54 protein-coding genes and 1 pseudogene (2 of these 55 only partly in view) are annotated in these 55,661 nt (G+C 61.6%); 26 read left to right on the forward strand and 29 right to left on the reverse strand.

Features of this window, described 5'->3' with window-relative positions:
* From AACW87_RS20575 to AACW87_RS20595, 5 genes are all read left to right on the forward strand, one after another.
* On the forward strand, positions 1 to 716 hold the 3' portion of the coding sequence (locus tag AACW87_RS20575) for a HesA/MoeB/ThiF family protein (protein ID WP_241326004.1). Its footprint begins 58 nt before the window's first position; the window shows 716 of its 774 coding nt (coding positions 59–774); the start codon falls outside the window, past its left edge; its stop codon occupies positions 714 to 716.
* On the forward strand, positions 713 to 925 hold the full coding sequence (gene thiS / locus AACW87_RS20580; protein WP_241326005.1) for a sulfur carrier protein ThiS: 213 nt from the start codon (positions 713 to 715) through the stop codon (positions 923 to 925). Before AACW87_RS20575 ends, thiS begins: the two co-directional genes overlap by 4 nt.
* A 1-nt stretch (position 926) precedes the next feature.
* The gene (locus AACW87_RS20585) at positions 927 to 1,694 is read left to right on the forward strand and encodes a thiazole synthase (protein ID WP_241326006.1); all 768 of its coding nucleotides are present in this window, start codon (positions 927 to 929) and stop codon (positions 1,692 to 1,694) included.
* Between the two features lie 29 nt (positions 1,695 to 1,723).
* Entirely contained in the window at positions 1,724 to 2,935 is a 1,212-nt protein-coding gene (gene thiH, locus AACW87_RS20590) for a 2-iminoacetate synthase ThiH (protein ID WP_241326053.1), read from the forward strand.
* A 625-nt stretch (positions 2,936 to 3,560) separates the two neighbouring features.
* Positions 3,561 to 7,574, forward strand: a complete 4,014-nt coding sequence (locus AACW87_RS20595; protein ID WP_241326007.1) for an NACHT domain-containing protein — start codon at positions 3,561 to 3,563, stop codon at positions 7,572 to 7,574.
* Positions 7,575 to 7,748: 174 nt separating this feature from the next.
* Here the strand turns inward: AACW87_RS20595 and AACW87_RS20600 are convergent.
* From AACW87_RS20600 to AACW87_RS20610, 3 genes and pseudogenes are all read right to left on the reverse strand, one after another.
* Positions 7,749 to 8,143: pseudogene (locus tag AACW87_RS20600) on the reverse strand (GNAT family N-acetyltransferase).
* Positions 8,144 to 8,175: 32 nt separating this feature from the next.
* On the reverse strand, positions 8,176 to 8,613 hold the full coding sequence (locus AACW87_RS20605) for a GNAT family N-acetyltransferase (protein ID WP_241326008.1): 438 nt from the start codon (positions 8,611 to 8,613) through the stop codon (positions 8,176 to 8,178).
* Between the two features lie 143 nt (positions 8,614 to 8,756).
* Positions 8,757 to 9,395, reverse strand: coding sequence for a Vat family streptogramin A O-acetyltransferase (locus tag AACW87_RS20610; protein WP_445206866.1), 639 nt, complete (start codon positions 9,393 to 9,395; stop codon positions 8,757 to 8,759).
* A 233-nt stretch (positions 9,396 to 9,628) separates the two neighbouring features.
* Here AACW87_RS20610 and AACW87_RS20615 point away from each other — a divergent pair, with 233 nt between their 5' ends.
* Positions 9,629 to 10,210: a penicillin-binding protein activator LpoB gene (locus AACW87_RS20615; RefSeq protein ID WP_241280178.1), complete on the forward strand. Its 582-nt coding sequence runs from the start codon at positions 9,629 to 9,631 to the stop codon at positions 10,208 to 10,210.
* A gap of 67 nt (positions 10,211 to 10,277) precedes the next feature.
* Here the strand turns inward: AACW87_RS20615 and AACW87_RS20620 are convergent, their stop codons facing one another.
* Together AACW87_RS20620 and AACW87_RS20625 are read right to left on the reverse strand one after the other, a co-directional pair.
* Complete coding sequence (locus AACW87_RS20620; RefSeq protein WP_241326010.1) at positions 10,278 to 10,694, reverse strand: GNAT family N-acetyltransferase; 417 nt, start codon at positions 10,692 to 10,694, stop codon at positions 10,278 to 10,280.
* A gap of 146 nt (positions 10,695 to 10,840) precedes the next feature.
* A complete protein-coding gene (locus tag AACW87_RS20625; RefSeq protein WP_241326011.1) occupies positions 10,841 to 11,158 on the reverse strand; it encodes a DUF6968 family protein in 318 nt (105 codons plus the stop codon).
* A gap of 371 nt (positions 11,159 to 11,529) precedes the next feature.
* Between AACW87_RS20625 and AACW87_RS20630 the strand changes: the two genes are divergently transcribed.
* On the forward strand, positions 11,530 to 12,420 hold the full coding sequence (locus AACW87_RS20630; RefSeq protein ID WP_241326012.1) for a sensor domain-containing diguanylate cyclase: 891 nt from the start codon (positions 11,530 to 11,532) through the stop codon (positions 12,418 to 12,420).
* 695 nt (positions 12,421 to 13,115) lie between these two features.
* Entirely contained in the window at positions 13,116 to 14,168 is a 1,053-nt protein-coding gene (locus AACW87_RS20635) for an amino acid permease (RefSeq protein WP_240485580.1), read from the forward strand.
* Between the two features lie 66 nt (positions 14,169 to 14,234).
* Here the strand turns inward: AACW87_RS20635 and AACW87_RS20640 are convergent, their stop codons facing one another.
* Entirely contained in the window at positions 14,235 to 14,873 is a 639-nt protein-coding gene (locus AACW87_RS20640; protein ID WP_042868709.1) for an exopolysaccharide biosynthesis protein, read from the reverse strand.
* 249 nt (positions 14,874 to 15,122) lie between these two features.
* Between AACW87_RS20640 and AACW87_RS20645 the strand changes: the two genes are divergently transcribed.
* Both AACW87_RS20645 and AACW87_RS20650 read left to right on the forward strand, forming a co-directional pair.
* Positions 15,123 to 15,743, forward strand: coding sequence for a porin family protein (locus tag AACW87_RS20645; protein WP_241326013.1), 621 nt, complete (start codon positions 15,123 to 15,125; stop codon positions 15,741 to 15,743).
* Between the two features lie 40 nt (positions 15,744 to 15,783).
* Positions 15,784 to 16,317: a GNAT family N-acetyltransferase gene (locus AACW87_RS20650; RefSeq protein WP_241326014.1), complete on the forward strand. Its 534-nt coding sequence runs from the start codon at positions 15,784 to 15,786 to the stop codon at positions 16,315 to 16,317.
* Here AACW87_RS20650 and AACW87_RS20655 read toward each other — a convergent pair.
* Positions 16,298 to 16,603, reverse strand: coding sequence for a monooxygenase (locus AACW87_RS20655; RefSeq protein ID WP_241326015.1), 306 nt, complete (start codon positions 16,601 to 16,603; stop codon positions 16,298 to 16,300). The two genes, AACW87_RS20650 and AACW87_RS20655, sit on opposite strands and share 20 nt — an antisense overlap.
* A gap of 121 nt (positions 16,604 to 16,724) precedes the next feature.
* Here AACW87_RS20655 and AACW87_RS20660 point away from each other — a divergent pair, with 121 nt between their 5' ends.
* On the forward strand, positions 16,725 to 17,093 hold the full coding sequence (locus tag AACW87_RS20660) for a winged helix-turn-helix transcriptional regulator (RefSeq protein ID WP_241326016.1): 369 nt from the start codon (positions 16,725 to 16,727) through the stop codon (positions 17,091 to 17,093).
* Here the strand turns inward: AACW87_RS20660 and AACW87_RS20665 are convergent.
* The 7 genes from AACW87_RS20665 to AACW87_RS20695 form a co-directional block, all read right to left on the reverse strand.
* Positions 17,090 to 17,524, reverse strand: a complete 435-nt coding sequence (locus AACW87_RS20665; RefSeq protein ID WP_241326017.1) for an N-acetyltransferase — start codon at positions 17,522 to 17,524, stop codon at positions 17,090 to 17,092. The two genes, AACW87_RS20660 and AACW87_RS20665, sit on opposite strands and share 4 nt — an antisense overlap.
* A gap of 126 nt (positions 17,525 to 17,650) precedes the next feature.
* The gene (locus AACW87_RS20670) at positions 17,651 to 18,223 is read right to left on the reverse strand and encodes a hypothetical protein (protein ID WP_043134959.1); all 573 of its coding nucleotides are present in this window, start codon (positions 18,221 to 18,223) and stop codon (positions 17,651 to 17,653) included.
* Between the two features lie 146 nt (positions 18,224 to 18,369).
* Positions 18,370 to 19,407 (reverse strand): acyltransferase, encoded by a 1,038-nt coding sequence (locus AACW87_RS20675; protein WP_241326018.1) that lies wholly within the window; start codon positions 19,405 to 19,407, stop codon positions 18,370 to 18,372.
* Positions 19,408 to 19,584: 177 nt separating this feature from the next.
* A complete protein-coding gene (locus AACW87_RS20680) occupies positions 19,585 to 20,205 on the reverse strand; it encodes a PepSY-associated TM helix domain-containing protein (RefSeq protein ID WP_241326019.1) in 621 nt (206 codons plus the stop codon).
* Between the two features lie 65 nt (positions 20,206 to 20,270).
* The gene (locus tag AACW87_RS20685) at positions 20,271 to 22,313 is read right to left on the reverse strand and encodes a TonB-dependent receptor (protein ID WP_241326020.1); all 2,043 of its coding nucleotides are present in this window, start codon (positions 22,311 to 22,313) and stop codon (positions 20,271 to 20,273) included.
* A gap of 230 nt (positions 22,314 to 22,543) precedes the next feature.
* The gene (locus tag AACW87_RS20690; RefSeq protein ID WP_241326021.1) at positions 22,544 to 23,458 is read right to left on the reverse strand and encodes an ABC transporter substrate-binding protein; all 915 of its coding nucleotides are present in this window, start codon (positions 23,456 to 23,458) and stop codon (positions 22,544 to 22,546) included.
* Between the two features lie 133 nt (positions 23,459 to 23,591).
* Positions 23,592 to 24,656, reverse strand: coding sequence for a porin (locus tag AACW87_RS20695; protein WP_043134966.1), 1,065 nt, complete (start codon positions 24,654 to 24,656; stop codon positions 23,592 to 23,594).
* Between the two features lie 218 nt (positions 24,657 to 24,874).
* Here AACW87_RS20695 and glpX point away from each other — a divergent pair, with 218 nt between their 5' ends.
* Complete coding sequence (gene glpX, locus AACW87_RS20700) at positions 24,875 to 25,885, forward strand: class II fructose-bisphosphatase (protein ID WP_043134967.1); 1,011 nt, start codon at positions 24,875 to 24,877, stop codon at positions 25,883 to 25,885.
* Positions 25,886 to 26,069: 184 nt separating this feature from the next.
* On the forward strand, positions 26,070 to 26,321 hold the full coding sequence (locus AACW87_RS20705) for a YkgJ family cysteine cluster protein (protein ID WP_043556964.1): 252 nt from the start codon (positions 26,070 to 26,072) through the stop codon (positions 26,319 to 26,321).
* A 92-nt stretch (positions 26,322 to 26,413) separates the two neighbouring features.
* Here the strand turns inward: AACW87_RS20705 and AACW87_RS20710 are convergent, their stop codons facing one another.
* Genes AACW87_RS20710 through hemC form a run of 4 tightly spaced genes read right to left on the reverse strand, consistent with a single transcriptional unit; the run spans position 26,414 to position 30,344 of the window.
* Positions 26,414 to 27,577 carry a heme biosynthesis HemY N-terminal domain-containing protein gene (locus AACW87_RS20710; RefSeq protein ID WP_098980925.1) on the reverse strand — a complete coding sequence of 388 codons (1,164 nt, stop codon included), beginning with the start codon at positions 27,575 to 27,577 and terminating at the stop codon, positions 26,414 to 26,416.
* Positions 27,578 to 27,587: 10 nt separating this feature from the next.
* Positions 27,588 to 28,637 carry a uroporphyrinogen-III C-methyltransferase gene (locus AACW87_RS20715; RefSeq protein WP_043556963.1) on the reverse strand — a complete coding sequence of 350 codons (1,050 nt, stop codon included), beginning with the start codon at positions 28,635 to 28,637 and terminating at the stop codon, positions 27,588 to 27,590.
* Positions 28,634 to 29,368, reverse strand: a complete 735-nt coding sequence (locus tag AACW87_RS20720; protein WP_241326054.1) for a uroporphyrinogen-III synthase — start codon at positions 29,366 to 29,368, stop codon at positions 28,634 to 28,636. Before AACW87_RS20720 ends, AACW87_RS20715 begins: the two co-directional genes overlap by 4 nt.
* 46 nt (positions 29,369 to 29,414) lie before the next feature.
* Positions 29,415 to 30,344: a hydroxymethylbilane synthase gene (gene hemC / locus AACW87_RS20725; RefSeq protein ID WP_241326022.1), complete on the reverse strand. Its 930-nt coding sequence runs from the start codon at positions 30,342 to 30,344 to the stop codon at positions 29,415 to 29,417.
* 323 nt (positions 30,345 to 30,667) lie between these two features.
* Between hemC and AACW87_RS20730 the strand changes: the two genes are divergently transcribed.
* A complete protein-coding gene (locus tag AACW87_RS20730; RefSeq protein ID WP_043134973.1) occupies positions 30,668 to 33,199 on the forward strand; it encodes a class I adenylate cyclase in 2,532 nt (843 codons plus the stop codon).
* Positions 33,200 to 33,313: 114 nt separating this feature from the next.
* On the opposite strand, the gene AACW87_RS20735 is transcribed toward AACW87_RS20730, so the two are convergent.
* Together AACW87_RS20735 and cyaY are read right to left on the reverse strand one after the other, a co-directional pair.
* Complete coding sequence (locus tag AACW87_RS20735) at positions 33,314 to 33,967, reverse strand: alpha/beta hydrolase (protein ID WP_241326023.1); 654 nt, start codon at positions 33,965 to 33,967, stop codon at positions 33,314 to 33,316.
* A complete protein-coding gene (cyaY, locus tag AACW87_RS20740) occupies positions 33,964 to 34,278 on the reverse strand; it encodes an iron donor protein CyaY (RefSeq protein ID WP_241326024.1) in 315 nt (104 codons plus the stop codon). The genes AACW87_RS20735 and cyaY overlap by 4 nt, the downstream gene beginning before the upstream one ends.
* 73 nt (positions 34,279 to 34,351) lie before the next feature.
* Here cyaY and lptM point away from each other — a divergent pair, with 73 nt between their 5' ends.
* The 6 genes from lptM to AACW87_RS20770 all read left to right on the forward strand — a co-directional run bounded on the left by lptM (position 34,352) and on the right by AACW87_RS20770 (position 39,209).
* A complete protein-coding gene (gene lptM / locus AACW87_RS20745) occupies positions 34,352 to 34,528 on the forward strand; it encodes an LPS translocon maturation chaperone LptM (RefSeq protein WP_017408874.1) in 177 nt (58 codons plus the stop codon).
* A 19-nt stretch (positions 34,529 to 34,547) separates the two neighbouring features.
* Complete coding sequence (lysA, locus tag AACW87_RS20750) at positions 34,548 to 35,798, forward strand: diaminopimelate decarboxylase (RefSeq protein ID WP_103471726.1); 1,251 nt, start codon at positions 34,548 to 34,550, stop codon at positions 35,796 to 35,798.
* 124 nt (positions 35,799 to 35,922) lie between these two features.
* The gene (dapF, locus tag AACW87_RS20755) at positions 35,923 to 36,753 is read left to right on the forward strand and encodes a diaminopimelate epimerase (protein ID WP_277606837.1); all 831 of its coding nucleotides are present in this window, start codon (positions 35,923 to 35,925) and stop codon (positions 36,751 to 36,753) included.
* 81 nt (positions 36,754 to 36,834) lie between these two features.
* Entirely contained in the window at positions 36,835 to 37,515 is a 681-nt protein-coding gene (locus AACW87_RS20760) for a DUF484 family protein (protein WP_065401948.1), read from the forward strand.
* On the forward strand, positions 37,508 to 38,464 hold the full coding sequence (gene xerC / locus AACW87_RS20765; protein WP_241326025.1) for a tyrosine recombinase XerC: 957 nt from the start codon (positions 37,508 to 37,510) through the stop codon (positions 38,462 to 38,464). The genes AACW87_RS20760 and xerC overlap by 8 nt, the downstream gene beginning before the upstream one ends.
* A gap of 34 nt (positions 38,465 to 38,498) precedes the next feature.
* The gene (locus AACW87_RS20770) at positions 38,499 to 39,209 is read left to right on the forward strand and encodes an HAD-IA family hydrolase (protein ID WP_241326026.1); all 711 of its coding nucleotides are present in this window, start codon (positions 38,499 to 38,501) and stop codon (positions 39,207 to 39,209) included.
* Between the two features lie 28 nt (positions 39,210 to 39,237).
* Here AACW87_RS20770 and AACW87_RS20775 read toward each other — a convergent pair whose 3' ends face one another.
* Positions 39,238 to 39,636, reverse strand: coding sequence for an STY0301 family protein (locus AACW87_RS20775; protein WP_241326027.1), 399 nt, complete (start codon positions 39,634 to 39,636; stop codon positions 39,238 to 39,240).
* Positions 39,637 to 39,677: 41 nt separating this feature from the next.
* Positions 39,678 to 41,204: a mechanosensitive ion channel family protein gene (locus AACW87_RS20780; RefSeq protein WP_241326028.1), complete on the reverse strand. Its 1,527-nt coding sequence runs from the start codon at positions 41,202 to 41,204 to the stop codon at positions 39,678 to 39,680.
* A 115-nt stretch (positions 41,205 to 41,319) separates the two neighbouring features.
* On the opposite strand from AACW87_RS20780, the gene AACW87_RS20785 reads away from it, so the two are divergent.
* A complete protein-coding gene (locus AACW87_RS20785) occupies positions 41,320 to 41,733 on the forward strand; it encodes a hypothetical protein (protein ID WP_241326029.1) in 414 nt (137 codons plus the stop codon).
* Here AACW87_RS20785 and AACW87_RS20790 read toward each other — a convergent pair whose 3' ends face one another.
* From AACW87_RS20790 to AACW87_RS20800, 3 genes are all read right to left on the reverse strand, one after another.
* Complete coding sequence (locus AACW87_RS20790) at positions 41,734 to 42,507, reverse strand: gamma-glutamyl-gamma-aminobutyrate hydrolase family protein (protein ID WP_241326030.1); 774 nt, start codon at positions 42,505 to 42,507, stop codon at positions 41,734 to 41,736.
* Between the two features lie 361 nt (positions 42,508 to 42,868).
* Positions 42,869 to 43,678, reverse strand: coding sequence for a sugar-phosphatase (gene yidA / locus AACW87_RS20795; protein ID WP_098980914.1), 810 nt, complete (start codon positions 43,676 to 43,678; stop codon positions 42,869 to 42,871).
* Positions 43,679 to 43,834: 156 nt separating this feature from the next.
* A complete protein-coding gene (locus AACW87_RS20800) occupies positions 43,835 to 45,505 on the reverse strand; it encodes a DUF342 domain-containing protein (protein ID WP_339385749.1) in 1,671 nt (556 codons plus the stop codon).
* Positions 45,506 to 45,797: 292 nt separating this feature from the next.
* Between AACW87_RS20800 and AACW87_RS20805 the strand changes: the two genes are divergently transcribed.
* From AACW87_RS20805 to AACW87_RS20815, 3 genes are all read left to right on the forward strand, one after another.
* On the forward strand, positions 45,798 to 46,766 hold the full coding sequence (locus AACW87_RS20805; protein WP_043134992.1) for an HlyD family secretion protein: 969 nt from the start codon (positions 45,798 to 45,800) through the stop codon (positions 46,764 to 46,766).
* A complete protein-coding gene (locus tag AACW87_RS20810) occupies positions 46,759 to 47,688 on the forward strand; it encodes an ABC transporter ATP-binding protein (RefSeq protein ID WP_241326031.1) in 930 nt (309 codons plus the stop codon). The genes AACW87_RS20805 and AACW87_RS20810 overlap by 8 nt, the downstream gene beginning before the upstream one ends.
* 106 nt (positions 47,689 to 47,794) lie before the next feature.
* Entirely contained in the window at positions 47,795 to 48,889 is a 1,095-nt protein-coding gene (locus AACW87_RS20815) for an ABC transporter permease (RefSeq protein WP_042868772.1), read from the forward strand.
* A gap of 44 nt (positions 48,890 to 48,933) precedes the next feature.
* On the opposite strand, the gene AACW87_RS20820 is transcribed toward AACW87_RS20815, so the two are convergent.
* A complete protein-coding gene (locus tag AACW87_RS20820; RefSeq protein WP_241326032.1) occupies positions 48,934 to 50,097 on the reverse strand; it encodes a competence/damage-inducible protein A in 1,164 nt (387 codons plus the stop codon).
* A gap of 58 nt (positions 50,098 to 50,155) precedes the next feature.
* Positions 50,156 to 51,394, reverse strand: coding sequence for an HD-GYP domain-containing protein (locus AACW87_RS20825; RefSeq protein ID WP_043556950.1), 1,239 nt, complete (start codon positions 51,392 to 51,394; stop codon positions 50,156 to 50,158).
* A gap of 143 nt (positions 51,395 to 51,537) precedes the next feature.
* Between AACW87_RS20825 and metA the strand changes: the two genes are divergently transcribed.
* Entirely contained in the window at positions 51,538 to 52,482 is a 945-nt protein-coding gene (gene metA, locus AACW87_RS20830) for a homoserine O-acetyltransferase MetA (protein WP_043134999.1), read from the forward strand.
* A gap of 17 nt (positions 52,483 to 52,499) precedes the next feature.
* Here metA and AACW87_RS20835 read toward each other — a convergent pair whose 3' ends face one another.
* Positions 52,500 to 53,018, reverse strand: coding sequence for a cyclin-dependent kinase inhibitor 3 family protein (locus tag AACW87_RS20835; RefSeq protein WP_241326033.1), 519 nt, complete (start codon positions 53,016 to 53,018; stop codon positions 52,500 to 52,502).
* A 157-nt stretch (positions 53,019 to 53,175) separates the two neighbouring features.
* Between AACW87_RS20835 and AACW87_RS20840 the strand changes: the two genes are divergently transcribed.
* Positions 53,176 to 53,646, forward strand: coding sequence for an Lrp/AsnC family transcriptional regulator (locus AACW87_RS20840; protein ID WP_042868783.1), 471 nt, complete (start codon positions 53,176 to 53,178; stop codon positions 53,644 to 53,646).
* Between the two features lie 64 nt (positions 53,647 to 53,710).
* Here the strand turns inward: AACW87_RS20840 and AACW87_RS20845 are convergent, their stop codons facing one another.
* On the reverse strand, positions 53,711 to 55,661 hold the 3' portion of the coding sequence (locus tag AACW87_RS20845; RefSeq protein WP_241326034.1) for an LTA synthase family protein. The gene runs 14 nt beyond the window's last position; only the last 1,951 of its 1,965 coding nucleotides appear in the window; the start codon falls outside the window, past its right edge; the stop codon is at positions 53,711 to 53,713.

Here is a 55,661-nt window from a genome sequence, read left to right on the forward strand (position 1 = left end):
GCGAAGCGGGGCAGGCGAGGCTGAAAGAGGCATCCGTGCTGATCGTCGGCCTCGGTGGGCTCGGCTCGCCGTTGGCGCTCTATCTGGCCGGAGCCGGGGTGGGCACCTTGTGGCTCGCCGACGGCGACGTGGTGGATTCCAGCAACCTGCCGCGCCAGATCCTGTTCGATTCCGAGGCGGTCAATCACTCCAAGGCCGAGCTGGCCCGCGAGCGGTTGGCGGCCCACAACCCCCATGTGGAGCTGATTGCCATCAATCAGCGGCTCGATGAGCAGAGCCTGCCGGCCTTCGTGGCCGAGGTGGATCTGGTTGTCGACTGCTGCGACAACCTGGCCAGCCGCCACGCCATCAACGCCGCCTGCGTGGCTCATAACAAGCCCTGGATCTCGGCCGCCGCCGTCGGCTGGCAGGGTCAGCTGATGGTGCGAACTGCTCCCGAACAGGCCTGCTACGCCTGTCTCTATCCGCTGGATACCCGCATCACGGAAAGCTGCCAGAGCAGCGGCGTTACAGGCCCGCTGGTGGGCGTGATGGGCGCCTTGCAGGCGCTGGAAGCCCTGCGTCTGCTGCTGGGCAAACCCAGCCCGGTGGCGGGCACATTGCGCCGTTTCGATGCCCTGACCCACGAGTGGCAGACCCTGGGGCTGTCCCCCGATCCCGCCTGCCCCGTGTGCGGCGCCACTACCTTTGCCAATCCCATGGAGGATGTGCAATGAAGATCCGATTGAACGACAGCGAGCTGGTGCTGACGACCAGCCCGGATAACCAGATCAGCGTGGCCGAGCTGCTGGCGGCCCGCGAGGTTGCCCCGCAGGGGGTGGCGGTGGCCCTCAACGGCGCCGTGCTGTCCCGCAGCCGCTGGCCAGACACCCGACTCAATGACGGGGACCAGATCCACCTTTTCACTGCCATCGCCGGAGGCTGAGATGCTGACCATAGCCGACCATGAATTTTCGTCCCGCCTCTTTACCGGCACCGGCAAGTTTGCCCGCCCGGATCTGATGGCGGCCGCCATCGAAGCAAGCGGCTCCCGGCTGGTGACCATGGCCATCAAGCGCCTGGACCCCGGCAAGCGCCACGACGATATCCTTAACCCGCTGCTGGCACTCGGGGTCAAGCTGCTGCCCAACACCTCGGGGGCCAAGACGGCCGCCGAGGCGGTATTTGCCGCCCATCTGGCCCGCGAGGCGCTCGGGACTCACTGGTTGAAGCTGGAGATCCACCCCGATCCCAAATACCTGCTGCCCGATCCCATAGAGACGCTCAAGGCGGCCGAGCAGCTGGTGAAAGAGGGTTTCGTGGTGCTGCCCTACTGCGGGGCCGATCCCGTGCTCTGCAAGCGGCTGGAAGAGGTGGGCTGCGCCGCCGTCATGCCACTCGGCGCCCCCATCGGCTCCAATCAGGGGCTGGTGACCCGGGATTTCCTCGCCATCATCATCGAACAGGCGCGGGTGCCCGTGGTGGTGGATGCGGGGATAGGCGCGCCGAGCCACGCCGCCGCCGCCTTTGAGCTGGGCGCCGACGCCGTGCTGGTCAACACCGCCATCGCCGTGAGCCGGGATCCGGTCGCCATGGGGCGCGCCTTCGCGCTCGCCTGCGAGGCTGGCCGCAGCGCCTATGAGGCGGGCCTCGGCGCGCGCGGTCTGCAAGCCAGCGCCTCCAGCCCGCTCACCGATTTTCTGGAGGCCTTATGAGCCTGAGCACTGGGCAAGACTCGGTGGCGATGGCCTCTCTCGCCCCGATTCCCGAGATGGATGGGATCCGCGCCCCTCTCCCTGTGGGAGAGGGGGGGAGGGCCGCGGCTGAGACAAAGGAAGCAAGCTTTGTCGAGCGCTGGCGCGAGCTGGAGTGGGACGATATCGGCATGCAGATCCGTGCCAAGACGACCCGGGATGTGGAGCGGGCGCTGGCCAATCCGCGCCGCACCCTGCAGGACTTTATGGCGCTGATCTCCCCGGCCGCCGAGCCCTTCCTGCCCCGGATGGCGGAGCTGGCGGAGCGCCTCACCCGCCAGCGTTTCGGCAATACGGTGGGCTTCTACGTGCCCCTCTATCTGTCGAACCTCTGTGCCAACGACTGCTCCTACTGCGGCTTCTCCATGAGCAATCGCTTGAAGCGCAAGACCTTGAATAGCGATGAGATTGAGCGGGAATGTCTGGCCATCAAGGCGCGCGGCTTCGACAGCGTGCTGCTGGTGACAGGCGAGCACGAGAGCAAGGTGGGTATGGCCTATTTTCGTGAGCACCTGCCGCAGATCCGCCGCCATTTCAGCGCGTTGGCGATGGAGGTGCAGCCCCTGTCGCAAGCGGATTACGCCGAGCTCAAGACGCTGGGGCTGGATGCCGTCATGGTCTATCAGGAGACCTATCACGCCCCCAGTTACGCCCGCCATCACCTGCGTGGCAACAAGCAGGACATAGAGTGGCGGCTCGCCACCCCGGAGCGGCTGGGCCGGGCCGGCATCGACAAGATAGGGCTGGGGGCGCTGATCGGCCTGTCAAAGGACTGGCGCGCCGACAGCTATTTCGTGGCCGAGCACCTGAGTTGGCTCGAGCGCCACCACTGGCAGAGCCGTTATTCGCTCTCCTTCCCGCGCCTGCGTCCCTGCACTGGCGGCCTGCAGCCCGAGGTGGTGATGTCGGACAGGCAACTGGTGCAACTTATCTGTGCCTGGCGCCTCTTCTCGCCAACTCTGGAGTTGTCGCTCTCCACCCGGGAATCGCCGGCGTTTCGCAACGGCGCCCTGCGTCTCGGCATCACCCAGATGTCGGCCGAGTCGCGCACCCAGCCGGGTGGCTATGCGGAAGGGGACAAGGAGGAGCTGGAGCAGTTCGCCATCCACGATGCTCGCCCGCTGGGTGAGGTCGCCGCTGCCGTCAGGCAGGCTGGGTTGCAGCCGGTGTTTAAGGACTGGGAGGCGTTTTTGGGCCGATAGGGGCGGTCACGCCCCCCTTTGCTGGTTGCATCCGGGCGTCTAGCCAGACTCCGTGCCTGTGGCGAGCAGGCACGGCTGCGCCGTGCAATCGTAGGGTCGATTAGCCGTCAGGCGTAATCGTCCGTTCCGTGTGATGGGGGGAATGGCACAGCTTCGCCGTACAGGACGCGAGGCCGCTGGCCTCGAAGGGGTTTCGCCCGCCCTTCGGGCTTGGGCGAGTAACTTTTCTTTGCGTGGCCAAAGAAAAGTCACCAAAAGAAAGGCCACCCCCGCTTATTCGCCCGACTTATATCGGGTGCCTTCGGCTCACCCGCTTGTCCGACGGCACGCGCCGACGGGCCATCCATGGCCCGGCGCCGCTCGCTCGACATCCTGTCTCGCGGCCTGGACAAGCGGGCTCGCCTCAGCGAATGAGAGGGAGAACCAATACCGCGCCCGCTCTTGGCCAGTTAGTACGGTGCGCGTTGTAATGCTCGTTCATGTCACACCTCTCAATATCAACGGGGAAATAGCCCCAACTATCTGATATATGGCGTAGTATCGGAAATAACTGACTCTGGATGAGGCTTTCAAACTAGCGAAGAAAGACCCTCCAGCGATTCCAATACACAGGTTTCTTGTTCCTATGACGTCGACGTTTTACCTCCCGCGCAAGCTTTCTGGTGATAGCCAGATATACACAGAAGCAGAGCTATTGGCTGCTTCGAAGTTTGTTGTCGTCTTGGCGGAGCCTGGTGGGGGAAAAACCGAGCTGATGGAAAGTCTTGCGCGGCAGTTGGGGACAAAAGCCGTAACCGCAACCCGATTCCGGCATATGGGGGCAGAGGTAGAAAATAGTCCACTGGTGATCGATGCATTCGATGAACTGGCCAAGATAGATCAGTCAGGAATTCACTTAGTTCTAGCTAATGCCTGTAAGGCAAAAGCAACGCGAGTCATCATTTCAAGCCGCTCCAGTGAGTGGAGTAATGCCGACACCCAGTCATTCAGAGAGTTTCTTGGAGAGCAACCTCTGGTCGTCAGGCTATGTGAATTTGAAGGGGACGACCAGCAAGCTATTTTCCTGCATCACTACCCAGAAGAGAACTTCAGCGCCTTCCGTTCTGAAGTGATTCGATTTGAACTGGACCCATTACTGCCCAATCCACTGTTCCTGCAACTGTTTGCGGGCGCCTATATCGAGAGCGATAGACATTTCCTCGACAAGCGCTCCATTTTCAGCACGGCAGTCGAGCGTCTGGCCAAAGAGGCCAACTCCAGTGTCAGGAGCGCTGCCCATTCTCTGACCACACAGCAAAAAATTGAATTGGTATCGGAAGTATTCGCCAAATTACTGTTGTCAGGCGCAGAGGGTGTCAGTACCCAAGAGGCTATGGCAGATCGGATCTACCCGACGCTGACGTCATTGCTTCACCCTATCGCTTCCAGAAACGACATTCTGGCAACCCAGCTTTTTAAACCGGGTGAGCGAGTGGATCTACATCGTCCAGTGCATAAGATCGTTGCTGAATATTGCGCGGCGCACTATCTGACTCAACGGATTGTGGATCCAACCAAACCACTGATGCTTGCAAGCTGTTTCGCCGTCATCGCGCCCAACAATACGGTGCGAGATGAATTACGGGGGCTATTGGGCTGGATGGCGGCCTTGGGTAACCGCGCTATACAGGAAGAGGCCATCAGGATCGACCCTTATGCTGTGCTGGCCAACGGAGATCCTTCCCAATTGCTTCCTGGCTCAAAACGAATGCTGCTGGCGCAATTGAGGAAATTTGCAGCTCAAGATCCCTACTTCAGGCGTGGTGATTACTGGCGCAGGTTTAGCATCGCTGGTTTCTTCACGCAGGATGTGTCAGACGAACTAAAGCCACTGCTAGCCACTGGTGATGAAGGACATTTGCGCGACTTGATTCTTGAATTGCTGGCGGGATCTTCGGCAATCGACTCATTGCAAGATGAATTGCACCAACTCGCATTAGCTTCGCAAGAAAACGCCCATACACGTATTCTGGCAACGAGATGCTTGCTCAAGATAACAGGCCGCGATCACTACGCAGACTTGGCCAGTCTCATTGTTGAAGCGAGTGAAGTATCGCTTGAGTGCGCGGCAGAAATCATTATTACGCTGGGGTATCAAACATTCGAAAGGCAGTATTTATCTGATTTCCTTTTGGTTTGTGCAACGCTCTATCCAAGCCACCAAGAGCTAGAGCGTACTATCGGTGCTCACTACTTTATCAAAAATTTTATTGCTGAAATTGATCTGCTAACTACCAAGTGGTTGTTGGATGAATTGACCAGATACCTTGCCTGCCATTGTGGCAAAGAATGCTACGAATGTTATTGTCGAAACGGTATAAGTAAAATCGTAGGCTCACTGCTTGATCACTATTTTGATATGGCTCAAGCACCATTTGATCCAGTGAAAGTTTGGCGGTGGACTCAGGGGCTTAATTTTCATGAGAGTAAGATGGCTGATGAAAGCAACTCTGTGCGTATACTGTCTACAGACCACCTTTTACGACAAGGTATTATCGCGCAAGCATTTTCTAATTTAACTGATGTAGACGATATTCATCATACTCAGTTATATAATTTCAGCTGGCATGGTCACTCCGGCCTCAACCTTCAATCGATAGATTTTAAGTTCATAGTAGACCTTGCTTTTGAAATAGATAATATAACTCTATGGGCGTATTTCATTGAACGACACCAATATTACCGTAGAAATGAAGAGCGAGGTAAGAATTCTCTCAGGCAGCACATGCGTGAACAAGCATTGTTAAAACCAGCGCTTATGCGAGTGTGGGCAAAGTCTAACAAGGTAACTAAGGAACAGTTCCAACGGCATCGTCATGAATGGCTACGCAAGAGATCAAAAGTAATAGGCCGCCGAGACAAAAAACAGACGGCGTTACACTCGGCAAATATTAAGTATGTACAAGAAAACAAGGAGTTAGTGGGAAGTGGCCGTCATTGGAGTCTTTTGATTCGTTTTTCAGAGCTTTTTTTGATGGCACCAGACAGGATTGAACTTGAATTTGGAGATAAGGCGATTGTTCACAATGCTCTCCTAAATTGTCTGGATTTTATTTCACCCCATGTTCCAGTTTTAGAGAAACTAGCAGAACTGCAGTGCGCCTCCCAGTCCCTCAATGTTGAAAAAGTGCTTTATGCAGCCTGCATTCAAATACTTCGAGTAAAGGGTAATTTAGAAACTGTTGATTATCGATTATTGGGTGCATTACGAACCAATATAAACATTAGCTATAGCGCAATATCAAAAGAAGAAAGAGATCTCCTTAGAACTGAAGTAGATCGCCTCATATTTTCTGACCCAGCAAAAGCAGAGAGCTTTATTCGACAGTATTTAGAGCCGCAACTTGCTAATAAAACATGCAGCAATGTCGAACTGTGGTTATTAAAAAGAGATGATAATTTCAGTCATTTACGCGCATCTCTTTCAATTGAGTGGCTCCAGAATTATCCAGAACTAAATCTTTCTACATTGGGTGAACTTTTTGACATTGCCGCTCAGTATGGAGAGCGTACTGAATTGAATGAGGTCATTGCTAGTCGCTGTAGTGAGTTAATGTCGGCATGGCCTTCCTTAACAGATAATGATGAGATCGAACAGAAACGTACATTCTGGCTATTAAGATCATTTTATTTTATTGAAGATACACCCGAGCAGTATTGGGACTGGCTTAAGAGAGATAGGGGCACAGTTCTACTTTTCTATAGATTCTCTAGCAGCATAAACAGGAGTGAAAATCCAAGCTGGCCTGCCTTAAGTGCAGATAAAGCATATAAAATTTTAGACGGGTTTATTGAACGATGGCCAAAGGTAGAGTTACCTAGTGGCTGGGGAAGTGATAGCCCCCAAGATGAGAAAGCCTATCGACTTTTAAAAGAGTTACTCTGGTCATTCAATACAGATGATGGAGCATCATACATTAGATTGTTGCTTTCTGACCTTCGCTTTTCTGACTTCCATATGGACTTGCAGAGTATTAATGCCTCCTTAATTAGGAAGAGGGCATTGCGAGACTTCACACCTCCACTGCCACAAGAAATTATCAAGTTGCTGGATGGTAATGAAGTCGTCACAGTGGAGGGCTTACGCAAGCTGGTTCTTGATGAGTTGCACCGATATCAACAAGATATCAATGGGGGAGAGTTCAATTCAGCAGAGCGCTTTTACGAGAAAGGTGAAAGGTTGGATGAAGTGCGTTCAACCGAGATCATTGCTGAACGTATCAAGTTGCGCCTTGAGCCGCAAAACATCACAGTCACGCCAGAACATCAGCTAAAGGATCGAAATCGGAGTGATTTCACTGTCACCAAAATTATTGCTGGTCAGAGGCGCCTATTAGTGACTGAGGTAAAAGGGCAATGGCATCGAGAGCTTTACACGGCCGCATCAGCCCAGCTTTATGACCGTTATTCCATCCACCCGGACGCTGAACAGCAAGGCATATTTTTAGTTATCTGGTTTGGTGCGAATGAAGAGGTTGCAGGACGAAAGAAGCACGGTATTGAATCTACCGAGATGCTGAAATCAAGAATTGAGGATAAACTCCCCACCGATTTATTAGGACTAATAGACGTGTTTGTATTAGATGTGTCTCGTACATAATTAGCCTAACTGTGGAAAATGAGGTTCGACATGGTGATGAGTGGTGGTTTAGGGACTCCTGCCACTTTGGCCGAGGGGGAAAAGATTGCTGGACTTAGTGGTGCTGAGATGGAGTGCTATGTCTAGCATCTGTTCATCTGAGAGATACACGCAGGAGACGTCCTACAACAGGATTCAGTCTATGGGCGTAAGCGAATAGATATATGCATCACGGGGCTGGTCATGAAGGAAGATACGATTTCTGGCTCGGCATTCAAAGGTGGCACCTGAGGCGATGGCAACCGCTTCGCTGGCTGTGTTGCCAGCTGATTGATGCCGGCGCCACCCAGCAGCTGGCCGGTGGCTGCGCAGAAGAGCCCCATATCATAGGCCCGCCCCGCTTCACGATCGTGATCACAGGTGGCAAACCACGCCAGTGCCTTGTCCCGAGTGAATGAGTGGGAGCACCAGCTCATTCAGGTGCCAACCGTGTTGATGGATTCGTGCGCCGCGCGGACAAACTCATCGGCATCACCCGGTTCGAAGGGGCGAATAACGAGATTGGTATTGGCAAGTGGCTGGAATGTCATGGGCTGTCCTGCCTTTTCATTTGGATGAATGGTTAGGCTTTTTCGACGGCAACCCGCTTAAGCCCCATGCCAACACTGGCAGGAGCCGTGAGCGAGAAACCGAATTGCTGATAGAGTCGCTGAGCCTGCCCATCTGCAAGCAAGCTGACATAGCCTGACTCCGGCACCTCGCGGGCGATATAGTCCGCGATCTCCGCCATGATCTTTTTGCCTACACCTTGACCCTGATATTCAGGCAGGACTGCAATATCAACGACTTGATAAAATGTCCCGCCATCTCCGATAACACGACCCATGCCGATTGCGGTCTGACCGCAAAATATCTGGACGGCAAACAGCGTATTGGGCAGGCCACGTTCTGCGGCCGCAATGGTCTTCGAGCTAAGTCCTGCCCCTGTTCGAAGATAGCGATAGGTTTCGACGGGCGGCGTTGAGTGGACGACAGTGAAAACGGGTGTTGGTGCGGTCATTCGGGTAACTCCATGTAGGGCCTGATTGAATTAAATTCGCATATATCACAATGGACTGGGGGATTGATGCGTTCTCTCCAGGGGGCTGGCCGCTGTGCTGCGATCTGATGGGTAGGTTCTCCTCGACGCCTCCAGATGGACTGCTATAAACCCACCTTCTCCAATTCCGTAATATCCCCGCCGCCAATCAGCTTTAAGTTCCGGCTGATCTGCTCCACCGGCCAGTTCCACCAGGCGATGGCATTGAGGCGGGCTATGGTGTCGTCGTCAAAGCGGTAGCGGATCACCTTGGCGGGGTTGCCGCCGACCACTGCGTAGGCGGGTACGTCGCCGGTGACCACGGAGCGGGCGGCGATGATGGCGCCGTTGCCGACCTTGACGCCCGGCATGATCAGCGCGTCATAGCCTATCCAGACATCGTTGCCGATGACGGTATCCCCCTTGTAAGGCAGCGTGCCCGGTGCGGGGGCGGCGCTCTCCCAGCCGTTGCCGAAGATAAAGAAGGGGTAGGTGGAAAAGCCGGAGGTCTGGTGGTTGGCACCGTTCATGATGAACTTGACCCCGCGGGCGATGGCGCAGAACTTGCCGATGACCAGTTTGTCGCCGATGAAGGGGAAGTGATAGAGGACGTTGCGCTCAAAGCCTGCCGAATCCTCCGGGTCGTCGTAATAGCTGTAGTCGCCCACCTCGATATTGGGCCCCTTGATGGTGTTCTTGATAAAGCACACCTGGGGGAAGCCCTTCATGGGGTAGGGATTGGCGGGATCGGGTCCGTGCAAGATGCTCTCCTTTCGAATCTGTCAGCACAGTACCGTAAAGGAATTTGATGACGGTCTGCCACCTTTTTGTGCTGCAGCACCGGCCGGGTGCGGGTTGGCCAGGCTCTGTCGTCCCGTGTCATCTGGCGTATCGACCCGGGACGGGTTTGTCTCTAGCATGGAGCCGATGCGGGGCAAGGGCTCCGCCACGGGCTTTTGGTGAAGTCTGTCCTACGGACTTTTGGCGGAGAGAAAAGATGAAGCTGCGTTCCTTGTTGATGGTAGGGGCCCTGTTGCTGGGCGGCTGTGCGGTCAATCCCTACGGTGGCACTCAGGCCCCGGTCAGTGAACCGGACCAGCCAGTGAGCCAGCCGGACAAACCTGTTACCAAGCCGGATACGGGGGCGCCCCTGCCCAAGCCGGTAGCCCCGACCGGGCTGGCGCTGGCCATGGCGGATGCCTTCGTGCAGGCCCCCGAGGTGCGGGAGCTGGTGAAGAGCGGCAATCCCGTGCTGCTGCTCACCCCGCCCCGAGACGGCACCAATGACGAGCTCGATACCCGCACCATGGCGGCGGCCATGAGCAAGCGGATCCAGTCCAAAAGCGGTTTTCGTTTCGTCGATCCCGGTCAGGTGGCCGCCATCACGGGGCAGCTCGAGTATCAGCAGGGGGGCATGAACCCGGCATCCCTGGTGCGGCTCGGCCGCCAGACAGGGGCCGGTTACATGCTCTATGGGGATCTGGTGTCCGAGGGGAGTCGCTATCGGCTCACCATGAGCCTGATGGAGCTGCGCAGTGGCGAGCTGCTCTGGAACGGCAGCCGCTCCGCCAGCCACTAAACATGACAAAGAGGGTTGATTGCCATCGCATTCAACCCTCTTGTTTCCATGACCCTGAGTGCGCCTGTTACTGCCCCATCTTCTTCAGAAAATAGGTGATATGCCCCGGCGGCATATCCGGCAGTTCGCCAAAGACGGTGTAGCCCTGTTTCTGGTAGAAGGGCAGCGCCTGGAAGCTGGTGGTTTCCAGATGAAAGTGGGTGATGCCCTGGTCGCGGGCATATTGCTCCATGGCGCCGAGCAGGCGGGCGCCCCAGCCATCCTGGCGGATGCGCTCGTCGATCCAGAGCCAGTCCACGTGCAGCCAGCCCCACTTGATATCGGCGAGGATGCCGCCCAGCACCTTGCCTTGTGCATCCTTGATAAAGCTGGCGATCCGCTCGCGCGGATGTGTGCCAGCCTTGTCCGTGTTGTAGCCAGACAGGCCGATCCGCAGGGCATCGAGCTCCTCATCCTGCGGCGGTAGGGGTGGGGTCAGTCGCATATTGGCTCCAGGTCCATGAAAATAGCCTCAATAAATAATGGCTTGGACTCAAGCTAGTCAAGCCCTCTGACCACGGAACCGGACATCAGCCATTGCCCGGTGACCCGTTTCGATGAGCAGATAAAGGTGTTGCTACCAGGGGTTCGTCAAATCTCGGGGAAATAGCAGGCGGCGATATCCACGGACTGATCGGGGCAACCGGGGAGGTAGAATTGCCAGCCGGCGTCGGAGAAGGCACGCAGCTCATTTTCGACGAATTTCAGGGCCAGGCTCAGGGCCTGCAGGGCATCGACGCCATAGATGAAGGTCTTGTCGCTCAACCCCTCCAGCTTCACCTTGCAGCGCCAGTCGCCACTGGCGGATTTGGGGTCCGGCTCCGGCGCCTTGATCGCCATTTTCAGGGTTACTTGCTCGCCTTCGATGCTCACGGCCTCGAACTTGGCGGTCACTATGCTCTTCTTCATCTGGATATCCTTTCTCCGCTTGCCCACAATCCTGTTTCGCCAAGGCGATGAGCATGAAATGGTGAGTCTGGACAGACAGCAAAGACAGACTCAGGAAGGCCAGCCTAATGGAAGCGAGGGCGGGAAACAATCTGCGCACGCACGGCCTGTGAGGTGGCTTGAATATCCGCGTGTCGCAGCCGACGAGTCTGGCTTGTTGCCTGTTTTTCATCCGACCCAAGCTGACTGCGCATCTTATTTTCTTGAATGTATTGATTAATATCTATCAATGACAGGATCCGTTATTGGCCCAGAGCCAGCCTGGGTACGATAATCGGGATCAGGTGGCAAGTCTGGCGCTCGCCTCTCGGCAATCGGATTAAGGAAATGGTATGGCTCTCTCGGTCAAACAACTATACGAAGTGATGGCCCAGCTGCCTGATCCTGTCTTCATCCTGAGCGAGGATGGTTACTACATCGAATACATAGGCGGCATGGAGCAGCAATCCTATCAGGATGGCAATCCGCTGGCGGGCAAGCGGCTGGCCGATGTGCTGCCCGCCGACATGGCGCAGTGGGTGATGGAGCAAGTTGCCCTGGCCCTGAGCTCGGGCCAGGTGCAGGTGGTGGAGTACGGCCTGGCGGCGGTGGAGGTGGTGGGGATCGATTCCTCGGTGGGGCCACAGGGAGAGCAGAGGTTCGAGGGCAAGATAGCCCCGCTGCCATCTCGCTACGATGGCAAGCGGGCGGTGGCCTGGGTGACCCGCAGCATCACCCGCCAGTACGAGCTGCAGCAGCGGCTCAAGCTGCAGAGCGAGACCGACCAGCTCACCGGCCTCTACAACCGCCGCTTCTTCTTTGAACACTGCCAGCAGCAAAGGGTGAACCCCGAGTGCAGTGGCCTCATCATGCTGGATATAGATCACTTCAAGCAGATCAACGATCGCTTCGGCCATCAGCAGGGTGACAGGGCGTTGCAGCGTTTCTGCGAGTGCGTGGCGGCCCAGTTGCGGAGCGAAGACCTGTTTGTGCGCAGTGGTGGCGAAGAATTCCTGATCCTGTTGCCAAGGCTGGGTGAGTCAGAGCTATGCATGATAGCGGAGCGGATCCGTGCCGCCGTGGAGGCGCTGGCGCCTGATCCTGTGGCCTTCACCGTCAGTCTGGGCACGACTCTGGTGACGCCGGGGGAAGAGATCAACCTGGCATTGGCGCGTGCCGATGAGTGGTTGTATCGGGCCAAGCGGGCGGGGCGCAACCGGGTTGCTCATTGCCCGGCAACCTGATGACGGGGACTGTACTCGTTGCATGAAACAAGTTGATTTATATCGGTAAAATCCATCAATGACACCGATGTCAATTGGGTCGAAATATGACTCGCTTATTCCACTGATATTCCCGGTTTGATGGTGCTAATATTATCGGCCTGATTGCTGATTTTATTCATGTTGTTGGACAACGCGCAGAGGTTTTGTCTTATGTTATCAGCCGGGAATGAACTGGTCATATTGAGACCAAAATGATACATCTCATTGTCTTTTGAAACAATTCTATTCAAACAGTCATGAATTATTAACCTTGACCTTTATGGCGATTTCAACGATGGTAGCGTGACATTCCCGTTTCATATTGGCTGTCTTATTGACCGCTGGCGGGTTTGCTTTTTCTACAATCTGGTGATGTGCACAGACATATCACCCGCCTATTACACGGGCTAATAAAATAACAAAGATGACAGACAAATAAGGTGTATATCGCAATGAGTATTGCTATTGCTGAAAAGAAGAACCCAGCTTCAAAGTTGAAATGGGAGAAAAGTGATTCGGTATGGACCATGGGCTTGTATGCCACTGCAGTCGGTGCCGGTACACTCTTTCTCCCTATTACCGTAGGCAGTAATTCGCCGGTTATTTTGCTGTTTATATTATTGATGGCATTCCCGCTCTCTTATTATTCCCACCGAGCGCTGAGTCGCCTGGTATTGTCCAGCTCCCATCGGGAAGGGGATATTACCCATGTGGTGGAGGAGCACTTCGGCGCCAAGGCGGGCAAGCTGCTGATGCTGGTCTATCTGATGGCCTTCTACCCCATCATTCTGGTCTACAGCATCTCCATCACCAATGCCATCGAGAGCTTCATGGTGCATCAGCTGGGGGGCGCAGTGCTGAGCCGTGGCTGGCTGGTGCTGGCTGTGATGCTGGGTCTGCACCTGATCCTGCTGACCGGCAAACAGGTGGTGGTGTCGGCCATCAGCGTGCTGGCGCTGCCCATGGTCGCCTTCCTGCTCGGCATCTCCATTTATCTGCTGCCCCAGTGGAGCCTCTCCTATTTCACCGAGAGTCAGCCGGTGGAGTGGCGCGATCCCGCCTTCTGGAAATCCCTCTGGTTGATAGTGCCCGTGATGGTGTTCTCGTTCAGTCATGCCCCCATCATCTCTTCCTTTACCGCCGCCCAGAAGAAGCGCTGCCATGTGAGCGCCGACGTGCGCAGCAAGCGCATCATCAAGTGCAGCAGCCTGCTGATCTGCGGCAGCGTGCTGTTTTTTGTCATCAGCTGCGTGATGAGCCTGAGTCAGGCGGAAATGGCGCTGGCCCGCACCGACAATATTTCCGTGCTGTCGGCGCTGGCGAACAAGTTTTCCAATCCGCTGATCGCCTATGTGGGTCCGCTCATCGCCATTCTGGCCATGTCCAAATCCTTCCTCGGCACCTCCATGGGGGTGAGCGAGGGGACTGTGAGCATGGTGAGCGGTGCCTGTCAGGGGCTGGGGCTCTCCCTCAGGGAGACCACCATAGCCCGGGTCTCGTCCGTCATCCTGTTTGTCGTGACCGGGATCATCACCTATCTGAACCCCAATGTGCTGGACATCATAGAGAAGGTGAGCGGACCGCTGATCGCTGTGATCCTGTTCCTGCTGCCGGCCTGCTCCATCTATCGCCTGCCGGCGCTCGCGCGCTATCGCGGCCCCAGCACACTGTTCGTGATGGTGGTGGGGCTGCTCGCCATCTCGGCCCTCATCTACGATCTGCTCTGACGAGCGAGAGACGGCGCAAAACAACAGGGGCGACCACTTGGTCGCCCCTTTTTCATGCCCGCGTCGTCAGCTCAGCAGGGTCGAGACGCTCTGCCCCGCCATCAGCAGGCCTATGGCCAGCGCGCTGAACCAGACCAGGGTCGCGCTGACCAGCAGGTAGCCGCTGGCGACGAACAGGCCGTCCCGCTGCAGCATGCCGATGGCCAGCAGCAAGATGGCCCAGGCGGGCATGGCATTGGTGAAGGGGATGGCGCCGAGCGGCAGCATCAGCAGCAGGGCCGCCAGCATGAGCAGCAGGCCGTTGCAGCGGTTGATGGTGCCGCTGCCGGTCAGCAGCAGGAGGCGCGGGCGAATGAAGCGATCGATGCGGGCCAGCAGGTCGGCGCCCTTGTGCAGGGTCGGCTTGAGCTGATCGGCGGCGAAGCGGCGCTCCATCAGGATGGCGGGCAGCCAGGGCACCCGGTTGAGGGTGATGCCGATGCCGATAAACAGGATCAGCAGGCCAAACGGGGTGCTGACGCCCGGGATGGAGACCGGCAGCAGGAAGGGCACTGTGAGCAGCACGCAAAACAGCAGCATGCCCTGCTCACCCACCAGGGCCAGCATCTGGCGCAGGCTGATATGGCTCTCCTCGATGGCGTGGGCGGTCGCCCGCAGGGTGTCGGAGAGCTTGTGTTGTGGGTCTTTGAGTTGCGCGGCAACCATTCCCGTATGTCCTTCTGGTGACTTGAACCGGCTCACCATGAGCCGGTTGCGCGCCAGCATACGTGGCAGAGGTTAATCCCCGATGAATAACGGCAGCGGCGATGAGCGGGGTGGTGGCGGGAGATGGTCGCGGCAACTAAGAGTGTGATCCTCCCTGCGAAAATGGGTTGATACAGGCCGGGTTTAGGATGGGGGTCAGGGGGCTCTGATATGCTTGGTGGGCACTGGTGCACAAGCAGAGGGATTGCGATGAAACGAGCAGGGATCATGATGATGGGGCTCTTGCTGCCGCTGGGGCAGGCCTGGAGCGCCGACGGCGAGGCTGGGCTTGGCTGGCAGGTGACGCCGTTTTTCGGCTACAGCTCGTCCATCGACTTCGAGGCGAACGATGACCCGCAGCCCATGCCAGTCTCCACCCAGCTGCAATCCTTGCAGGGGGAGGGCTCCGGCAGCTGGGGCCTGTTCATCAGCAAGGAAGTGGATGACCCAGGCATGATAGAGCTGCTCTACAGCCACCAATCCACCCGCCTCTCCCCGGATCAGTCGGAGCGGCTGACGGTGGACACGCTGCACTTCGCCGGGGCCCTCACCCTGTCGGACAACCTGATGGCTCCCTACATAGGCGCCGGCATAGGGGCGACGCGCTTCGCCGCCTACGACAGCGAGGTGGTCCCCTCAATGTCGCTGGCGCTCGGGGTACAGCCGCGTCTGACCGAGCGTCTGGCGCTGCGGGCCGAGGTGCGCGGCTACGGCACCCTGGTCAACGACAACAGCCAGTTCCTCTGCAACCCGGATAACTGCGTGTTCAAGGTGCGCGGCGAGCTGGTGACCCAGTGGCAGGCCAATATCGGCCTGACCCTGAGGTTTTGAGTCTTATTATGGGGATTACCGTCCTACAGGAGCAGGCGCCTTGAATGTGTTGCAACCACTGCCCCGCGAACTCCCCATCCTGCGGACTCCGCGGCTATTGCTGCGTCCGCTCGGCGAGCAAGACAGCGCGGATCTGTTCGCCATCTACGGGGATCCTGCTGTGATGCGTTTCGTCGGGGAGCCGCCTTTCCCTGAACTCGCCACAGTGGCGCAGATGTTGGCAAGCGTAGAGCGCTTGCTGGCAACGGGGGTATCTCTGGAGTGGGGGCTGGTGGCACGCGACAGCGGCCGCCTGATCGGTACCTGCGGCTTGCACAGTTTCGAGGCTGCTTTCTGTCGGGCCGAGCTGGGCTGCATGCTGGCCCGCAGCCATTGGGGACGGGGCCTGATGGGCGAGGCACTGAACTGCCTGACGGAGTATGCCGGGCAGCTTGGCATCGCCACTCTGTTGGCGGATATCGAACCGGACAATCAGCCCAGCCAGCGGCTGTTTCGGCGGCTGGGCTTTGTCTGGCAGCGGGATACCCATTACCAGCGGAGACTGGCTGATGTGATCACGGGATGCCGCGGGTGATCCGGCTAAGGGGCTCGTTGACGTCGAACAGCTTGTACTGCACCGCGCTGGCGCCCATGGCGAGCACCCGCTGCTCGTGCATTGTCGCGTAGGCGAGGGCGCTGGCCTCATCCTCGAACAGATAGATGCCGCCCGCCTCGCCGGTGCGCGGGTTCTCGGTCCAGATCTTGGAGATGAAGCCGGGCTCCCGGCTGATGGACTCGGCCAGCGGCATGGCGGCGGCTGTCAGGGCCTGCCCCATCTGCTCGGCGGGGAAATTGAAATGGATTTGCAGCAAACTGGGCATGATGCTCCTCTCGTGTGGATGGAGTGACAGAGTCCGCATCATAGGAAGCCGGCATCTTGTCCGCAAGAAGGCACCTTTTCGTGGCATAGTTACCGCAAAGTAACCACTCGCGAGCCATCACGTGTCCCCACTCCCTTGCCCCGCCTATCGGGTGCTGCGGCTGCTGACCGGTAAATGGAAACCGGCCATCCTGTTTCATCTGCGCAGCCAGACCCTGCGTTTTGGCGACCTGCGCCGCTGTCTGCCCGAGGTGAGCCAGAAGGTGCTCACCGCCCAGCTCAAGGAGCTGGAGAGCGACGGTGTCATCATCCGCACCCTCCATCCCTATGTGCCGCCCCGGGTCGAGTACGCCCTGAGCCCGCTTGGCGTCGCCCTGCTGCCCCTGCTCCAGCAGATGCACGACTTCGCGCTGAGCCACGCCGACCTGCTGGTGCGGGCCGGGGATGGCCCGGCGAGCGAGCCACACTCAGCCGCCATCGAACGGGGTTAGTCTGGCGCCGACCAGACCATCACCCACTCGGCGCAGCCGGTGTGGGGATCCCGTTGTTCACTCTCGATCTGAAAGCCCTGAGATAGATAGAAGTCGCAAGCGGCCAGGTTCTGCCGGTACACCTGCAGTCGCAGGGCCGGCCGCTGCCGTTTGGCGTGGGCCAGCAGGGCCTTGCCATAGCCGCGTCCCTGCTGCGCCGGTGCTACGAAGATGGCGGCCAGGGTCTCTTCATACAGGGAATAAAACCCCAGCGCAGTACCATCTTGCCAGAGCACATGAGAGTCGGCGGCGGGCAGGTAGGTCTCCCGCATCGGCGCCAGGTTGGCGTGCCAGTAAGCCGGGTCGATGAAGTGGTGGGCCTGCAAAGAGGCTTCCAGCCAGATGGCGAGGACGGCCTCGGTGTCGGCCGGAGCGAAGGGGCGGATCTGCATGGCTGTCTCGTCTGGATTCGTCACAAGAGGGGCATGGTAACAGCGCCAGCCTGGCCGTCACCCGGCGGTTGGCCAAAGTGGCGCCCTCATAACAAAAAAGGCGACCCGCGGGTCGCCTGTTGCCGCTTAACCGGCGTAGGGGAGGGAGGAGTGGTGCAGCACTATGCGCACCTTGCCGTCGTCCCCCTTCTTGAAGCCCCAGGTCTTGTCGACTGTGGTCTCCTTGTTGTCCCTGTCTATCAGGTGAACCTTGCCCATGGTGAGGGCCATGTCGCCGTTGATATAGACGGCGGCGTTGTCGTAGTTGTAACTTTTCCAGTTCTTGAGGGCGAAGCCGGTGTCGGCGGGATAGGCCTGATTGTTGCCGACGAAGTAGGCCAGCGCCCCTTCCTGGTTGAGGCGGAAGGTCTGTTCGCCCCCGGCCAGGGTGGGCTTGAACAGGACAGGGCCATTGTTGTAGCCGTAGGCACTGTCGAGCACGGCAGTGGCCGTCGTTTTGGCCTTCGCTATGCCACCGCTGCGGTAGTCATCGCTGATCTGGATCAGGGCCTTGCCCCAGGCATCCTGCGCGGCCTTGATCTCGGCTTCGGTGATGTTGTTGTTGGCGATCTCGGCGGCGCTGAGAGAGCCGCTGGCCGCGAGCAGAACGAGAACAAGGCCGGATTTCTTGGTGAACAGCGTTTTGGTGAACAACGTCATGGGATGATGACTCCTGGGTTCGCGTTTAAGGAGACCCGGAGTTTATCTATCCGAGATGAATAAAAATTGAACCAACCGTTCAGCCGCGAGCAGGGAGGGATCGGCATTGCTCCCGTCTCCTCTCCCTCCATCTCAGATGTCTCTCGTCAGCGGGCGCGCAGCAAGCTACGGCTGGCCGGGGTTGCCGCCAGCAGCCGATAAGCGAGCAGGGAGAGGGCGAGCAAGGCCGGTACCTTCAGCAATTCCCACCAGAGCAACTTACCCTGCGGGCCAAAGATCATCAGCCATACCACCAGCATCATGTGCAGGCAGTAGATACCGAGCACTTTCGGAGCCTGGCGTTCCAGCCAACTGCCTTGGCCCCAGCCCGGATTGGCCAGCAGCAGGCCGAACAGGCCCAGGCCCCAGAGCAGCGAGCCGAGCAGGAAGTCGTGGCGGCTGAGGGGCACCGAGGCCCAGTGCAGCAGGCCCCAGGCCTCCAGGGCGTAGAGTGCCATCCCCACGATCAGCAGCAGGGCGCTGCGCCTGGCATCCGGCTGCCAGGCGCGAAAGCGCAGCTCGGCGCCCAGCGCCACGAACAGCAGCGAGAAGAAGGGGCCGTTGCGGGTCAGCAGGGCCCACTCGCCCCCCAGCAGCGGCTGGCCATAGGAGCCGCCGAGCAGGGCCAGCAGGTAGAGCAGCACGCCGAGCACCAGCGCCAGCCGGGGCAGCCCAATCCGATGACACAGTGCCTGCAGCAAGACGGCCAACATCAGGGCCGGCAGGAACCAGAGATGGATCATGCCGCCCACCCACCAGGCGTTGAGAGGATCCCCCAGCTGCATCTGCCACTGGCTCGCCATGGCCGGCAGATAGCCGTCGCTCAGTGCCGCCGGCGGGTTGAAGGGGATCAGCAGATAGAGCAGGCTCCACGCCAGCCAGAGCCCCAGCAGGGGGCGGCAGTAGCGCAGCGCCACCGCCATGGGGTTGCCTGCGGCGAGGGCGGGTTGCAGAAAGTAGCCGGCGCACAGGAAGAAGAGCGGCACCGCGAAACGGCACAGCTGGTTGATGACGCCCCCCAGCCAGAAGTAGAGGGTGCCGTCCCACAGGGCGGGATCGAACGGATTGCTGAAGGGGGAGAGGTGAATGGTCATCACGGCCATGATGGCCACTACTCGCCCGCACTCTATGCTGGAGATGCGCATGATACCTCTTGGCGCCAGGAATTCTGGCCGCACCCTAACAGCCGCGAGCGGCCCCCATCCAGTCATGGCGCCGACAAGTGTGACCCCCATCGGCACCCGCTTACCTTTTGTTACCTCGGGTGCGGGCAAGGTTACCCCCCGTGGGCGCCAGATCCCGTTTTGGTGTCGGTAAACGCGCTAGAGCAGGGCAATCAGCACAGTGGCGAGGGCCCCGAGCAGCAGCAGGGCTATGCCGCGACCGGCCGGGCCGTGCAGCTTGTTCCACATCAGCAAACTGGTGAGAGCCAGCAACAACATGGCCAGTGCCGCCAGATCGCCGAACAGCTGCCAGGAGAGGCCTGTGCCCATGCCGCGATGCAGCCGGTTGAGGCTGGCGGCGAAGTTGGCCTGCTGCCGCTCGGTGCGCACCAGCAGTGTGCCCTCCACATAGCTGGCGGCCAGGCTCTGGCTGAGGGTGACGCCGCGCATCTCCCAGCGGGCCGGCAGTGTGAGGGGGCCCGCCGGGGTGGGCAGGGTCTGCGCCGGGGTGATCATGGCGCGGCCTTCCTCGAAACTGTCCGGATAGTGTTGCTGCAACAGGGTTTTCAGCTCGTCCGGGCTGGCCAGGGGCGCGTCCAGCCCTATCTCCTCGCTCGACTTGGCGGTGTGGGGGCCAGGGATGGGCAGCACGGCCCTGTGTTGCAGCCAGAGGCCGGTCAGGCCGTAGAGCAGCATCAGGGTAAGGGTGGCAAAGCCGGCCCAGGCGTGGATGCGGCGCACCCACTTGTTGTTGTGAAGGGGGAGTCTTCTGCGTTTCATCGGTTGCGCTTCATAAAAATCTGGCCAGCGAGGGCTGGCCAGAGAGATCGGGGAAGAGGGTGGGATCAGAAGCGGTAGGCGGCGCTCAGATTCAGCTGACGGGGCGTGCCCGGCATGATCTGGGAGGCGCTGGTGGCGCTGACGAAGTAGTCGTGGTCGGTCAGGTTCTCCACGCTCAACTGGGTTTCCCACTGTTGCCAGCGGTAGCCGGCGCGGGCATCGAAACGGGCATAGCCGGGCAAGGTGGTGGTGTTGGCGTTGTCGGCGAAGCGATCGCCCACCGCAGTCACCCCTGTCTCGCCGAACCAGCCCTGGGTGCCGCTCTGGTAGCCGGCGAACAGCTGGCCGTTCTGGCGGGAGACGTTCATCGGCCGCTTGCCCTGCAGATCCGCATCCGCCTTGACCTGCTCGGCGTCCTGGATGGAGATGCCGCCGCGCAGGTAGAGCTCGTCGGTCAGCTGGGCGCGGGCGCTCAGCTCTATGCCCTCGGTGCGTTGCAGGCCGGTGAGGATCACCTTGGTGGGATCCAGCGGATCCTTGCTGCGCTTGTTGTACATCTCCAGCCGGTAGACGGAGAGGGTGGTCGCCAGCCGGCCATCCAGCCAGTCGCTCTTCACGCCGCCCTCGTACAGCCGGGTGTGCTGGGGATCCAGGTGGTTGTTCTTGTCGCCCGGAGTGATGCCGATCAGCTCACCGCCCACCGGGGTGAAGGTCTTGCTGTAGGAGGTGTAGAAGGCGTGTTCCTCGAGCGGATTCCACACCAGCCCCAGCCGCGGGCTCAGGCTGGTGACAGAGACGGTCTCCTCCTTGTTGAGGTCGTTGCGGCGGCTGGTGACGGTGAAGTCGTCGCGGCGCAGGCCGCCCAGCAGATGCCAGTCGCCCAGGCTGAGCTGATCCTGCAGGTAGAGACCGTAGCCGCGCACCTTGTGGTTGGCGTCGCTGGAGAGCTTCATGGCGCCATCATAGGTGGGCAGGGAGCCAGGATCGTAAAGGTTGCCGGCCGGGATCGCGGTGGCGTTCTGGTAGAGCTTGGGGGTGCGCTCCTGCCAGTTCTGCTCGAAGCCGATTAGCAGGCGATGCTCGATGGGGCCGGTCTGCAGCTGGCCTTCGGCCTCGGTGTTGCTGATCAGGCTGTTGGCCTTGAGATCCTGCTGCCAGCGGGAGCGGGTCACCTGGTCGCCCTTGACGCTGGTGACATAGGTGTTGTCGAACTGGCTGTCGAGGCTGGTGTAGCCCAGTTGCTGGCGCAACTGCCACTGATCGTTGATGTCCCAGGAGAGGCGGGAGCGGGTGGACTGGGCCACATCGTCGATGAAGTCGCGGCGGGTGTCGCTGTAGACGTACTCCTTCGGCACGTCGGCCGGGCGGCCATTGACGCCGGGGATGCCGCGATCCGGGGTGCGGTCGTGCTCGTTGCGCTCGTACTGCACCAGCCAGTTCAGCCTGTCGCTGATCTCCCAGTTGACGGAGGGGGCCAGCAGGGTGCGCTTGCTGGTCACGCCGTCGCGGAAACTGTCCTTGTCTTCCTGAGCCAGGTTGAGGCGCAGTTGCACCTGCTCACCCGCCTCGCCGTTGAGGTCGGCGGCCAGCCGCCGGTTGTCGAAGCTGCCGACCAGGGCGCTGACGCTGGACTCCTGCCCCTTCTGCGGCTTCTTGCTGACCCGGTTGACGATGCCACCCGTGCTGCCGCGGCCGTAGAGCACGGCGGCCGGGCCCTTGAGCACCTCGACCCGCTCTATGTTGCCAAGGTCGCGGGTGTACTGCATGTCATCGCGAAAACCGTCGAGATAGAAGTCGTTGCTGGCGCTGAAGCCGCGGATGTTGACGCCATCGAAGCGGGTGTCGCCGCTGGCGTTGACGCCGGGGATGCCGGTCAGGGCCTCGCTCAGGGTGGGCTGGCCGAAGGCGGTCAGCTCGCTGGCCTTGACGCTGTCGATGGCCTGCGGCACCAGCTTGGCCGGGGTGTTGGTACGGGTCGCGGTGGCGACCTCTTCATGCTGGCTGCGTTTGCCGACGACCGTCATGGTCTCGTCTTCGGCACGGGCGCCGGCACTCAGGGCCAGCAGAGCGACGCCCAGCAGGGCGCGTGGGTGATTGGGTGTGTACATGTTGCGTGTTGACTCTTGAGGAAGCGACCTGATGGTCTGAACTTATTGATTTATTTATAATTATTGGTTTCTCTCCTGTGAGAGGATGCTAATGATATTGATTTTCATTAGCTCTGCAACATAAAGATGTGATGAACCTTGGCAAGGGGATCGGATGGAACGCAGCGGCCGGCAGAGCCGTGCCGCTGGGTGTCAGGGGCGGTTTGGGCCCCATGGAGGAGGCCGGGTGGTCAGCGGCCCTGGGTGCCCTGATTGTCGGCGGATGCCAGTTGCTTGCCCAGCACCAGCCGGGGGGTCGGATCCGTCTGCAGCGGAATGTCTTGCAGCGGCGTGCCCTGCAGGTTGCGGTGGATGATGTTGGCCGTCATCCGGCCCAGGGTTTCATAGCTGCTGATGGTGCCGACGGTGCAGCCGTGCTCGACAAACAGCTCGGCGCTGCAGATGGTGGGGATGCCCGCCTCGTTGAGGGCGGCCAGCAGTTCGGGGGCGATGGAGAGCAGATAGCTGTCGGCGGCGAGGAAGACGATGCGCTGGCGGGCATCCTGTTGCAGACGCTTGAGCTCGCCGGCCAGCCGCCGCTTGTCAGGCGCTATGCGCCAGGTGGTGAGATCCCATTGATAGCGCTTGGCTTCGCGCAGCAGCAGTTCACCGGTCAGCAGGGTGTTCTGCTCGCGGGGGTTGAAGGGCAGCAGCAGTCCCTTGTCGGTGGGCAGGTGCTGGCGGGCGTTGGCGAGCTGGAGTGCCATGGGCACCAGGTTGCTGGTGCCGGCCACCATCCGGTTGTCCGCCTTGTCTTCCGACAGGATCCCGGCCCCGACGGGGTCAGACACTATGTTGAAGATCAGTGGCTTGCGATCGCCGATCAGGCTCCTGACCATGGTCGTGGCCGTGGTGCCGAAGCAGTAGATGTAGTCGTAGTCGGCGAGGGAGGGCAGCAGTTGCTGGCGCAGCTGGGTCGCGAAGGCGGCGCGATCCTGATTGGCGTTGAAGGTGACGAAGGTGGGTTGATGGCCGAGCCGGATCAATTCGGCACGAAAGCCCCGTTCGGCATCCGTTTCGCCGCGCCACAGCACCATGGCGATGGTCAGCGCCTGAACGGGAAGGGCGAGCAGCAGGCAGCAGCAGATGAGCAGGCGTAACGGCATGATGATCTCCTCTTCGTGGTTCTGTTGAGCCTAGATCATGAGCCGGACGGCGGCTGGCCTGCATCCCTTTGCGGGCCAACAAAAAACGCGCCGGCATAAGCCGGCGCGTTTTTTTTCTGACTGAGAGCCGAGATTAGAAGTCGTAACGGGCTGCCAGCTGGAAGTCATCCTTGACGTTGAGCTTGCCGCTCTCCTGGCTGTCCAGGTTGTTGATGCGGTACTCGCCGATGACGCGCAGGTTCTTGTTGAACTTGTACTGGGCGCCCAGGGTGTAGTAGTCGATGGAGTCGTAATCACTCTTGCCGTCCTGCTCCACCTTCTGCTTGTTCCACAGCGCCATCAGGCCGAAGCCGTTCTCGAAGTTGTAGCCCAGAGCCCCTTCCCAGCCGGTGTGATCCTTGCCGGTGGCCAGGAAGTCGGTGCCGTCGGCATAGCTCAGGGCGGCATAGACGGCCTTGTTGTCGTACTTGGCGGAGAGCAGCCACAGCTTGGCATCCTCTTCCCCGTTCTTGTCGCGGATACCCACGTTGTAGGCGGTGCCCAGCGCCAGGTTGAACGGGAAGGTGTAGGCCACGGCGGCGCCGTAGGCTGCATCGCTGTCCTTGCTGGTGGTCTCTTCGGTGTCACCGCCATCGAACTTGTAGCTGGTGTCGACCTGGAAGCCGTTGAACAGACCCGAGTACTTCAGCACTGAGCCGGCGCGGTTGGTGGCGAAGGTATCTGTCTTGGCGCCGAGGGCTTCGTTGCCGTAGCCATCGGAGAGGGAGACGTCAGTCCAGTCGGCCAGGAAGCCGGGGGCCCCCTTCTGGCGACCGAAGGTGATGTTGCCCCAGTCGGCGCCGACACCGGCGAACGCCAGACGGGTGCGCAGGTTGTCGGAGTTCTCGCTGATGGTCTTCTCGCTGTCGTTGATGTACATCTGCACTTCGTACTGGGCCAGCGCCTTCAGTTGGCTGTTGATCTGGCTATCCACCTTGGCGCCGAAGCGGACAAACTGGTTGGCGCCCTGCTTGTCGCTGTACTCCTGGGTGCCGTTCGGATGGGTGGTGTCGACCCCTTCCTTCTTGTCACCGAAGAACTGGCCGGCATAGATGCGGCCGTACAGATCCAGGGTGGTGGTGTCATTTTTATAAACTTCAACGGCTTGTGCCTGAAAGGCCGCGGTGAGAGCCAGTGCCACTACAGTCAGCTTTTTCATCTTAATCCCTTGTGTTGCAAGCTTTTGTTTTAAAGACGGGGCCATGCTAGGCGAGGGGGATGACAGCGGGGTGACACTCAAGTGACGTGTCGGTGGCGATTTGATGTCAGTTTGGTGAAGGGCCGTGATTTGTGTGGCGATCCGCCACTTTTGCGCGCAAAGGTTTGCCCTTGTGATAGAATGCCGCCCGTTTTCGAGCTCCAAAGGTTGGATATGCGATGAGACGTGAACTGGCAATCGAGTTTTCCCGAGTGACGGAAGCGGCTGCACTGGCTGGCTACAAGTGGCTCGGACGTGGTGACAAGAATATCGCCGATGGGGCGGCCGTAGCGGCCATGCGCCATATCCTCAATCAGATCCAGATCGATGGTGAGATTGTGATCGGCGAAGGTGAAATTGACGAAGCCCCCATGCTCTACATAGGCGAGAAGGTGGGCACGGGTCTGGGTGACGCCGTGGATATCGCGGTCGACCCGATCGAGGGTACCCGCATGACCGCCATGGGCCAGGCCAACGCCTTGGCCGTGCTGGCAGTCGGCGACAAGGGCTCCTTCCTCAAGGCGCCCGATATGTACATGGAAAAACTGATCGTGGGTCCCAAGGCCAAGGGTGCCATCGACCTGGATCAGGCCCTCGAGCTGAACCTCAAGGCCGTGGCCAAGGCGCTGGGCAAGCCGCTCTCCCGCCTGACCGTGATCACCCTGGCCAAGCCGCGTCACGACAAGGCTATCAAGGAGATGCAGGGACTGGGCGTGCGGGTGTTTGCCATTCCCGATGGCGACGTGGCCGCCTCCATCCTCACCTGTCTGCCGGACAGCGAAGTCGACATGCTGTATGGCATCGGCGGCGCGCCGGAAGGGGTGATCTCGGCGGCGGTGATCCGCGCGCTGGATGGTGACATGCAGGCTCGCCTGATACCCCGTCACAAGGTCAAGGGCGACAGCCCGGAAGTGCGTGCCTTGGGCGAGCAGGAAATTGCCCGCTGCGAGGCGCTCGGCATAGACCTGAGCAAGGTGCTCAAGCTGGAAGACCTGGCCAAGAATGACAACGTCATCTTCTCGGCCACCGGCATCACCAAGGGTGATCTGCTGGATGGCATCACCAGCGATGGCGTCATGGCGACCACGGAAACCCTGCTGATCCGTGGCAAGTCACGCACCATTCGTCGCATCAAGTCGATCCACTTCCTGGATCGCAAGGACAGCGTGGTGCGCGACATCATTCTCTGATGAGAGTGGGTTGAACCTGCTGTTGCAACATAAAAAGCCCGACCGCTGCCGCCGTCGGGCTTTTTATTGTCTGCGGGCTGACACAGCCCCCTGACTGGCCACTATTTTACGGGCGCGGGGGATAAGGCTAAGGGGAATCGCGGCCCTTTGATAGACTGGTTCGCCACGCACAGGAAAGCGTTACATGGAATGTCGTCAAGGTTGTGGAGCCTGTTGCATTGCCCCCAGTATCAGCAGTGCCATTCCGGGCATGCCCGCCGGCAAACCGGCCGGGGTGCCCTGCGTCCAGCTCGATGTGCGGCTGGGCTGCAAGATCTTCGACCAGCCGGATCGTCCTCTGGTGTGCAGCGGTTTTAGACCCATGCCGGATGTGTGCGGCTATCACAGGGAGGAGGCCATCTGGCTCATAGGTGAGCTGGAGCGGCTGACGGCATAAGCGGGTTGCGGCGTAACATCAGAGCAGAACAGATAAAAGAGAGGCCGCAATTGCGGCCTCTCTTGTTGGTGCTTCTGGCGCAGGGCCCAGGATCAGACGTCGGCCAGTTGCAGGGCCTGCCGATAGTATTCGTTGGCCTTGTTGGTGAGGCGGCGCTTGTCCATGACCTGGCCGAGGGCGTGGTAGACGGCGGCACTCGGTGCCTTGGCCACCGCCTGCTCCAGCAGGCGCTGGGCCTCGTCCAGCTGGCCGGCCAGCAGATAGGTCTGGGCCAGTGCGGCGTCGACACCCGGCTGATCCTGGATCTTCTGCAACAGGGTCAGCATGGGCTGGTAGTTGTCGAGCTTGAGTCTGGGCAGGCGGGCCAGCAACTGGGGGGAAACCTGCTTGCGCAGCGCATCCAGCCAAAGTTCGGCGGCTTCGTTGTCGGCACCGAGCTGACGCAGCCGATCCCCATAGCAGGCCAGCAGATCCGGATCCTGGCGCAGCTTGCGGGGCAGATCCTGCCAGACAGGGCGCAGGGTATCGAGGGCGTCGCTGGCGGCTTTGAGCCGGCCACGCCAGGCCTGATGCAGCAGATCCTCTTCCTGTTTGGGGGTCAGCTTGCCCACCTTGTGCAGGGCGGGGATGAGGTCGATGAGGGCCGTCCAGTCCTCGCGCGCCAGGTGTACCTGACGCAGCTGATCCAGCACCATGGGGTGGCGCGGGTTGAGGGCATAGATGGATTCCAGCATGGCCAGCGCCGTATCGTACTGGCCCTGCTCTATCTGCAACTGGGTCTGGGTCAGGGTCAGCGCCAGCTCGGCCTTGGGGTTCTCCTCCTGCGCTTTTTGCAGGTATTGATCCCGGCGCACGTCATCGCCACGGGCCTGGGCGGCCTTGGCGGCGCTCAGGTAGTTGAGCAGCGGTGTGTCGCTGTTGCTGGCGCCCTTGAGCATCAGCTTCTCGGCCTGGCTGTAGTGACCTTCGGCCATGGCCAGGGTGGCGGCCACGGTCTGCTGGTTGGCCTTGCGGCGTCGACGCGAGCCGTACCAGCCCAGCGTTTTGCGACGCAGGCCGAACACCCGGCCCAGCACCCACTCGACGATGAGCAGGGCGCCATAGAAGAGCACGGCCAGGATCACGGCGCTGGTGACCGAGGACTCTACCGTGTAGTTACCCAGGGCGATCAGCACATACCCCTTGTTGCCGGAGGCTTGCGGGCCGAATATCAGCCCCGCCACCATCACGGCCACCAGAACAATCAGACGAATCATGGTGCCCTCCTCAGTTGCTGGCCAGAATGCGTTGCAGGCGCTCGGTCAGCACCTCTTCCAGCATGGCTTGGGTCTTGAAGCGATCCGGATAGTCGAACTGGATCTGCTCACCCTTGAGCTTGTCCAGTTCGGACTGCATGTAGTGGGTCGCGCTGTTGTCGGTATCGAAATACTGGGTCAGCCAGCGCTGTGCCTTCTCCAGGCTGTCGTCATACAGGGCCTGCTGCTCGCGGTAGACGGCGAGCTGGGCTTGCAGCAGCTTGGTCTTGAGGTTCTCGCGCAGGAAGATCTCCTGCTGCGGGGAGAGCAGGGCCTCCACGGCACCATCGCGGCGACGTATGGTGATGAAGTTCTCGGTGAACTTGACCCAGTTCTTCTTCAGGTTGCTTTCCCACTCGTCCGGGTTGGTGCTGACGGCCTGATCCGGTTCGATTTTCGCTTCCGGCATGCTGACGGTGGAGAGCGGCAGCAGCTCTATCTGATCGGAGAGGGCGGCCAGCTTCAGGGTCAGCCCCTCGCGATCGACTCTGGGCATCCCCTTGAGCTGGGCTATGTCTGCCGCCAGCGCCTTGCGGATGGGCATCAGGCTGGGGTCGTTGAGCGCCTTGATGCGCTCGTCGGCATTGCCGAGCAAGGTGATGGCGGAGATGAGGTCATGCTCCAGCCACAGCTTGCGGCCCGCCATGCGCACCAGATATTCGGATTCGGCCAGCATCCAGTCGTTGGGACGCTTGTCGTTGAGATCCAGCACCCGGTTCTGCAGGCCCTTGAGCTCGTCTTGCAGCAGTTGCTGCTGCTTGCCGACGGCGGCCAGCTGCTCACTCTCCTTGCTGTTGCTCTGATCCAGTTTGCTCATGGCCTCGGCCAGTTGCAGCTTGAGCTGATCCAGTTCCCCCTGTTGGGCCACCGCACTCTTGTGGCCGTGCAGGTAGAGACCGCCGGTCAGGCCGAGGGCCAGCAATATGGCCACGCCGCCCAGCAGGGCGCCGGAACGGCTCTTGCCGCCGTTGACCACGGCGGTCGGCTGGGGCTTGACCTGGGTTTCTTGTTGTTCAGTCATTCCATCTTCCTCAGTTCCAGAGCGGCCGTCAGGGCCTGGTTGGATGCACCTTGGGCAATCGTGATTCGGGTAAAGCCCGCCGCCTCGGCCATCTCGGCCACGCGGGGGCTGGGCACCACCAACAGGCGGTCATAAAGCCAGGGTTGCTGCTGGCTTGGCACCAGTTCCAGCAACCGCTGCAACAGTTCGCCACTGGTGATGAGCAGGCTGTCGAGCCCGGCCGCCTGCCAGTGGCGAGTCAATGCGTCCCCGTCGAGTTCGGGGTAGTGGCGCTCATAGGCCGCACAATAGTGCACCAGAGCACCGCGTGAGGCCAGCGTCCGGGCGATGAGATCCCGACCGCCATTGCCGCGCAGGATCAGCACCCGCTTGCCGCTCACCTGTTGCAGGGCGGGCAGGGCCAGCAGCCCTTCGCTGCGCGGATCGTCCGGGCAGCTCGCCGCTATGCCTGCATCGGCGAAGGCGTCCGCGCTGGCCTGACCGACTGCAAAGTAGTCAATATGTGGCCAGGTCTGACCAGTTTGCAACAGAAAATGGTGAGTAAAATGAACTGCATGCACGCTGACGGCTATGACTATGTCTGCCTGGGGCAGCAGTTCGGACAGGCGAGAGAGTTCGCTGCCCGCCACGGTTTCCAGCAGCGGACAGCAGAGCGGTGCGTGGCCGTGCCGGCGCAACAGCTGCACCAGCTCGGCGGCCTGGGCGGCCGGGCGCACCACCAGCGGGATCATCAGGCAGCGCTCAATGGTTGTGGCCATGATCCGGCCCGGCCCGCACTCATGCCCGGTAGACCTCGGCCAGTATGACGTCGGCGCCCGCCGCCAGCAGGCGCTGGGCCAGGGTGTGGCCGAGCGCCTCGCCATCGGCCAGCGGACCGCGGATCTCGTCGCGGACCACCTGACGGCCATCCGGGCTGCCCACCAGGCCGCGCAACCAGACTTCCTCCCCCTGCACCAGGGCATAGGCACCGATGGGCACCTGACAGCCCCCTTGCAGGGCGCGGTTCATGGCGCGTTCGGTCAGCACCCGGATCCGGGTCTCTGCGTGTTCGAGCGGGGCCAGCAGGGCGTGTAGCTCCTCATCGTCGAGCCGGCACTCGATGCCGACTGCCCCCTGACCGTTGGCGGGCAGGCTCTGTTCCGGTTCGATGAAGGCGGTGATGCGATGTGCCATCTCCAGCCGTTTCAGGCCGGCGGCGGCGAGTATGATGGCGTCATATTCACCGGCATCCAGCTTGGCGAGACGGGTATTGACGTTGCCGCGCAGGTCGCGGATCACCAGATCCGGGCGGGCGGCGCGCAGCTGGCATTGACGGCGCAGGCTGGAGGTGCCGACCACGGCACCTTGCGGCAGCGCCTCTATCTGGCTGAAACGGTTGGACACGAAGGCATCGCGCGGATCTTCGCGCTCGCAGATGGTGTGCAGACCCAGTCCCTCGGGGAACTCCACCGGCACATCCTTCATGGAGTGAACGGCGATGTCGGCGCGTCCTTCCAGCATGGCGGTCTCCAGTTCCTTGACGAACAACCCCTTGCCGCCCACCTTGGCGAGAGGGGTATCCAGGATCTTGTCACCCTGAGTGCTCATGGGTACCAGCTCGACCTGCAACTCGGGGTACAGGGCTTCCAGCCGGTCTTTGACGAAGTTGGCCTGCCACAGGGCCAATGGGCTCTTGCGAGTGGCAATTTTCAGGGTTCGGGCTGCCATATCAATCAGTTGTTTCATCTTTAGAAGGAAAACGATCTTACCACCCTTTGCAGGGGCTTTCATGGCGCAGCCAGCAAAAGCGGGGCCAAGCTCAAAAAGGGGGGCTGAAAATGATTTTCATTAAGTTGAATTAATTTATTAATTCATTGAATCTACTAATTTTTATTGCTTTCCACTGATACTGTTCAGCTGCCAGTCATAAATAATCCGGTGATTCAGTGCGGGCTTGTTTACCACCGCTGTTTGCATTGTTAACATGATCACACTTTTTTGACGTCTCCCCGTTTTGGTGCGTCATTTCTTACCTCGGTATAGGCAGGGCATTGCTGGTAAAACTCGATACGCTGGTGGCGCGCTACGACGAACTCAATCGTCTCAAGACGCAACGGGCGTTAGGTCTCATGAGTCGCTATGGGCAGCAGGTCTTCCAACTGCTGCCCGTCATGCTGCACTTCAATCATCCCCTGTTGCCCGGTTATGTGGCAGGTGATGTGCCCCACGGCATCTGGAGTTTTACCGCCAACGAGGCCCAGCAGGCCTTCATCCAGGATCTGTGCCAGAACGCCAACTGCCAGAACGGCCTCACTACCCACGACAAGTCGATCCAGGGGCTCTACTCCATGGGCAGCACCTCGTCCATCGGCCAGTGCTGCCACTCTGATCTCGATATCTGGGTCTGCCACGTGGCCGGTTTGTCGCAGGAGCGGCTCGAGCTGCTGGATCTCAAGTGCCAGCAACTCTCCAAGTGGGCCGAGCAGCGCGGGGTGGATCTCAACTTCTTCCTGATCCCCGAGGACAAGTTCCGCCAGCGCAACGATGCCCAGATGCAGGGGGAGAGCTGCGGCAGCGCCCAGCACCTGCTGCTGCTCGACGAGTTCTACCGCAGCGCCATGCTGATCGCCGGCAAGCGCCTGCTCTGGTATCTGGTGCCTGCCGAGTATGATGATCGCTACGACGAGTACGTGAACGGCCTGTTTGCCCACGGCAAGCTGAGCCAGGACGACTGGCTCGATCTCGGCGGCTTCGACCGCATTCCTGCCGAGGAGTACTTCGGCTCCGCCTTGTGGCAGCTCTATAAGGGCATCGACTCCCCTTACAAAGCCGTGCTCAAGTCGGTGCTGATGGAGGCTTACTCCCACGAGTATCCCAACACCCGCCTGCTGTCTGTCACCAGCCGCGACTGGTTCCAGCACAACGAGGGCATGCACTACCGGCTCGACAACTACTGCCTGATGCTGGACAAGGTGACCAACTACCTCAAGTCCATCGGCGACATGCAGCGACTCGATCTGGTGCGACGCTGCTTCTATCTGAAAGTGTGTGACGGCCTCAGCCATCCGAAGGAGGATCACTCCCCGGCCTGGCGCCGCGAGCAGATGACCCAGCTGGTAGCCTACTGGGGCTGGAGCCCGGAGCGGCTGCATCATCTGGATCACCGCCAGGAGTGGAAGGTCGAGGACGTCAAGGTGGCCCACGCCGAGCTGCTGGAAGCCCTGATGCAGAGCTATCGCAACCTCATTCAGTTCGCCCGGCGCAACAACATCAGCGAGTCCATCAACCCGGAAGACATCGGCATACTGTCGCGCAAGCTCTACGCCGCGTTCGAGAGCCTGCCGGGCAAGGTGCAGCGCATCAACCTGACCATAGCGCCGGATCTGAGCGAACCGGATCTCAGCCTGGTGCAGGTGCCCCACGGCCGGCTGAATCGCGCCGGCTGGTATCTCTACAAACATTCGCTGGAGCCGGCGGACATCATAGGCCGGGCACCGCTCGAATATAACGGTTACATCAGCAAGCTGGTCTCCTGGGCCTACTTCAACGGCCTGCTGACGCCCCAGTCCCGGGTGCACCTGTTCAATCAGGGATCGGATCTGCACATCGACAACCTGCACCAGTTCTGTCGTGACCTGTCCGGCACCTTCCCGGTCAAGTATCCCCGCGCCACCAACCTGGCCCTCAGCCGTCCGTGCGAGATCCGTCAGCTCTCCATCTTCCTCAACCTGGAGACGGACCCGACCAGCCACTGGGTGGGTCAGGTGATCGAATTCGACGCCAATGCTGCCGACGTCTTCTCGTTCGGCCGCAATCTGGAGTGTCTGGTGGGATCGGTGGATCTGGTCTATCGCAACTCCTGGAGCGAGATCCGCACCCTGCACTTCCAGGGCGATGAAGCGGTAGTCGATGCCCTCACCACCATACTCGGCAAGATGCACCAGGACGCCGCCGCCCCCGAGATGATAGAGGTGTTCTGCTACAGCCAGCACTTCCGCTCCCTGGTGCGTACCCGTTTCCAGCAGCTGGTGGCCGAGTGCATCGAGCTGCGCCTCGCCCGTGACAAGCAGCAGCTGGTCAAGACGCTGGCGCTGGGGAAAGAGAAGTACGGCATCTTCTTCGAGCGGCGCGGGGTGTCGGTCAAGAAGCTGGAAAACGCCATCGACTTCTACCGTCACATCTCCCACAACAAGCTGGATCACCTGCCGCTGCGGCTCGACAAGACCCACAGCCAGCACCTGCCCGGTATCGTCGACTCCTACGCCAGCGAAGGGCTGGTGCAGTTCTTCTTCGATACCCGGGATGCGGGGACCAACATCTATATCCTGGATGAGGCGAACCGGGTGGAGATCTACCAGCATTTCGCCGGCAACAAGGATGAGCTGGTGCAGGGGGTGAACCGTTTCTACACCTCCAGCCACGAGCGTTTCAGCGATGCGGGCCAGTTCAGCAACTTCAACCTGCCCCAGTACTACGAGATAGTGCAGGTCAACGGCGAGCTGGAGGTGATCCCCTACCGCAGTCAGGGACCGCTGCGTGACGGCGCAGGCCAGGCCCGCGAACTGGGCTCGGCGACGGGGTAGCACCAGGGGTCGGGCATGGGGTGGCCGACGAGGCCCTCTTGCTGACGCGGCTCCTCGAACCTGCCAAATAAAAACGGCCTGCAGATGCAGGCCGTTTGGCTATCCGGAGCCGGCTCAGTCCGCGAGGCGGGCCAGCAGCCAGCTGCGGATGTCGTCAAGCTGGGGGCGACAGATCTCGTGGCGCATGGGGTACTCGTGCCACTCGAGCGTCAGCCCTGCCGCTTCCAGCCGGTTCTTGGCGTCCCAGCCCATGGAGAGGCTCACCACGTCGTCATAGATGCCGTGCATGTAGCAGATGGGCAGGCTGCGGGCGGCCTCGCTCATCTCCGCCAGCAGGGCGTCGGGCGCCGCCAGATAGGTGGACATGCAGAGCAGCCCGGCCAGCCGTGCCGGATGGCGCAGGGCGGTGAAGGAGGCGATGACGCCACCCTGGGAAAAGCCGGCCAGCAGGATGCGCTCGGGAGCAAAGCCTTCGGCCACCAGCTGATCCAGCAGGGCGGCGATACGATCGGCGGATTCACGCACATGGGACTCCACGGCGCGGTCTGCCGGGTCGTCGAAGCTCTTGATGTCGTACCAGCCGCGCATCTTGTAGCCCATGTTGATGGTGATGGCGCGCTCGGGGGCATCGGGTAGCAGATGGCGCACCGGCAGGTCGGCAGGCAAGTCCAGCGCATCCACCAGCGGTGCCAGACCCGCGCCGGAATCCCCCAGCCCGTGCAGCCAGATCACGGCGTGGCGGGCGTCCTGCGGATGTAGGTCGATCATGGGAATACCACAGCCTCACCCGCCTGGGTGGTGCAAGCCTTGGTCAGCAGAGCCTTGAGCTCATGGCCGAAGCGGTTGTCGATCCAGGTTTCCCCTTGCAGCTCGAAGTGGAAACCGTTCTCGCGGGTGGCGACCCAGATCTGGTGCAGGGGTTCCTGCTTGTTGATGATGACCTTGGTCTTGTTCTCGAACGACAGGGTCAAGACCCCCCCGGCGCGTTCACAATCAATATCCGGATATCCTGTGTCGACAGTGTCTTCCACATATTGGAAAAAGGCGTCGGTCAGGGCGTGATACTCGTGATCCTTCATCGGTTTATCCTGTTGCTTTTAACAATGTGAGTGCGATTATAGAGGGCCAAAAATTTTTTCGCAGCGAACCATTATGATTACCCAGCTTACCAAGTGTCTGCTTGCCACTCTTCTGTCTCTTGGTTTGGCCGCGTGTGGCCTGACGGGGCCGCTTTACATGCCGCCCCCCGAGCAGCCCCAGACCCAGAGTACACCGCAAGCACAGACGCCTGCGACCGCCGAAGCCGCCCCAGAGGCCGCGCCGCAATAATTCAGGAAGGAACCGCCCCTTGGATCACTTTAACTACGACGCCGACGGCCAGCTTCAGGCCGAACACACCTCGCTGCAATACCTTGCCGAGCAGTACGGCACTCCGCTGTACGTTTACTCCCGCGCTACCCTTGAACGCCACTGGCATGCCTTCGATCAGGCCGCAGGCGATATTCCCCATCTGATCTGCTATGCGGTCAAGGCCAACTCGAACCTGGCGCTGCTCAACCTGCTGGCCCGCCTGGGCTCGGGGTTTGACATAGTCTCCGGCGGCGAGCTGTCGCGGGTACTGGCGGCGGGCGGCGATCCGGCCAAGGTGGTCTTCTCCGGCGTGGCCAAGAGCGAAGCCGAGATGCGCCTCGCGCTGGATAAAGAGATCCTCTGTTTCAACCTGGAGTCGGAAGCCGAACTGGAGCGTCTGAACCGGGTGGCGGGCAGCATGGGCAAGAAGGCCCGGGTCTCGGTGCGGGTCAACCCCGACATCGATGCCGGGACTCATCCCTACATATCCACCGGCCTCAAGCAGAACAAATTCGGCATTCCCATCGAGCAGGCGCCCGCCATCTATCGCAAGGCGGCGGCCATGGCCAACATAGAGATCAAGGGGGTGGATTGCCACATCGGCTCCCAGCTCACCGAGTTGACGCCCTTCATGGAGGCGGCCGACAAGCTGCTGCGGCTGATCGACGAGCTGGCGGCGGAAGGCATCCAGATCCATCACCTGGACGTGGGCGGCGGGCTAGGGGTTAACTATGGCGCCGAGCAGCCACCGCACCCCACTGAATATGCCGAGGCGCTCAAGCAGAAGCTGGCGGGCCGGGATCTGACCCTCTTGTTCGAGCCGGGCCGTGCCATCGTCGCCAACGCCGGCGTGCTGCTGACCCGTGTCGAGTTCCTCAAGCCTGGCGAGACCCGCAACTTCGCGCTGATCGACGCCGGCATGAACGATCTGCTGCGCCCCTCCCTCTACGGCGCCTGGATGAACATCATAGAGGTGGACAGCCGCACGGCCCACGAGCCTGCGCTGTACGACGTGGTGGGCCCGGTGTGCGAGACGGGTGACTTCCTCGGCAAGGAGCGTACCTTGGCCATAGGCGAGGGGTCCCTGCTGGCGGTTCGCTCCGCCGGTGCCTATGGCTTTACCATGTCATCCAACTACAACACCCGTCCGCGCGCGGCCGAGGTGCTGGTGGATGGCACGCAATCCTTCCTCATCAGAGAGCGCGAGCAGTTGGCCGATCTCTGGCGCGGTGAGCATCTACTGCCCTGAAAACAGGAAGGCACCATGGCGATGGGATGGTCCAGACGCGTCTCTGTGTGCGTTGAACGCGCGAGCAGTTGACCGATCGCCGGTGTCGCGAGCATTTACTGCCTAAAGGGTACAGGAACGCACGATGTTGATAGATTTTTCCAAGATGCACGGGCTGGGCAATGACTTCATGGTGGTGGATGGCGTCACCCAGAAGGTGTTTTTCAGCAATGACGTCATCAAGAAGCTGGCGGATCGCCACTTCGGGATCGGCTTCGACCAGCTGCTGCTGGTGGAGCCGCCCTATGATCCTGAACTCGACTTTCACTACCGTATCTTCAATGCCGATGGTAGCGAGGTGGAGCAGTGCGGCAACGGTGCCCGCTGTTTCGCCCGTTTCGTGCGCCTCAAGGGGCTGATCAACCGGGATCGCATCGCGGTCAGCACGGCCCGTGGCCGCATTATCCTGCAGCTGGAAGGGGAGAATCAGGTCACGGTCAACATGGGTGTCCCCCAGTTTGAGCCGGGCAAGATCCCGTTTCGGGCCCAGAAGGCGGAAAAAACCTATCTGTTGCGGGCGCAAGAGCATACTGTGATGTGTGGTGTCGTCTCCATGGGCAACCCTCACTGCGTCATCGAGGTGCCGTCGGTGGCCGAGGCGCCGGTCGAGACACTGGGCGCCATCATGGAGCGGCACGAGCGTTTCCCCGAGCGGGTCAACGTCGGCTTCATGGAGATGGTCAACGCCACCGAGATCAAGCTGCGGGTGTTCGAGCGCGGGGTGGGCGAGACGCTCGCCTGCGGCACCGGCGCCTGTGCGGCGGCTGTGATCGGCATCAGTCAGGGCAAGCTCAAGGAGCGGGTCATCGTCAGTCTGCCGGGTGGCAAGCTGACCATCGCCTGGAAGGGACCGGGTCAGCCGGTCTATATGACGGGCCCGGCCGAGCATGTATTCGACGGCCAGATAGAGTTGTAGGCATGGGGCGGAGATGGCTCCGCTCTGCCAAGCGCTAATGTCGGGGCCTTGTGCCCCTTTTTCGGATGGACCAACCAAGTTATGAGCGAACTCAAACGGCAGGAATCACTGGTGGATGAAGCCACAGTGCTGGAGTACCTGGCCCGTTATCCCGAGTTTTTCCAGCGCCACGCGGCCATGCTGGATCGGATCCGCATTCCTCACGAGCGCAAAGGCTCGGTCTCGCTGGTCGAACGCCAGATGGACCGGCAGCGCGAGCGCATCGAGCAGCTGGAGCAGGAGATCACCGAGCTGATGGGGATCGCCAGCGAGAACGAGCGGATCTTCCGGGTCTACGCCGATCTCTACGGCGAGCTCTACGGCTGCCAGACCCTGTTCGAAGTGAGTGCCGTGATGGGCAAGGCCTTCGTGCAGCGGCTGCGGCTGACCGGCCTGCGGCTCTGGCTCAGCCCGAAGAAATTCCAGTTGAGCGGCCCAGAGCTGCGCTTCATGGCGGAGGGCAAGCAGCTCGATCAGCTGCTGGGCCAGCGGTTGCCGGGGCAGGATTACTACTTCGGCCGACTCAACCAGAGCGAGAAGCAGGCGCTGTTTGGCCACGATGTGCTGGTCAACTCCGTTGCCCTGATGCGGCTCGGCGATCTCGGCGTGCTGGCCTTCGCCAGCTCGGATCCCAGCCACTTCAGCCCCCACAACGACACCCTGCTGCTGGGTCAGCTGGGCCGCTTGCTGCAACTGCGCCTGCCCGAGCTGGTTCGTGGCTAAGGCACAGTCTCCTGCCGCCGAGCCTCTGCCGACCAGCCTGGCCGATGAGTTGGCGGCCTTCATCGAATACCTGAGGGTCGAGCGCCAGCTCAGCCCTCATACCCGCAGCAACTACCGCTCTCACCTGGAGATCATGACAGCCGAGCTGGTCAGGCTTGGCCTGAGTGACTGGACCCGGCTCGAGGCGAGCCAGGTGCGCAGCCTGGTGACCCGGATGCACAAGGCCGGACTGGTGCCCAGCTCTCTTGCCACCAAGCTCTCAGCCCTGCGCAGTTTTTGCGACTGGCAGGTGCGCCAGGGGCGGCTCAGCGCCAATCCAGCCCGCGGCATAGCGACCCCCAAGCAGGGGCGACCCCTGCCCAAGAACCTGGATGTGGACGAGATGTACCAGCTGCTCAACATCACAGACGAGCAGGATCCGCTGGCGGTGCGGGATCGCGCCATCATGGAGCTGATGTACTCTTCCGGCCTGCGCCTAGCCGAGCTGGTGGGGCTCAATCTGACGGACATCAAGCTCGATGATCGCCAGCTCAAGGTGACCGGCAAGGGCGCGCGGGAGCGGGTGCTGCCCATGGGGCGGATGGCGGTGGAGTGGTTGCAGAAGTGGCTCAAGGTGCGCCCCCTGCTGGCGGGGGACGAGGCCGAAGCCCTGTTCGTCTCGCAGCGCAAGCGGCGACTGTCGGCCCGCTCGGTGCAGGAGCGGCTCGATGGCTGGGGCAACAAGCAGGCGCTCAATGCCCACATCCATCCCCACAAGCTGCGCCACAGCTTCGCCACCCACATGCTGGAGTCGTCCGGCGATCTGCGGGCGGTGCAGGAGCTGCTGGGGCACGCGGATCTCTCCACCACCCAGATCTATACCCACCTCGATTTCCAGCATCTGGCCAAGGTGTACGACAACGCCCATCCCAGGGCCAGGCGGGATCCTGCCACCCCGGAAGATGAATAACGGGGTCTGGTTACCCCGCCGTGAAGGAGCATGAATGCATTTTTATCGCCGCTGGCAGCCGGTGGCCGCCATCTCGTTCGACCTCGATGACACCCTCTACGACAACGGCCCCGCCATTGAACGGGCCGAGCAGTGGATGCTGGCCCATCTGCGCAGCGAATACCTGGCCACCGCCATGCTGGACAAGCCACGCTGGCTGGAACTCAAGCGCGCCATCCTGCTTGCCCATCCCGAGTTGCGCCAGGATGTCAGCCTGGCGCGTCAGCGCACCATTCATGAGGCCATGGTGCAGGGCGGCATGGCGGCCGCCACCGCCAGCCGGGAGGCCGAACAGGTATTCGCCGCCTTTCTCACCGAGCGATCCAGGATAACGGTGAGCGCCGCGACTCACGACTTGCTGGCGCGATTGGCCGGGCGCTATCCGCTGGTGGTGATCACCAACGGCAACCTGGATCTGGTGCAGGCGGGGCTGGGGGATTATTTCACCCTGGTCTGCAAGGCGGGCGCGGGCGCCAGGATGAAACCGGCGCCGGACATGTTTGTGCAAGCGCAGAGGGCCCTCAAGCTGGCTCCCGGCCAGATCCTGCATGTGGGGGACCACCCGGAGACGGATGTGCTGGGTGCCCGCCTGCACGGTTTTCGGGCCGGCTGGCTAAACGAGCGCGGCCAGCCCTGGCGACAGCTGCAACTGCTGCCGGACGTGGAGCTCAATGCCCTCGGCGAGCTGGCCGACTTGCTGCTCTGACGGCGATGGCTGGCTACCCTTCACTGCGTTATTTGCGGCAGATCAGCCCGCGCAGATCGTAAGGGTCGCCCTGATTGACCCGGCAGTAGCTGATGCCGAGGGGCAGCGCCTGCTGCAGGGTGAGGGCGCTATCCTGATAGTGGCAGACCAGATAGAGAGGACGCAGGCTGCTGCCGAGCAGGCTCCAGTAGTGGATCTCGTCGCTGTCGCCATTGTCCGGTTTGAGCTGAACCAGCTCACCCGGCTCACCATCAAACAGCGCCAGGTTTGCCAGCCGGTGGCTCAGGGTCTGACTCGGTTTTCCTTCCGGATCCCGGCTCAGACCCTGCCAGCCCTCTGGTGTGGTCAACAGTTGCTGGCGGGTCTCGATTCTGGGTGGGCAGTCAAATTGCAGGGTGGCACTCAGGGCCAGGGCAGTCAGCAGCATGGAGTCGGTCTCTTGTCGAAAGCTCGGGCCTCCATGCTACGTCATAGGCCGCCAAACAGCGCCTTCAGTTTATCCAGCAGATCCCGCGGCGGCGTGACCTGTCTCAAGGATTCCGCCTCCCGTGCCAGCAGGGCCTGCTGCTCCTGCTGCCTGGCGCTCAGCACCCGGTAGAGCGGCTCGACCAGCGACTCGCGCTGCATGACCAGCTCCTGGAACATGGCCTGATTGATGCGATAGGTTTCGACGGTGCCGAGCGCCCGCACCGTGAACGGGCTGGGCTCGCCGGTGAGCAGGCTCAGCTCGCCGAAGAAGTCGCCGGCGCTGAGGGTGCCGAGCAGCAGTTCGCGCCCTTCCACCTCCACCAGCATCTCCGCATCCCCTTTCACCAGCACGAACAGCCAGCCCGAGATCTCGCCCTGGGTGAGCATGCGATCGCCGTTGACGAAGGGGGCGAACTTGACCTGATCCGCCAGTTGCAGCAGCTCTTCTTCCTGCAGCATGGCGAACAGCGGCAAGCGGCGCAGGGTGGCGGTGCGCTCTGCGGTATGGCGTTTGTGGCGCTGATCCTTGTGATCCTGATCCGTGGTCATGAAGACGTTGAAGATGGGGGGCGTGAGGCGGCGGTCGTTGCGGCGCAGGGCGGCATCGATCAGGGTGCGCACCGCAGAATCGGTGGGATCGTCTACCGCCAGATCGGTGAGCCAGTAGCGCACCGCGTAGCGGGCGACACCGTTCTCCACGTTCATCAGCAGGCAGTCGGGCATCGGGCTGGCGGAGACGTGGCGGAGGCGGGTCTCCCGCAGAGAGTGTTCCACCAGCGCTATGATCTGGGTCGGCAGGGTATCCAGGGTGATGTCGAACCAGACCCAGCGCCGCCACTGCAGGGGGGCGTTCTGTCGCCGTCCCAGCACTGTGAAGCGCTGTTTGAGCAGGTGGCTGTTGGGGATCACCACGGTTTCCCAGTTACGGGTTTCTATGGTGGTGGCGCGCCAGTTGATCTCCACCACCCGGCCCTGGGTAGTCTCCACCTGCAGCCAGTCGCCGATGGCGATGGAGTTGTCGAGCTGGATGGAGACACCGGCCAGCAGATTGCCCAGGGTGTCCTGCATGGAGAAGGCGATGACGGCCGTGATGACGGCCGAGGTGGTGACTATCTCGCCGAGCGCCATGCCGGAGGCGTAGAGCCGGAACAGGCACCAGCCGATGTAGCCGACCGTGATGACGATGTCGGCTATGATGCGCGGGATGCGGATCTGGCACAGGGGCAGCAGAAACTGGAACAGCAGTATCCCCCAGACTTTCACCAGCACCAGGCCGGCCAGCAGGCTGGAGATCTCCACCAGCCAGTGGTGGGGCAGGGGCAGGCGAAACCATCCGCCCTCGAACTGGATCAACAGTATGGTGACGGTGCTCAGCATGACGAAGCCGAGCTCGGCGACCAGCTCCCGCCGCCGGCCAGGGGAGCGCCAGAAATGGGTAGCGAGTAGAGACAGGGTCAGCAGGGTCCAGAACGGGTGCTCACCAATCCACAGCAGGGTAGGTAGCGCAATGAGGTGATCGCTAAACATAACAGCCCCTTATCATTGGTTATTTCCAGCATAGTTGCTTTCGAACCGCTAAATGGGTGCGGGGTGAGGGCAATTTATTTATGCTGGGCGCCAATGTGGCAGGGGAGTGGCGAGTGTGCGCAAGTTGAACAAGCTGGTCTGTATCGCGGGGGTCTGGTTGCTGGCGGGCTGCGATCAGCTGGCCGACAAGTATAGAGTCGAGTTTCGCGATGGTTCCTGGCGCGAGATCGCCATTACCCCCTTCTCCGACGAGGCCCGCTGGCGCGAGGGCTGTGCCACCGGCGAGGTGCTGAGCGACATGACGCTGCCGCTCAAGCGGGGCAAGACGGTCAATGGCCGCGAGCAGCTGCTCATAGGGGGCGAGCTGTTCGAGCTGGATGACGATGCCCTCTATCGCAGCAACGGCATGGTGTTCGGCCACACGCCGGATCACATCCAGCGCGGACTCAAGGGGATGGAGATATGCCGCACCCTGCGCCCCGAGCGGGGTGGTTTGCCCAAGCTCAAGGCGCGAGGGTTTGGCGACTAGTCAGCCCTTGCTGGCGCGGGCCCGGCAGGCGTCGCCGAAGGCCTCGAAAATCTTGATGGAGTGGGGATTCCCGCTTGCCTTCCACTCCGGGTGCCACTGCACCGCCAGCAGGAAGGAGGCGAGGGCAGGGGCATGGAGCGCCTCGATCAGCCCATCCTCGGCGTGGGCCAGCGGCTCAAGCCCTTTGGCCAGCGTCTTGATCCCCTGCCCATGCAGCGAATTGACCGGGATCGACGGTTGTCCCATCAGCTCGGCAAACCAGCTGCCGGGCACCAGCTCGACCTGATGACTCTCGCCATACTGCTCGTCGACCGGATCGTCCGAATCTTCCCTGTGATCGTCATAGCCCGGCTCGTTGTAGACCTTCTGATGCATGTCGCCGCCAAGGGCCACGTTGATCTCCTGCATGCCGCGGCAGATCCCGAGGATCGGCAGGCCGCGATCGAGGGCGGCGCGCACCAGCGGGATGTCGAACAGATCCCTGTCTCTGTCCTGCTGCTTCTCCGGGGTCAGGTTTTCCTGGCCGTATAGGGCGGGATCTATGTTGGATCCGGCGCCGCTCAGATAGACGCCATCCGCCAAATCCAGATACTGCGCCAGATCCTCTGTGCCGCAGCAGGTCGGCACCAGCAGCGGCACGCAGTCGCTGATCTCCACCAGCGGCATTATGTATTTGTGGGTCATCACCTGATAGGGGTGACCATTGCGGGGCTGGGCGCCCATGGTCATGAGTACGACGGGTTTACGCGGGGTGTGGGGGTTGCGAGCTGTCATGATTCACCTTGCTATCCTTTGCGGTCCTGCGCCTTGGGAAGGCCCTTGCTGCCGCTGAAAGGGCAAGGGCATGCCTCAAGGCATGGTCATGGGATCAGGGTCGTGCCGCAGTACCAGAATCGTCGGTCAGCCTGGGCAATGACAGCCTGGATCCTGATCCCAGTCTGCCAAGGCCGTTCAATATGTCAAACGAAATGATGCTGAGATGTTAACTGTTTTAAGCGAGGAGCTGCCTTGAGTCCCTTTTAAAGGGGCCTGCGGGGGTGTTGGTGAGATGAGGGATATGGTCTGTGGTGGATATATTAAACATCTGGCCGGGGTAACCGGATAGCAGAAGGGGCCCGCAGGCCCCTTTGTCGACTCAGGCGTTCAGCACGAATCGCTCGATGATCTGGGCGACCCCGTCTTCATCGTTGCGCGCCGTGGTGTGCTGGGCCAGCGCCTTGATCTCGTCGGTGGCATTGCCCATGGCCACTCCCAGCCCGGCGTATTCGATCATGTGGTGATCGTTGCCCGCATCCCCCACGGCGATCACCTGGGCGGCGTCCAGCCCCAGATGCTCGGCCAGGGCGGCGACGCCGGTCCCCTTGTTGCTCTGCTTGTGCATGAACTCGAGGAAGTAGGGGGCGCTGCGCACCACTGTGTAGCGCTCATAAAGCTCGGCGGGCAGGCGTTCGATGGCGCGGGAGAGCTGGGGCTGCTCATCGATCATCATCACCTTCATGATCTGCTCGTCGGCGGGCAGGGTGGCGAAATCGATCAGATTGATGGGCATGCCGATGAGGCGGGATTCGTGCTCGGTATAGGTGCTGACCCTGGGGCTGATGAGGCCACGGGTGACAGAGAAGCCGTGTACGTTCACTTCCAGCTCGTTTGCCAGCCTGGCGATGGCGCTGGCGTCGCTGCCGGTCAGCAGCTGGCTGCGGATGATGCGCTGATCGGCCACCTGTTGCACCAGGGCGCCGTTGTAGCAGATGACGTAGTCATCCTGACCTGTGAGGCCGAGCTCGACCAGGTAGCGGCTCATCCCCTCCAGCGGGCGGCCGGAGGCCAGCACCACAGTCACGCCCCTGGCGCGGGCGGCCTGAATGGCGGCGTGGGTGCGGGGTGAAATCTGGCCCTGGGAGTTCAACAGGGTGCCATCCATATCCAATGCGATCAGCTTGTACATCTCTCACTACCTGAAGTCTGGCTGGCCCGCCCTATGGGGCCAATGGGAGGCCGAGTGTAGCGAAATTCGCCGCCAGGATCACGGGTTGGCGGCGAGAGGCGGCGCCAGCAGGAGGGAGCTTGCCGGGGAGTCGCGAGCCGCAGGGCCCGCAGGCCGTCACTTGTGGGGTTCGTAGGGGGTCAGCTGCAACTGATCTTCGTGGATGGCGAAGTGGATGGGGCCGTGCTCTATGTCGACCCTGTAGTGGTGATGGGCCATCTCTACCTCGACCCCGGGGAAGACGCGCTGGGTGGCTATGATGTCCATCTCCGTCATCAGTTTTTGCAGCTCTTCCTGCGCCGCCTCCAGCTGTTCATCCAGCAGCTTGCTCTCGTCGATATGCTGGGTGCGGATCAATTTTATCTTCTGCACTGTCTGGGGATTGCGCTTGTCCCCCGGCAGCTGCAACAGCTTGAGCAGCAGATCCTGCAGCTTGTCCAGCTGATCCCGGCACTCCTGCTTGCGCTGGCGCAGGGCCTGCTCCTGCTCCTTGTGGGTGAAGTAGCCGCCGAGGATCTGCAACCGGGTCTGGTTGTAGGCCGAAGCCCCCAGTATGGGGGCCATGATGAGGCGATTGGCGATGCTGATGCCCCCCAGCAGGTGGCCCTTGCGCATGCCGCTGTCGCCCACCTTGATGTCTTGCCCGCTGCGGCTGTAACAGTGGCTGAGCTGGCTCTGGATCTGGATGTCGCCGCCGGCCTCCAGCTTGGCGTACTGGGCATAGCTGGCGTGGATCTCGCCCTGGGCATTGAGGTGGCAGAGGTACTCGTCACTCTGCTCGCTCTTGCGGCCTATGATGCCGCTGCGCACAGTGATGGTGCCGCTCGATTCGATATAGCCCCCCTCGACGAAGCCGCCGATCACCACGTCGCCACTGGTCTTTATCTTCATGCCGGGGGTGACATCTCCCGCCACTATCAGGGCCCCCTCGAAGATGACGTGGCCGTGACGGATGTCGACCTGCTTGACGCTCAGCACGTCGTCCACCTTCATGCCGTTCTTCTCCTGGCGAGGCAGACCGGGGCGGCCGGCCAGCAGCAGATCCACATCGTCCGGCGAGGCGAAGGTGCCCTCGCCGGCCACCATGGGGCTGTCTTTGCCGTGTTTGGCGGGCAGCTCCTGGCCGGTGACGGTAAAGCCGGGCACGCCCTGGGTGGCGGGGTGGCGGCGCATCAGCTGGGCGCCCGCCTTGACGGTGAGCAGGGTGCCGAGGTCGCGCATGTCGACCCGGCCATGATCCAGCTCCTGAGGCTTGAGGATCCGCTCGGCCGGGGTTTCCACCAGCCGCTCGAAGCGGGTGTCCTGGCCGTTGACGGCGGTCTTGCCCAGCGCCACCGGCAGCTTGAGCAGGGCCCCCGGCGTTGCCTCCTTGGCGGCCAGAATGGCGGCGGCTATGAGGGGCGCCTGTACTCCCTGGCTGATCTCGCTGGCCTGCACCGCCTGCTCCAGTTGTTCAGTGGTGAGATACTTGCCACCCCAGTCGGCTGTGATCTGGGCGACGGCGCTCATTCTGTCTTTCTCCACCACCAGGGTGACGCGGGCATCGTGGCGCTGGGCGACGGGGACCGGATTGCCGGGCAGGGGGGCGGCCGGGTTGCTCAACAGGGTATTGAGCAAACTGATGGCCTGCTTGATCCCCTCCGTCAGCGGCTGGTAGCGGCGACAGTTGGAAGCCAGCAGCAGCGTCTGGATATCGCTCTCCGAGACGGGTTTGGTCAGCCCGGGCACTATGCGCAGGCAGGCGTACTCCATATCGGTTGATAACAGTAACCACTCTTTGCTTAACACCCGGTTCCCTTCCCTCGTCTGCATCCATATCGAGATCGCTTCTTACTTCCATTTAATCGGCTTTTTGTTAAAAACGCGAGTCATCAAGATGGTTCCGGTCTGCAGTATTCGGGCATTTCTCCTTTTTGGTCAACGAACTAAGCACAAATGGGTGAGCTGGGACGAGGAAATCAAGGATGACAGCGGGTATGCTGACGGCACGAGAAGCCCGCAGGTCTGCGAGAGACGTGCCGGCCCTGAACCCGGTGGTGGTTTGCATCGGTAAGTCTGGCCCGCCGCGAGAGGAGTATCGATGTTGCGTCATTGTCTGCTGCCCCTGGCCCTGACGGGCCTGCTCACCGCCTGCCAGCCGCAGGTGTCCACCATTGCACTCGGTACCCTGGAGCGGGATCGGGTGCTGCTGACCGCCACCGCCAGCGAGATCATTCGCGCCCTGCCGGTGGCGCAGGGGAGTCAGGTGGCTGAGGGGGCCCTGCTGGCCCGGCTCGACGATCGCCGCCAGCAGGCGGTGCTGGCCCGTGCCCGGGCTCAAGAGGCGCAAGCGCGCGCGGCCCTCGCCCGCATGACCAATGGCGAACGGCCGGAAGACATAGCCGCCGCCCGGGCCAGCCTCGACAAGGCGCAGGCCAATGTCAGGGAGAGCGAACGCAACTTCGAGCGCATCGATCGACTGGTGCGTCAGAAGCTGGTGAGCCCGGCCGATCTCGACAAGGCCCGCGCCCTGCGTGACGGCGCCCTGGCCGAACAGGACGGGGCGCGCCAGCAGCTCGACAAGCTGACCCGGGGCGTACGCAGCGAAGACATAGACGAAGCGGATGCGGCCCTGCAGGCCGCCAGGGCCGAAGTGGCGCTGGCCGAGCGGGAGCTGGCGGATCTCTCCATCGTCGCCACTCGCAGCGGCCGGCTCGACAGCCTGCCCTATCACCTAGGTGAACGGGTATCGGTCGGCGCCGTGCTGGCGGCCATTCAGGCGGATCAGGCCCCCTACGCCCGGGTCTATGTGCCCGAGCCCTCCCTCGCCAGCTACCGCCTCGGCGAGCCGGTACGGGTGCGGGTGGACGGGGTGGCAGAGCCGCTCATGGGCCGGCTGCGCTGGATATCGAAGGAGCCCGCCTTTACCCCCTACTATGCCCTCAACGAACAGGACAGAGCCCGGCTGGTCTATCTGGCCGAGATAGATCTGCCGAATGGGGCGCAGGATCTGCCGAGCGGCCTGCCGTTGCAGGCGGAGCCCGGTGATGAGAGGGCGGGCCATGAGTGAACTGGCGATCCGGGCGCAGGGGGTGAGTCGCCGCTTCGGCGATTTCCTGGCGGTGGACGGGCTGGATCTCTGCGTGCCCAGGGGGCAGATCCACGGCTTTCTCGGCCCCAACGGCTGCGGCAAATCCACTACACTGCGCATGCTGACCGGCCTGCTCACCCCCTCGGCCGGAGAGGTGGAGGTGCTGGGGCTCAGCATTCCCAAGCAGGCCGAGGCACTCAAACGCCGGATCGGCTACATGACCCAGAAGTTCTCCCTCTACGACGAGCTGACGAGCTGGGAAAACCTGGAGTTCATGGGCCGCATCCACGGCATGGGTGGTGCCACGCTTAGCGCCCGGCTGCACGAACTGCTGGCCACCTATGAGCTGACCGCGCTGGCCCGGCAGCGGGCCGGTGCCATGAGCGGCGGCCAGAAGCAGCGGCTGGCGCTGGCGGCGGCCGTGATCCACGGCCCGGATCTGCTGCTGCTCGACGAGCCTACCTCGGCGGTGGATCCGCAAAACCGGCGCGATTTCTGGGAGAAGCTGTTCGATCTCAGCGAAGGGGGCACCACCATATTGGTCACCACCCACTACATGGACGAGGCGGAGCGCTGTCATGCGCTGGCCATCATGGAGGCGGGGCGGGTGCGGGCCCAGGGCTCACCCCAGGCGCTGATGGATGCCATGAGCACCCGGGTGGTGGAGGTGCAGGCCAGCGACCTGCGGCTGCTCAAGCAGCAGTTGCTGCCGCTGGCGCCGGTGCGCTCCGCCGCCCAGCTCGGTCAGCGCTTGCGGGTGCTGGTGGACAAGGAGCTGGCCGAGCCTGTGACCTGGTTGCAGCAGGCCTGCCCGGCGCTGGCCGGTGCCGCCATGGCACTGGTCAGACCCAGCCTGGAGGATGTGTTCGTCAGCTGCACCGGGCAGGAGCCAAGGGCATGAACAGTCTACGACGGCTCTGGGCCATCACCCAGAAAGAGCTGCGGCAACTGGCCAGAGACAGGCTCGCGTTCGGCATTGTGGTGGTGAGCCCGGTGGGGGGGAATCGATGAACAGTCTGCGACGGCTCTGGGCCATTACCCAGAAAGAACTCAGGCAGCTGGCGCGGGACAGGCTGACCTTTGGCATGGTGGTCATGATCCCGTTGATCCAGCTGCTGCTGTTTGGCTACGCCATCAACACGGATGTGCGCCACATACCTGTGGGGCTGGTGGAGATGAGCCAGAGCGTGCCGGGACGGCTGCTGGTGGAGGCGGTGAAGGCGAGCCAGGTGGTGCGCATCGAACACCATTACGTGGGAGTGCAGCAGGCCGAAGCGGCGCTGACCCGGGGCGAGGTGCGGGCCGTGCTGGTGCTGCCTCCCGACTTGAGCCGCCGGCTCAGCGCCGGCGAGACGGCGGGCCAGTGGCTGGTGGACGGTTCGGACACCATGATAGCCGGGGCCCTGCTGGGGCTGCGCAACATGCCGCTGTCGGATCTGAAACCTGGGCTTGAATCCGCACCGCCCACCTTCGAGACTGTGCTCTACTTCAACCCGGCCCGCCGCTCGGCGGTCAACATAGTGCCCGGTTTGCTCGGGGTGATCCTCACCATGACCATGATCATGTTCACCTCGGCGGCCATAGTGCGCGAGCGCGAGCGCGGCAATCTGGAGCTGCTCATCACCACCCCGGTCAGCTCGATGGAGCTGATGCTGGGCAAGATTTTGCCCTATATCGGGGTGGGGCTGGTCCAGGTGGCCATCATACTCGGCCTCGGCCACCTCATCTTCGATGTGCCCGTCAACGGCGCCCTGAGTCAGGTGCTGCTGGCGACCCTGTTGTTCATCGCCGCCAGCCTGACCCTGGGGCTGCTCATCTCCACCCTGGCACAGACCCAGCTGCAGGCGATGCAGATGACGGTGTTCATCCTGCTGCCCTCGATCCTGTTGTCGGGCTTCATGTTCCCCTACGAGGGGATGCCGGTGCCGGCCCAGTGGATTGCCGAGGTGTTGCCGGCCACCCACTTCATGCGGCTGATCCGGGGCATAGTGCTGCGGGGTGGTGAGTTGTCTGAGCTGCTGCCGGACGTGCTCTGGCTGGCCGGTTTCACCCTGCTGGTGCTGACCCTGGCCGCCCACAGGTTCAAGAAGAGTCTGGATTGAGGCGTTTGCCTGTGCCCGATTTGGCGGATACCGGCATTTGATGCCTAGCTGCCGCGCTGCGCCGTTCTGGCCAGGGTGCGGTAGTCGCCGAGCACAGGCAAGCCTTGCAGCTGGCGGCGCAGCATGTCGAGGGCGGCGAAGGCGAGGATCTTGCGTCGGCTCTCGGGATCCGGGTGGCTGGCCTTCAGCGTCTGGCCGATCTGCTGCCCATTGACGCAGAGCAGCAGCGGCACGCCGTCCGGCCCCTCCCATCCCATGGTCAGGCTCAGCCCCTCACTCCTTGCCTCCAACTGCGCCAGCTCGCTGGCGACATCGCCGCGAAAGCCGGCCTCAAGCCGGGGATGGTCGTGGCAGAGGGCGAGCAGGGCACCCCGGCTCTCCCCCTCCAGCAGGGTCAGCGGCCTCTCCCCCAGCAGGGCCAGGATCTGCCGCGCAGGCTCCTCATCCCCCCGTCCCACCAGCCAGGGCTGGATCGCCGCGAGCAGTCGCGCCTCGGCGGCATCCATGTCGGCGGCGCTGGCACCGTGGCCTATGAGTTTCAGCTCGATCAGCGGCATGGAGGAGCGGTAGCCCAGCTCGATGCCGGTCGGCCAGGGGGCCGCATCCAGCATGTCGGAGAGGGCCGACTCCGAGATGCCGAAGCTATAGAAGCGGCGCAGCTCGGTATCGGTCTGCGCGCCCGCCAGCGACTTGAGGCGCGGCAAGATCTGCTCGTGCACCATCTGCTTGAATTCGAACGGCACGCCCGGGGTGAAGAAGAGCTGGCTTTGGCCCTGATGGCCTGTGTGGGTGACCACAAAGCCACAGGCGGTGCCGACCGGGTTGTCCAGGATCTCGCAATCTTGCGGCAGCCAGGCCTGCTTGGCGTTGCTGGCGGGCATGGGCCTGCCGCGGCTGGCGTAGCGGGCCGCTATGGTGGCGAGCCAGTCCGGGAACAGGGCCAGGGGCTGGCCGAACGCCTCGGCCGCCGCTTGGGCGGTGAGATCATCGGCGGTGGGGCCCAGACCGCCGCACACCAGCACTACCTCGGCGCGGCTGGCGCTCTCCTGCAGCACGGTTTTCAGATCGGCGAGGTTGTCCCCCACTGTGACGCGGCGGCGCACCTGCCAGCCCTGTTCCAGCAGCAGGGCGCTGAGCCAGGCAGCATTGGTATCCACCACCAGACCCGTCACTATCTCGTCTCCGGTGCTGATGATCTCGATACGCATGGGGGCTCCTTGGGCTGGGGACCTGAACTGGGGCGGCCATGAACCATGGCCGGGACAATCAGGGTTTGGCGTGTTCGAAGTAGTAGCTGATCCGGGTACGTGGATTGAGGTACTCGAACACCGCCGGGGGCAGTCGTTTGGGGTGGATCACCTTGGCGATGGAGAGCTCGGCCTGTTGCAGATCTATGATGGCAGCCTCCTGGCGCGGGATGCGGGGATCGTACACCAGCACCGAGGGATAGAGCAGGCGGGAGGCATTCACCGACATCACCAGGCCTACCTGACCGTTGGAGAGCTGCACCACGCTGCCGGGCGGGTATATGCCCATCAGCCGGATCAGCATGCTGAGGTATTCCGGGTTGAACTGGGCCTTGCGCTGCTTGTAGAGGCCGCTCAGGGCCGAGTAGGGCACCTTGGCCTGCAGGTGGCAGAGGTTGTCGTACTCGTTGATCAGCGACACCATCTGGGTGAGGGGGTCGAGCTGCCCCTTCTTGAGCCCCTCGGGCCCGCTGCCATCCAGGTATTCGTGGTGATGCAGCACGATTCCCTTGGCCCCGGCCGGAAAATCCTTGGCCAGATTGAGCAGATCCAGGCCGTAGCGCGGGTGCTGGGCCATCAGGTTCTGCTCCGGCTTGGTCAGCGGCTCCGTCTTGCGCAGTATCTGGCTCGGGATCTTCAGCTTGCCGATGTCGTGGAACAGGGCGCCCATGCCGACCTGGCGGATCTCGTCGGCCGACATGTTGCACTCCTTGGCCAGCAGCATGCTGAGCACGCTGACGTTGAGGGAGTGGAAGTAGAGGTTGTTGCCATCCTCGCTGTCGGAGACCAGGTGCAGCACCATCTCGTCCACCGACAGCAGCTGCTCCGTCATGGCGTTGATCAGCTCCTGTGCCTCGCCGATGGCGTTGAGGGGGCGGGACTGGATCTTGCTCATCACGCTGCGCACCTGCGCCAGCGACTGCTGGAACTGCTTCTCGCACTGCTGCAAGTCGCGGCGATACTGCTGCAACTGCTCGATGCGGCGCTCTTTTTCCAGCTGCATTTCGGCCTGGCGCTGGGAGGTGTCCGGCGCCTCGGTCGGTTGCGGCTGGATCTGGCTCAGCGGCTTGGGCGGCGCATCGCTCTTGTCGGGGATGATGGTAACGAGCTTGAGGCCGAGCCGGCGGATCAGCTCTATCTCCTCTTCAGTCTTGAGCTTGAAGCTGGAAAACAGGAAGGGGTGTTCGCGCCAACCCAGTGGCAGAGAGACGAAATTGCCGACTTGCAGTCGGTCCACGGAAATCTTGATACCTGTCATTGTCTTGGCTGCGAGAGACACATGAGCCGTATGCTAGTCAAAGGCGGAGGTGAATACAAAAGGTATCTGATGACAGGGTAGACGCTTTATTATAGGCTTCTGGATGTCCAGACATATTTACCGATGCAGTACAGGGAGTAAGCATGCCGATCAAGATCCCGGATCAGTTACCCGCCGCCGAAGTGCTGGGGCAGGAGAACATCTTCGTGATGACGGAATCCAGGGCCGTCACCCAGAACATACGCCCGTTGCGGGTGTTGATCCTCAACCTGATGCCCAAGAAGATTGAAACCGAGATCCAGCTGATGCGGATGCTCTCCAACTCGCCGTTGCAGGTGGACGTGGATCTGCTGCGCATCGACGATCGGGAGTCGAAGAACACGCCCCAGGCGCACCTGGAGAACTTCTATCACGACTTCGAACAGGTGCGGGCCAACAACTACGACGGCATGATCATCACGGGGGCGCCGCTCGGGCTGGTGGAGTTCGAGGAGGTGGTCTACTGGCCGCGCATCGTCGAGATCATAGAGTGGTCCCATCAGCACGTGACCTCGACCCTGTTTCTCTGCTGGGCTGTGCAGGCGGCGCTGAAAGCCTTGTATGGCATGGAAAAACAGACCCACGGCGAGAAGCTCTCCGGCATCTATCGCCATCACAGGCTGGATGAGCACGAGCCGCTGCTGCGCGGCTTCGACGATGAATTCGTGGCGCCCCACTCCCGCTATGCGGCGTTTGATGGGGATCTTATCCGCGCCCACACCGACCTGCAGATCTTTGCCGAGTCGGAGGAAGCCGGTGTCTATCTGGCGGCGACCAAGGATTGCCGCCAGGTGTTCGTCACCGGCCACCCTGAATATGATGTCCTGACCCTGGATGGGGAGTACCGGCGGGATCTGGCGGCCGGGCTCGAGCCCGTCATCCCGGTCAACTATTACCCGGCCAACGATCCCGGCCAGACCCCGCGCGCCAGCTGGCGCAGTCACGGCCACCTGCTGTTCTCAAACTGGCTCAACTACTACGTCTATCAGCTCACCAGCTATCGGGTGGAGGACATAGGCAAGGTGTTTACCTACCAGCAGCCCAAGTAAGGATCAGAGTGGCGGGCTCAGTCGGCCTGCTCCCGTCGTGCGGTCAGGGCGTCGAGCCACTGGCGATGCACCGCCAGGGTGAAGGCCTTGGGCCTGTGGGCCCGGATGGCGGCCATGGCCTCCTGCTGTGGCTGGCCGAGGGAGACAAGCAGTGCGGCCGCGACCAGACCGGTGCGGCCGCTGCCCCCCTTGCAGTGGATGACCAGGTGTTTGCCCTCGCGCAGCAGGCCGGTCAGTTGCGGCAGAGCCTGTTGCCAGGCCTGTTCGAAGGCGGCATCGGGGGCCTGATCGTCTTCGATGGGCAGGTGGAACCAGCGCATGCCGCTCGCCTCGACCTGGGGGCCAAGCTGGCTCAGTGCGAGCCGGGCCAGTTCGGCCTCCGTCATCAGGGTCAGCACGCCGTGGGCTCCCGCCAGCCTGAGCTGATCCAGTGCCAGTGGCAGTGCCACCTGCTGGGTGCCGGGGCAGGGGGTCAGCAGCAGCTGGCCATCGACGCGGGGCACTTCCTGGCTCCAGAAGGGGTGAGACGGGTGCATAAAGGTCCTTATGAGGCCAGCAAGGGCGCGGCGAGCCGGCATGGCCGGTTTCTGAGTGCGCCAAAGCATAGGGGGCGCGGCCCCGATGTCAATCTGCGTTGTGTTCGGCCCGGTTTACGGGCAGAGTCTAAAAAATTGATCGGTTCAAGGAGTTAAGATGAGAAACCTGGATCAACTGGATTTGGATATCCTGGCCCATCTGTTTCGCGATGCGGGCATGACCAACAAGGATCTGGCTGCCCTGGTCGGCGTGGCGCCGTCCACCTGCCTGGAGCGGGTGCGCAAGCTGCAACAGGACGGGGTGCTCAAGGGCGCCCATTGCGAAGTGGATCACCAGGCGCTCGGTGGCCATATCCAGGCCATGGTGTCGCTGCAACTGGCGCGTCACAGCCGCCAGATCATCGATGCCTTCCGCGACGCCATACTGGCGCTGCCCGAGGTGATCAGCCTGTTTCACATGGGGGGCAAGGATGATTTCCTGGTGCATCTGTGCGTCGCCGATACCGAGCACCTGCGCAACTTCGTGTTCGATCACTTCACCTCCCGGGAGGAGGTGGTGCATCTCGAGACCTCGCTGGTATTCGAGCACAGGTTCAGCCGCTCGCTGCCCTGTTTCCTCAACACCTGATCCCCTGTTGCGCCCAACATAAAACCCGCCAATCGGCGGGTTTTATGTTGTTGCGGCGGCGGGCTCAGTTCAGCGCAGTCTGGGTATCCGGCGCCGTCTGGTAGAGCCCTTTCTGATAAGCCAGGCTGCCCCACAGCGCCAGCCCGAGCGTGGCATCCTTCATGGCATCCGGCTGCGCCGCCGGGGTGAGGGTTTCGGTGGCATCCTCGTAGATGAAGCCTTCCGCCGGGCGCTCGGGTTGCAGTATCACCACGTCCTTGCCCCGCATCAGGGCGAAGTTCTTGTCGTACTGCATGATGGCGCGCCCCGGCCAGTCGGCGGGCATCCGGGTCAGATCCTTGCCCAGCATGGGGTAGTCGGCGCTTATCCCCATCAGGGAGAGCAGGGTCGGTGCCATGTCGATCTGGCTGACGATGCGCGGATCCTGCTTCGGGGCTATGCCGTCACCCACGATGACGCCGGGAATGTGGAAGCGGGGGATGGGCACCAGGCTGGCACCGCCGACCCGGCTGTCGTGATCGGCGATGACCAGGAACAGGGTGTCCTTCCAGTAGTCCGACTGCTTCGCCTTCTTGAAGAATTCACCGATAGCGTAGTCGGCGTACTTGGCCGCGTTGTTGCGGGTCTGCTTGGGCTGCTCATAGAGGGCGATGCGATTGTCCGGGAATTCGAACGGATCGTGGTTGCTGGAGCTGAACACCAGGCTGAAGAAGGGTTTGCCCTCCTTGTGCAGCGTCTTGAAGGTCTCGTCCGCCTTGGCCATCAGATCCTCGTCCGAGGCACCCCAGGATCCCTTGAACACCGGATTCTTGAAGTCCTTCTGCTCGACTATGGTGGTGAAGCCGTTGCCGAGGAAGAAGCTGCGCATGTTGTCGAAGTGACTCTCGCCACCATAGATGAAGCTGGTGTCGTAGCCCCGCTGTTTGAGCAGATCCGCGATGGTGAAGAAGTTGGTCTGGCTCTTGCCAAGCTTGACCACGGCCTGGGCCGGGGTGGGGGTGAAGCCGGTCAGCACGGCTTCTATGCCGCGCACCGAGCGGGTGCCGGTGGCGTAGAGCTGCTCGAAGGCCCAGCCCTGCTGCGAGAGTGCATCCAGATTGGGGGTGAGCGGCAGGCCGCCGAGGGAGCCGACGAACTGGGCGCCGAGGCTCTCCTGCAGCAGGATCACCAGGTTCTTCGGCTTGCCGATATAGCTGGCTTCGTTGAAGGTCTGGCTGGGCAGGCTTGCCGAGCTGAATTCGTGGGGCTCGCGGCCACTCTCCTGGCGAATGAGCTCCAGGATGCGCGCCTGGGGCAGTTTTCCGTAGAACTGGCTGGCATCCTCTTCGGCCCCCATCTGCTTGATGGCGAAGAAGAGGGAGTAGGAGGAGTTGACGGTCAGCGCATTGATCAGGGGATCGCTGGCAAACGCCACCATGGCCGGGTTCAGGGCGCGATGGCCCAGGCTGGAACGGGCGCCGAGAAAGCCTATGGCCAGAATGAGCAGGGCGAAGGCGGGCCGCCAGTACCAGCGCGGGAAGGTGAGATCGCGCAGCAGGCGCCCGCTCAGCCACCAGCCACCGCCCAGGGTCAGCAGGCTGAACAGCACGGCGGCCAGCAGCTCTCCCTTGCGGCCGGCCCACAGCATGGAGAGCACCTCCTTCGGATAGATGAGGTACTCCACATAGAGGCGGTTGGGCCTGACCCCGTATTCGGTCACGAAGGAGGGGGTGGAGATCTCCAGGAAGAGCATCAGCCAGAGTCCCAGGGTCAGCCAGACCCGGATGATCTGCAGCCAAGCCCGACCGATAGGGTGGGGCCCCGCCAGCAGCAGGGTCAGCATGGCAGGTACGCCCCACAGCCAGCAGAGGGTGGCGAAATCGACCCGCAGCCCTTGCAGCAGCATCTCCTGCCAGCCGGCGACGGCGTCGACCCGTTCCAGCTGCCAGAAGCCGAGGCCGAGTCGGCTGACGGAGAGAGAGACGAGCGCGATCAATGAAAAAACGGCGATGGGCCAAAACGGTCCCAGCCATTGT

It is taken from the genome of Aeromonas sp. MR7 (assembly GCF_963899385.1).
Classification (GTDB): domain Bacteria; phylum Pseudomonadota; class Gammaproteobacteria; order Enterobacterales; family Aeromonadaceae; genus Aeromonas; species Aeromonas bestiarum.

Excerpts from the sequence above, each read along its gene's own strand:
- AACW87_RS20665 (WP_241326017.1), bottom strand. The coding sequence starts at position 17,524 with ATGCAGATCCGCCCCTTCGCTCCGGCCGACACCGAGGCCGTCCTCGCC.
- AACW87_RS20640 (WP_042868709.1), bottom strand. The coding sequence starts at position 14,873 with ATGGTTGCCGCGCAACTCAAAGACCCACAACACAAGCTCTCCGACACC.
- thiH (WP_241326053.1), top strand. The coding sequence starts at position 1,724 with ATGGCCTCTCTCGCCCCGATTCCCGAGATGGATGGGATCCGCGCCCCT.
- yidA (WP_098980914.1), bottom strand. The coding sequence starts at position 43,678 with ATGTACAAGCTGATCGCATTGGATATGGATGGCACCCTGTTGAACTCC.
- AACW87_RS20810 (WP_241326031.1), top strand. The coding sequence starts at position 46,759 with ATGAGTGAACTGGCGATCCGGGCGCAGGGGGTGAGTCGCCGCTTCGGC.
- AACW87_RS20605 (WP_241326008.1), bottom strand. The coding sequence starts at position 8,613 with ATGACCGCACCAACACCCGTTTTCACTGTCGTCCACTCAACGCCGCCC.
- AACW87_RS20760 (WP_065401948.1), top strand. The coding sequence starts at position 36,835 with ATGAGCGAACTCAAACGGCAGGAATCACTGGTGGATGAAGCCACAGTG.
- AACW87_RS20805 (WP_043134992.1), top strand. The coding sequence starts at position 45,798 with ATGTTGCGTCATTGTCTGCTGCCCCTGGCCCTGACGGGCCTGCTCACC.
- lptM (WP_017408874.1), top strand. The coding sequence starts at position 34,352 with ATGATTACCCAGCTTACCAAGTGTCTGCTTGCCACTCTTCTGTCTCTT.
- AACW87_RS20715 (WP_043556963.1), bottom strand. The coding sequence starts at position 28,637 with ATGACTGAACAACAAGAAACCCAGGTCAAGCCCCAGCCGACCGCCGTG.
- AACW87_RS20685 (WP_241326020.1), bottom strand. The coding sequence starts at position 22,313 with ATGTACACACCCAATCACCCACGCGCCCTGCTGGGCGTCGCTCTGCTG.
- AACW87_RS20620 (WP_241326010.1), bottom strand. The coding sequence starts at position 10,694 with ATGCGACTGACCCCACCCCTACCGCCGCAGGATGAGGAGCTCGATGCC.
- AACW87_RS20670 (WP_043134959.1), bottom strand. The coding sequence starts at position 18,223 with ATGACGTTGTTCACCAAAACGCTGTTCACCAAGAAATCCGGCCTTGTT.
- AACW87_RS20645 (WP_241326013.1), top strand. The coding sequence starts at position 15,123 with ATGAAACGAGCAGGGATCATGATGATGGGGCTCTTGCTGCCGCTGGGG.
- AACW87_RS20815 (WP_042868772.1), top strand. The coding sequence starts at position 47,795 with ATGAACAGTCTGCGACGGCTCTGGGCCATTACCCAGAAAGAACTCAGG.
- AACW87_RS20655 (WP_241326015.1), bottom strand. The coding sequence starts at position 16,603 with ATGCCCAGTTTGCTGCAAATCCATTTCAATTTCCCCGCCGAGCAGATG.
- AACW87_RS20770 (WP_241326026.1), top strand. The coding sequence starts at position 38,499 with ATGCATTTTTATCGCCGCTGGCAGCCGGTGGCCGCCATCTCGTTCGAC.
- AACW87_RS20680 (WP_241326019.1), bottom strand. The coding sequence starts at position 20,205 with ATGAAACGCAGAAGACTCCCCCTTCACAACAACAAGTGGGTGCGCCGC.
- AACW87_RS20675 (WP_241326018.1), bottom strand. The coding sequence starts at position 19,407 with ATGCGCATCTCCAGCATAGAGTGCGGGCGAGTAGTGGCCATCATGGCC.
- AACW87_RS20835 (WP_241326033.1), bottom strand. The coding sequence starts at position 53,018 with ATGCACCCGTCTCACCCCTTCTGGAGCCAGGAAGTGCCCCGCGTCGAT.
- AACW87_RS20690 (WP_241326021.1), bottom strand. The coding sequence starts at position 23,458 with ATGCCGTTACGCCTGCTCATCTGCTGCTGCCTGCTGCTCGCCCTTCCC.
- cyaY (WP_241326024.1), bottom strand. The coding sequence starts at position 34,278 with ATGAAGGATCACGAGTATCACGCCCTGACCGACGCCTTTTTCCAATAT.
- AACW87_RS20840 (WP_042868783.1), top strand. The coding sequence starts at position 53,176 with ATGAGAAACCTGGATCAACTGGATTTGGATATCCTGGCCCATCTGTTT.
- AACW87_RS20615 (WP_241280178.1), top strand. The coding sequence starts at position 9,629 with ATGAAGCTGCGTTCCTTGTTGATGGTAGGGGCCCTGTTGCTGGGCGGC.
- metA (WP_043134999.1), top strand. The coding sequence starts at position 51,538 with ATGCCGATCAAGATCCCGGATCAGTTACCCGCCGCCGAAGTGCTGGGG.
- dapF (WP_277606837.1), top strand. The coding sequence starts at position 35,923 with ATGTTGATAGATTTTTCCAAGATGCACGGGCTGGGCAATGACTTCATG.
- AACW87_RS20710 (WP_098980925.1), bottom strand. The coding sequence starts at position 27,577 with ATGATTCGTCTGATTGTTCTGGTGGCCGTGATGGTGGCGGGGCTGATA.
- AACW87_RS20625 (WP_241326011.1), bottom strand. The coding sequence starts at position 11,158 with ATGAAGAAGAGCATAGTGACCGCCAAGTTCGAGGCCGTGAGCATCGAA.
- thiS (WP_241326005.1), top strand. The coding sequence starts at position 713 with ATGAAGATCCGATTGAACGACAGCGAGCTGGTGCTGACGACCAGCCCG.
- AACW87_RS20720 (WP_241326054.1), bottom strand. The coding sequence starts at position 29,368 with ATGATCCCGCTGGTGGTGCGCCCGGCCGCCCAGGCCGCCGAGCTGGTG.
- AACW87_RS20735 (WP_241326023.1), bottom strand. The coding sequence starts at position 33,967 with ATGATCGACCTACATCCGCAGGACGCCCGCCACGCCGTGATCTGGCTG.
- AACW87_RS20585 (WP_241326006.1), top strand. The coding sequence starts at position 927 with ATGCTGACCATAGCCGACCATGAATTTTCGTCCCGCCTCTTTACCGGC.
- AACW87_RS20705 (WP_043556964.1), top strand. The coding sequence starts at position 26,070 with ATGGAATGTCGTCAAGGTTGTGGAGCCTGTTGCATTGCCCCCAGTATC.
- glpX (WP_043134967.1), top strand. The coding sequence starts at position 24,875 with ATGAGACGTGAACTGGCAATCGAGTTTTCCCGAGTGACGGAAGCGGCT.
- AACW87_RS20630 (WP_241326012.1), top strand. The coding sequence starts at position 11,530 with ATGGCTCTCTCGGTCAAACAACTATACGAAGTGATGGCCCAGCTGCCT.
- AACW87_RS20820 (WP_241326032.1), bottom strand. The coding sequence starts at position 50,097 with ATGCGTATCGAGATCATCAGCACCGGAGACGAGATAGTGACGGGTCTG.
- AACW87_RS20790 (WP_241326030.1), bottom strand. The coding sequence starts at position 42,507 with ATGACAGCTCGCAACCCCCACACCCCGCGTAAACCCGTCGTACTCATG.
- AACW87_RS20780 (WP_241326028.1), bottom strand. The coding sequence starts at position 41,204 with ATGTTTAGCGATCACCTCATTGCGCTACCTACCCTGCTGTGGATTGGT.
- AACW87_RS20825 (WP_043556950.1), bottom strand. The coding sequence starts at position 51,394 with ATGACAGGTATCAAGATTTCCGTGGACCGACTGCAAGTCGGCAATTTC.
- AACW87_RS20775 (WP_241326027.1), bottom strand. The coding sequence starts at position 39,636 with ATGCTGCTGACTGCCCTGGCCCTGAGTGCCACCCTGCAATTTGACTGC.
- AACW87_RS20595 (WP_241326007.1), top strand. The coding sequence starts at position 3,561 with ATGACGTCGACGTTTTACCTCCCGCGCAAGCTTTCTGGTGATAGCCAG.
- hemC (WP_241326022.1), bottom strand. The coding sequence starts at position 30,344 with ATGGCAGCCCGAACCCTGAAAATTGCCACTCGCAAGAGCCCATTGGCC.
- AACW87_RS20695 (WP_043134966.1), bottom strand. The coding sequence starts at position 24,656 with ATGAAAAAGCTGACTGTAGTGGCACTGGCTCTCACCGCGGCCTTTCAG.